The 56,338-nt window shown below is 73.2% G+C and carries 54 protein-coding genes and 2 pseudogenes (2 of these 56 running past the window's edge); 37 read left to right on the top strand and 19 right to left on the bottom strand.

Annotated elements, in window-relative coordinates; genetic code table 11:
* Window positions 1–1,340: the 3' portion of a sugar transferase gene (locus tag ML5_RS07245; protein ID WP_013474252.1), read on the top strand. Its footprint begins 115 nt before the window's first position; the window shows 1,340 of its 1,455 coding nt (coding positions 116–1,455); its start codon lies beyond the left edge, outside the window; the stop codon is at window positions 1,338–1,340.
* Here the strand turns inward: ML5_RS07245 and rfbD are convergent.
* Window positions 1,337–2,203 (bottom strand): dTDP-4-dehydrorhamnose reductase, encoded by an 867-nt coding sequence (gene rfbD / locus ML5_RS07240; protein ID WP_013474251.1) that lies wholly within the window; start codon window positions 2,201–2,203, stop codon window positions 1,337–1,339. The two genes, ML5_RS07245 and rfbD, sit on opposite strands and share 4 nt — an antisense overlap.
* Window positions 2,200–3,201: a dTDP-glucose 4,6-dehydratase gene (gene rfbB / locus ML5_RS07235; protein WP_013474250.1), complete on the bottom strand. Its 1,002-nt coding sequence runs from the start codon at window positions 3,199–3,201 to the stop codon at window positions 2,200–2,202. The genes rfbD and rfbB overlap by 4 nt, the downstream gene beginning before the upstream one ends.
* Before the next feature lie 86 nt (window positions 3,202–3,287).
* On the opposite strand from rfbB, the gene rfbA reads away from it, so the two are divergent.
* Entirely contained in the window at window positions 3,288–4,175 is an 888-nt protein-coding gene (gene rfbA, locus ML5_RS07230) for a glucose-1-phosphate thymidylyltransferase RfbA (protein WP_013284379.1), read from the top strand.
* Window positions 4,172–4,780, top strand: coding sequence for a dTDP-4-dehydrorhamnose 3,5-epimerase (gene rfbC / locus ML5_RS07225; RefSeq protein WP_013474249.1), 609 nt, complete (start codon window positions 4,172–4,174; stop codon window positions 4,778–4,780). Before rfbA ends, rfbC begins: the two co-directional genes overlap by 4 nt.
* Here the strand turns inward: rfbC and ML5_RS07220 are convergent.
* On the bottom strand, window positions 4,726–5,463 hold the full coding sequence (locus ML5_RS07220; RefSeq protein WP_013474248.1) for a YveK family protein: 738 nt from the start codon (window positions 5,461–5,463) through the stop codon (window positions 4,726–4,728). The genes rfbC and ML5_RS07220 overlap by 55 nt on opposite strands.
* A gap of 173 nt (window positions 5,464–5,636) precedes the next feature.
* Between ML5_RS07220 and ML5_RS07215 the strand changes: the two genes are divergently transcribed.
* Genes ML5_RS07215 through ML5_RS07185 form a run of 7 tightly spaced genes read left to right on the top strand, consistent with a single transcriptional unit; the run spans window position 5,637 to window position 13,592 of the window.
* Window positions 5,637–6,833 carry a hypothetical protein gene (locus ML5_RS07215; RefSeq protein WP_230651303.1) on the top strand — a complete coding sequence of 399 codons (1,197 nt, stop codon included), beginning with the start codon at window positions 5,637–5,639 and terminating at the stop codon, window positions 6,831–6,833.
* A 2-nt stretch (window positions 6,834–6,835) separates the two neighbouring features.
* Complete coding sequence (locus ML5_RS07210) at window positions 6,836–7,687, top strand: glycosyltransferase (RefSeq protein ID WP_013474247.1); 852 nt, start codon at window positions 6,836–6,838, stop codon at window positions 7,685–7,687.
* Window positions 7,684–8,778 carry a glycosyltransferase family 4 protein gene (locus tag ML5_RS07205; protein ID WP_013474246.1) on the top strand — a complete coding sequence of 365 codons (1,095 nt, stop codon included), beginning with the start codon at window positions 7,684–7,686 and terminating at the stop codon, window positions 8,776–8,778. Before ML5_RS07210 ends, ML5_RS07205 begins: the two co-directional genes overlap by 4 nt.
* Window positions 8,765–10,099: a hypothetical protein gene (locus ML5_RS07200; RefSeq protein ID WP_013474245.1), complete on the top strand. Its 1,335-nt coding sequence runs from the start codon at window positions 8,765–8,767 to the stop codon at window positions 10,097–10,099. Before ML5_RS07205 ends, ML5_RS07200 begins: the two co-directional genes overlap by 14 nt.
* On the top strand, window positions 10,096–11,013 hold the full coding sequence (locus tag ML5_RS07195) for a glycosyltransferase family 2 protein (protein WP_013474244.1): 918 nt from the start codon (window positions 10,096–10,098) through the stop codon (window positions 11,011–11,013). The genes ML5_RS07200 and ML5_RS07195 overlap by 4 nt, the downstream gene beginning before the upstream one ends.
* Window positions 11,013–11,852: a glycosyltransferase gene (locus ML5_RS07190; RefSeq protein ID WP_013474243.1), complete on the top strand. Its 840-nt coding sequence runs from the start codon at window positions 11,013–11,015 to the stop codon at window positions 11,850–11,852. Before ML5_RS07195 ends, ML5_RS07190 begins: the two co-directional genes overlap by 1 nt.
* 54 nt (window positions 11,853–11,906) lie before the next feature.
* On the top strand, window positions 11,907–13,592 hold the full coding sequence (locus ML5_RS07185; protein ID WP_236619374.1) for a glycosyltransferase family 39 protein: 1,686 nt from the start codon (window positions 11,907–11,909) through the stop codon (window positions 13,590–13,592).
* A 15-nt stretch (window positions 13,593–13,607) separates the two neighbouring features.
* Here ML5_RS07185 and ML5_RS07180 read toward each other — a convergent pair whose 3' ends face one another.
* Window positions 13,608–14,828 (bottom strand): hypothetical protein, encoded by a 1,221-nt coding sequence (locus tag ML5_RS07180; protein WP_013474241.1) that lies wholly within the window; start codon window positions 14,826–14,828, stop codon window positions 13,608–13,610.
* Between the two features lie 114 nt (window positions 14,829–14,942).
* Between ML5_RS07180 and ML5_RS07175 the strand changes: the two genes are divergently transcribed.
* From ML5_RS07175 to hutH, 6 genes are read left to right on the top strand one after another with little or no spacing between them, the layout of a single operon-like run.
* Window positions 14,943–15,788, top strand: a complete 846-nt coding sequence (locus tag ML5_RS07175) for a MurR/RpiR family transcriptional regulator (RefSeq protein ID WP_013474240.1) — start codon at window positions 14,943–14,945, stop codon at window positions 15,786–15,788.
* A gap of 12 nt (window positions 15,789–15,800) precedes the next feature.
* Window positions 15,801–17,447, top strand: coding sequence for a urocanate hydratase (hutU, locus tag ML5_RS07170; RefSeq protein ID WP_013474239.1), 1,647 nt, complete (start codon window positions 15,801–15,803; stop codon window positions 17,445–17,447).
* Window positions 17,448–17,458: 11 nt separating this feature from the next.
* Window positions 17,459–18,679, top strand: coding sequence for an allantoate amidohydrolase (locus tag ML5_RS07165; RefSeq protein WP_013474238.1), 1,221 nt, complete (start codon window positions 17,459–17,461; stop codon window positions 18,677–18,679).
* Window positions 18,676–20,040: a formimidoylglutamate deiminase gene (locus tag ML5_RS07160; RefSeq protein ID WP_041784455.1), complete on the top strand. Its 1,365-nt coding sequence runs from the start codon at window positions 18,676–18,678 to the stop codon at window positions 20,038–20,040. The genes ML5_RS07165 and ML5_RS07160 overlap by 4 nt, the downstream gene beginning before the upstream one ends.
* Complete coding sequence (gene hutI / locus ML5_RS07155; RefSeq protein WP_013474236.1) at window positions 20,037–21,206, top strand: imidazolonepropionase; 1,170 nt, start codon at window positions 20,037–20,039, stop codon at window positions 21,204–21,206. Before ML5_RS07160 ends, hutI begins: the two co-directional genes overlap by 4 nt.
* Window positions 21,203–22,741, top strand: a complete 1,539-nt coding sequence (hutH, locus tag ML5_RS07150) for a histidine ammonia-lyase (protein WP_013474235.1) — start codon at window positions 21,203–21,205, stop codon at window positions 22,739–22,741. Before hutI ends, hutH begins: the two co-directional genes overlap by 4 nt.
* Window positions 22,742–22,807: 66 nt before the next feature.
* On the opposite strand, the gene rdgB is transcribed toward hutH, so the two are convergent.
* From rdgB to ML5_RS07105, 9 genes are all read right to left on the bottom strand, one after another.
* Window positions 22,808–23,425 (bottom strand): RdgB/HAM1 family non-canonical purine NTP pyrophosphatase, encoded by a 618-nt coding sequence (gene rdgB, locus ML5_RS07145; RefSeq protein WP_013474234.1) that lies wholly within the window; start codon window positions 23,423–23,425, stop codon window positions 22,808–22,810.
* Entirely contained in the window at window positions 23,422–24,150 is a 729-nt protein-coding gene (gene rph / locus ML5_RS07140) for a ribonuclease PH (protein ID WP_013284361.1), read from the bottom strand. Before rph ends, rdgB begins: the two co-directional genes overlap by 4 nt.
* A 72-nt stretch (window positions 24,151–24,222) precedes the next feature.
* On the bottom strand, window positions 24,223–24,969 hold the full coding sequence (locus ML5_RS07135; protein ID WP_013284360.1) for an MBL fold metallo-hydrolase: 747 nt from the start codon (window positions 24,967–24,969) through the stop codon (window positions 24,223–24,225).
* Window positions 24,970–25,194: 225 nt separating this feature from the next.
* Window positions 25,195–26,160, bottom strand: a complete 966-nt coding sequence (locus ML5_RS07130; protein WP_013284359.1) for a PLP-dependent cysteine synthase family protein — start codon at window positions 26,158–26,160, stop codon at window positions 25,195–25,197.
* A gap of 10 nt (window positions 26,161–26,170) precedes the next feature.
* A complete protein-coding gene (locus tag ML5_RS07125) occupies window positions 26,171–26,509 on the bottom strand; it encodes a MoaD family protein (RefSeq protein ID WP_013284358.1) in 339 nt (112 codons plus the stop codon).
* Between the two features lie 67 nt (window positions 26,510–26,576).
* Entirely contained in the window at window positions 26,577–27,065 is a 489-nt protein-coding gene (locus ML5_RS07120) for a Mov34/MPN/PAD-1 family protein (protein ID WP_013284357.1), read from the bottom strand.
* A 55-nt stretch (window positions 27,066–27,120) separates the two neighbouring features.
* Complete coding sequence (locus ML5_RS07115; protein WP_013284356.1) at window positions 27,121–27,624, bottom strand: DUF2017 domain-containing protein; 504 nt, start codon at window positions 27,622–27,624, stop codon at window positions 27,121–27,123.
* Entirely contained in the window at window positions 27,621–27,911 is a 291-nt protein-coding gene (gene clpS / locus ML5_RS07110) for an ATP-dependent Clp protease adapter ClpS (protein ID WP_018786685.1), read from the bottom strand. Before clpS ends, ML5_RS07115 begins: the two co-directional genes overlap by 4 nt.
* Window positions 27,912–28,026: 115 nt before the next feature.
* A complete protein-coding gene (locus ML5_RS07105; protein ID WP_013474233.1) occupies window positions 28,027–29,568 on the bottom strand; it encodes a hypothetical protein in 1,542 nt (513 codons plus the stop codon).
* A 193-nt stretch (window positions 29,569–29,761) separates the two neighbouring features.
* On the opposite strand from ML5_RS07105, the gene ML5_RS07100 reads away from it, so the two are divergent.
* From ML5_RS07100 to ML5_RS07085, 4 genes are read left to right on the top strand one after another with little or no spacing between them, the layout of a single operon-like run.
* Window positions 29,762–32,434: a LuxR C-terminal-related transcriptional regulator gene (locus tag ML5_RS07100; RefSeq protein ID WP_013474232.1), complete on the top strand. Its 2,673-nt coding sequence runs from the start codon at window positions 29,762–29,764 to the stop codon at window positions 32,432–32,434.
* Window positions 32,435–32,450: 16 nt separating this feature from the next.
* The gene (locus ML5_RS07095; protein WP_013474231.1) at window positions 32,451–33,737 is read left to right on the top strand and encodes a nicotinate phosphoribosyltransferase; all 1,287 of its coding nucleotides are present in this window, start codon (window positions 32,451–32,453) and stop codon (window positions 33,735–33,737) included.
* 15 nt (window positions 33,738–33,752) lie between these two features.
* Window positions 33,753–34,334: an isochorismatase family protein gene (locus tag ML5_RS07090; protein WP_013474230.1), complete on the top strand. Its 582-nt coding sequence runs from the start codon at window positions 33,753–33,755 to the stop codon at window positions 34,332–34,334.
* A 39-nt stretch (window positions 34,335–34,373) separates the two neighbouring features.
* On the top strand, window positions 34,374–35,615 hold the full coding sequence (locus ML5_RS07085; RefSeq protein ID WP_013474229.1) for an MFS transporter: 1,242 nt from the start codon (window positions 34,374–34,376) through the stop codon (window positions 35,613–35,615).
* Window positions 35,616–35,861: 246 nt separating this feature from the next.
* Here ML5_RS07085 and ctaD read toward each other — a convergent pair whose 3' ends face one another.
* Window positions 35,862–37,619 carry a cytochrome c oxidase subunit I gene (gene ctaD, locus ML5_RS07080; protein ID WP_013284349.1) on the bottom strand — a complete coding sequence of 586 codons (1,758 nt, stop codon included), beginning with the start codon at window positions 37,617–37,619 and terminating at the stop codon, window positions 35,862–35,864.
* Between the two features lie 127 nt (window positions 37,620–37,746).
* Window positions 37,747–38,853 carry an FAD-dependent monooxygenase gene (locus ML5_RS07075; protein ID WP_030272913.1) on the bottom strand — a complete coding sequence of 369 codons (1,107 nt, stop codon included), beginning with the start codon at window positions 38,851–38,853 and terminating at the stop codon, window positions 37,747–37,749.
* A gap of 329 nt (window positions 38,854–39,182) precedes the next feature.
* On the opposite strand from ML5_RS07075, the gene ML5_RS07070 reads away from it, so the two are divergent.
* Window positions 39,183–40,331: a cellulose binding domain-containing protein gene (locus tag ML5_RS07070; RefSeq protein ID WP_013284347.1), complete on the top strand. Its 1,149-nt coding sequence runs from the start codon at window positions 39,183–39,185 to the stop codon at window positions 40,329–40,331.
* 61 nt (window positions 40,332–40,392) lie between these two features.
* Here the strand turns inward: ML5_RS07070 and ML5_RS07065 are convergent, their stop codons facing one another.
* Window positions 40,393–41,175 carry an aldo/keto reductase gene (locus tag ML5_RS07065; protein ID WP_013474227.1) on the bottom strand — a complete coding sequence of 261 codons (783 nt, stop codon included), beginning with the start codon at window positions 41,173–41,175 and terminating at the stop codon, window positions 40,393–40,395.
* Window positions 41,176–41,253: 78 nt separating this feature from the next.
* Here ML5_RS07065 and ML5_RS07060 point away from each other — a divergent pair.
* The 13 genes and pseudogenes from ML5_RS07060 to ML5_RS07005 form a co-directional block, all read left to right on the top strand.
* Window positions 41,254–41,508: pseudogene (locus tag ML5_RS07060) on the top strand (DNA polymerase ligase N-terminal domain-containing protein); the annotation flags it as partial.
* Window positions 41,509–41,533: 25 nt separating this feature from the next.
* Window positions 41,534–42,955, top strand: coding sequence for a recombinase family protein (locus ML5_RS07055; RefSeq protein ID WP_013474225.1), 1,422 nt, complete (start codon window positions 41,534–41,536; stop codon window positions 42,953–42,955).
* Between the two features lie 292 nt (window positions 42,956–43,247).
* Entirely contained in the window at window positions 43,248–43,424 is a 177-nt protein-coding gene (locus ML5_RS32290; RefSeq protein WP_013474224.1) for a hypothetical protein, read from the top strand.
* The gene (locus ML5_RS07050) at window positions 43,421–43,657 is read left to right on the top strand and encodes a hypothetical protein (RefSeq protein WP_041784143.1); all 237 of its coding nucleotides are present in this window, start codon (window positions 43,421–43,423) and stop codon (window positions 43,655–43,657) included. The genes ML5_RS32290 and ML5_RS07050 overlap by 4 nt, the downstream gene beginning before the upstream one ends.
* On the top strand, window positions 43,650–46,196 hold the full coding sequence (locus ML5_RS07045) for a DUF3854 domain-containing protein (RefSeq protein ID WP_013474222.1): 2,547 nt from the start codon (window positions 43,650–43,652) through the stop codon (window positions 46,194–46,196). The genes ML5_RS07050 and ML5_RS07045 overlap by 8 nt, the downstream gene beginning before the upstream one ends.
* A 66-nt stretch (window positions 46,197–46,262) precedes the next feature.
* Window positions 46,263–46,622: a hypothetical protein gene (locus tag ML5_RS07040; protein WP_013474221.1), complete on the top strand. Its 360-nt coding sequence runs from the start codon at window positions 46,263–46,265 to the stop codon at window positions 46,620–46,622.
* Between the two features lie 415 nt (window positions 46,623–47,037).
* The gene (locus tag ML5_RS07035; protein WP_013474220.1) at window positions 47,038–47,847 is read left to right on the top strand and encodes a hypothetical protein; all 810 of its coding nucleotides are present in this window, start codon (window positions 47,038–47,040) and stop codon (window positions 47,845–47,847) included.
* Window positions 47,848–47,850: 3 nt separating this feature from the next.
* A complete protein-coding gene (locus ML5_RS07030) occupies window positions 47,851–48,078 on the top strand; it encodes a hypothetical protein (protein WP_013474219.1) in 228 nt (75 codons plus the stop codon).
* Entirely contained in the window at window positions 48,075–49,205 is a 1,131-nt protein-coding gene (locus ML5_RS07025) for a hypothetical protein (protein ID WP_013474218.1), read from the top strand. Before ML5_RS07030 ends, ML5_RS07025 begins: the two co-directional genes overlap by 4 nt.
* A gap of 11 nt (window positions 49,206–49,216) precedes the next feature.
* The gene (locus ML5_RS07020; protein WP_013474217.1) at window positions 49,217–49,726 is read left to right on the top strand and encodes a hypothetical protein; all 510 of its coding nucleotides are present in this window, start codon (window positions 49,217–49,219) and stop codon (window positions 49,724–49,726) included.
* 2 nt (window positions 49,727–49,728) lie between these two features.
* Window positions 49,729–50,805 (top strand): AlpA family transcriptional regulator, encoded by a 1,077-nt coding sequence (locus tag ML5_RS07015; RefSeq protein ID WP_013474216.1) that lies wholly within the window; start codon window positions 49,729–49,731, stop codon window positions 50,803–50,805.
* Window positions 50,802–51,053 (top strand): hypothetical protein, encoded by a 252-nt coding sequence (locus tag ML5_RS07010; protein ID WP_013474215.1) that lies wholly within the window; start codon window positions 50,802–50,804, stop codon window positions 51,051–51,053. Before ML5_RS07015 ends, ML5_RS07010 begins: the two co-directional genes overlap by 4 nt.
* Window positions 51,054–51,271: 218 nt before the next feature.
* Window positions 51,272–53,017 (top strand): hypothetical protein, encoded by a 1,746-nt coding sequence (locus tag ML5_RS07005; RefSeq protein ID WP_013474214.1) that lies wholly within the window; start codon window positions 51,272–51,274, stop codon window positions 53,015–53,017.
* Between the two features lie 27 nt (window positions 53,018–53,044).
* Here ML5_RS07005 and ML5_RS33160 read toward each other — a convergent pair whose 3' ends face one another.
* Window positions 53,045–53,290 (bottom strand): hypothetical protein, encoded by a 246-nt coding sequence (locus tag ML5_RS33160; RefSeq protein ID WP_013474213.1) that lies wholly within the window; start codon window positions 53,288–53,290, stop codon window positions 53,045–53,047.
* Between the two features lie 158 nt (window positions 53,291–53,448).
* Here ML5_RS33160 and ML5_RS06995 point away from each other — a divergent pair, with 158 nt between their 5' ends.
* Complete coding sequence (locus ML5_RS06995) at window positions 53,449–53,685, top strand: hypothetical protein (protein WP_168168213.1); 237 nt, start codon at window positions 53,449–53,451, stop codon at window positions 53,683–53,685.
* Between the two features lie 78 nt (window positions 53,686–53,763).
* On the opposite strand, the gene ML5_RS31165 is transcribed toward ML5_RS06995, so the two are convergent.
* Complete coding sequence (locus tag ML5_RS31165; protein WP_013474211.1) at window positions 53,764–54,408, bottom strand: DUF2637 domain-containing protein; 645 nt, start codon at window positions 54,406–54,408, stop codon at window positions 53,764–53,766.
* Window positions 54,405–54,632: a hypothetical protein gene (locus ML5_RS06985; protein WP_013474210.1), complete on the bottom strand. Its 228-nt coding sequence runs from the start codon at window positions 54,630–54,632 to the stop codon at window positions 54,405–54,407. The genes ML5_RS31165 and ML5_RS06985 overlap by 4 nt, the downstream gene beginning before the upstream one ends.
* Window positions 54,633–54,663: 31 nt before the next feature.
* Here ML5_RS06985 and ML5_RS06980 point away from each other — a divergent pair.
* Both ML5_RS06980 and ML5_RS06975 read left to right on the top strand, forming a co-directional pair.
* A pseudogene (locus tag ML5_RS06980) lies at window positions 54,664–55,455 on the top strand (DNA polymerase ligase N-terminal domain-containing protein); the annotation flags it as partial.
* 8 nt (window positions 55,456–55,463) lie between these two features.
* On the top strand, window positions 55,464–56,338 hold the 5' portion of the coding sequence (locus ML5_RS06975; protein WP_013474208.1) for a threonine synthase. 307 nt of this gene lie beyond the right edge of the window; only the first 875 of its 1,182 coding nucleotides appear in the window; the start codon lies at window positions 55,464–55,466; the stop codon falls past the right edge of the window.

Here is a 56,338-nt window from a genome sequence, read left to right as displayed (position 1 = left end):
GGGCGTCGACGCGTACCCGATGGTTGCGGGCCTGGATGGTGACCGCGCCCATCGACGTCGCGGCGCTGCTCACGCCGCTGCTGCTGACCCAGAACTACTGGCGTGGCACGTTGTTCAACGCCGCGCTCACCGTGGGCCTGTTCGCCGCGGGCGGGCTCTACCGGCCGCGCCGGCACATCAGCATCCTGGACGAACTGCCGAGCCTCGGCGGCCGGTTACTGGCCTCCGGCGCGGTGGGAGCGATCATCGCGGCGCTGCGGCACGACTCGGTGCCGTACGTCAGCGGGTTCATGCGCGGCGTCGCGCTCTCCGCCGGCCTGGTGATCGTCGGGCGGGCGCTGAACAGCCGGCTCATCCTGCTGGCCCGCAAGCGCCGGTGGGTGGAGCACAACGCCATAGTCATCGGCGGCGGGCCGATCGGCGGCGAGCTGGCCCGGCTGCTGCGGCGCTACCCGCAGTACGGGCTGCGGTTCGTCGGCGCTGTCGACGCCCCGTCGCGGCCGCGGATCGGCGCGTTGCCGCTCATCGGCACGATCGACGACCTGGAGAAGCTCGCCGAGATGCTGGAGTGCGAGGTCCTGGTCATCGCGGACCCGGACTGCTCCGAGGCCGACCTGATGGAGTCGCTGCTGCGTCCGGCCAGTTCGCGCTGTGACCTGTGGGCGGTGCCGCGCCTGTGGGGGTCGCGGTCGCAGGGCGGCTACCCGGACCACATCGGCGCCATCCCGATCGTCAAGATCGGCGACACCACGCTCACCGGTCCCCGGTGGCGGCTCAAGCGCGCCTCCGACGTGGTGTTCGCGGTGACCGCCCTGCTGGTGCTGAGCCCGCTGCTGCTGCTCTGCGTCGTCGCCACGTTCCTCGACGGCGGCCGGGGCGTGTTCTTCCGTCAGGAGCGCGTCGGCCGGTACGGCAAGCCGTTCCACGTGATCAAGTTCCGGTCGATGCGCCCGGCCGACGAGCTCGAGTCGCAGACCACCTGGTCGATCGCGCACGACGAGCGGGTCGGCCCGATCGGGCGGTTCATGCGGCGGACCTCGCTGGACGAGCTGCCGCAGCTGTGGAACATCCTGCGCGGCGAGATGAGCGTGGTGGGGCCCCGGCCGGAGCGGCCGTACTTCGTGGAGAAGTTCTCCATGGAATACCCGAGGTACGCGATGCGGCACCGCGTACCGGTCGGACTCACCGGGCTCGCTCAGGTCAGCGGGCTGCGCGGGGACACGCCGATCTCGGACCGGGCGCGGTTCGACAACTACTACGTCGAGAACTGGTCGCTCTGGCTCGACATCAAGATCGTGCTGCGTACCGTCACCGAGGTCTTCCGGGGCGGCGGCCGCTAGCCGCGGTCGCCGGTCAGCGCCTGCGCCAGGTCCGCCCGCCAGTGGCCCGGCGGCGGCAGCTTCGCCGCCGCCCAGCGGCCGTGCGCCAGCACGCCGTACCGGGGGCGCGGCGCCGGGCGCGGGAAGCGGTCGCTCGTCGTCGGCCGGACCCGGTCCGGGTCGAGACCGCGCAGGGCGAAGACGGCGCGGGCCAGGCCGTACCAGGTGGTCTCGCCGGCGGCGGTGCCGTGGTACGTCCCGGGTGCCGCGTCGCCGGCGAGCGCCGCGTCGGCGAGCGCCACGAGACGCTCCGCGAACCGGTACGACCAGGTGGGCTGGCCGCGCTGGTCGTCCACCACGTCGAGCCGGTCGCGTTCGGCTGCCAGCCGCAGCATGGTGGTGACGAAGTTGTGCCCGTGGGTGGCGTAGAGCCAGGCGGTACGCACCACGTACCCGGTCTCCGGCAGCAGCCGGGCCACCGCCCGCTCCCCGGCGAGCTTGCTGCGCCCGTACGCGTTCACCGGGCCGGTCGGGGCGTCCTCCGGGTACGGCTCGGTGGCGTCCCCGCCGAACACGTAGTCGGTGGAGACGTGCACGAGGCGCGCGCCGGACCCGGCACAGGCGTGGGCCAGCGCGGCGACCGCGTCGCCGTTCACGGCTGTGGCGTCCCGCTCGCGGGTCTCGGCTCCGTCCACGTCGGTCCACGCGGCGGCGTTGAGCACCACGTCGTGGCCGCCCACCGCGTCCCGGACCGCGTGCGTGTCGGTGACGTCGAGGTCGGCGCGGCCGGCGGCGGTGACGGACAGGTCCGGCCGGGTCCGCAGCACGGCGAGCAGGTCCCGCCCGAGCATCCCGCCCGCGCCGGTGACCAGGATCCGGGTCATTCGGGGCCGGCCGTCTTCAATGGCTCCCACCAGGCCCGGTTGTCCCGGTACCAGCGGACCGTCTCGGCCAGGCCCCGGTCGAGGTCGATGCTCGGGGCGTACCCGAGCTCGCCACTGATCTTGCCGATGTCCAGCGAGTAGCGGCGGTCGTGGCCCTTGCGGTCGGTGACCGGCACGACCCGGTCCCAGCCCGCGCCGCACGCCGCCAGGAGCCGCTCGGTGAGCTGCCGGTTGGTCAGCTCGGTGCCGCCGCCGATGTGGTAGACCTCGCCGGCCCGACCCTTCTCCTGCACCATCGCCACGCCCCGGCAGTGGTCGTGCACGTGCAGCCAGTCCCGGACGTTGCCGCCGTCGCCGTATAGCGGGACGGTGCCGCCGTCGAGCAGGTTGGTCACGAACAGCGGGACGACCTTCTCCGGGAACTGGTACGGCCCGTAGTTGTTGGAGCAGCGGGTCACCACGACGTCCAGGCCGTGGGTGCGGTGGTAGGACAGCGCCAGCAGGTCAGACCCGGCCTTCGACGCGGAGTACGGCGAGTTCGGCGCCAGCGGCCAGTCCTCCGTCCACGAGCCGGAGTCGATCGAGCCGTACACCTCGTCGGTCGAGACGTGCACGAACCGGCTGATGCCGTGCCGCAGCGCGGCGTCCAGCAGCGTCTGGGTGCCGAGCACGTTCGTGGTGACGAACGGGGCCGCGCCGGTGATCGAACGGTCCACGTGCGACTCGGCGGCGAAGTGGACGATCACGTCGTGGCCCGGCACCACCTCGTCGACCAGCGCCGGATCGCAGATGTCGCCGCGGACGAAGCGCAGCCGGGGATCGTCGCGTACCGGTGCCAGGTTCGCCAGGTTGCCGGAGTAGGTGAGCTTGTCCAGCACGGTCAGCGCGGCCGGGTCCTCGACCGGCACCCCGGCCGCGTCGCCGCCGGGCACGCCCAGCAGCATCCGCACGTACTCCGACCCGATGAAGCCGGCGCCGCCGGTGACGAGGATCCTCACGGATGGTGGAGTCTACGCCGTACCGGCAGCCCGGGCGGGAGGTCGACGGGCCACGAGGGCGGCGGCGCCGCGGGTAGTCTCCGCGGGTGCGCGGAATCCTTCTCGCCGGTGGCACCGGATCCCGGCTCTGGCCGATCACCCGGGCCGTCTCGAAGCAACTGATGCCGGTGTTCGACAAGCCGATGGTCTACTACCCGCTCTCTACTCTGGTGATGGCCGGGGTGCGGGAGATCCTGGTGGTGACCACACCGGAGGACCGCACCCAGTTCGAGCGGCTGCTCGGCGACGGCAGCCAGTGGGGCCTGCGCCTGACGTACGCCGAGCAGCCCCGCCCGGAGGGCATCGCGCAGGCGTTCCTGCTCGGCGCCGACTTCGTCGGCGAGGAGGCGGTGGCGCTGATCCTCGGCGACAACATCTTCCACGGTGTCGGGCTCGGACGGCAGCTCGCGCAGCACGGCGAACCGGCCGGTGGGCGGGTCTTCGCGTACCCGGTCGCGAACCCGCAGGACTACGGCGTGGTCGAGTTCGACGACGCCGGCCGGGTGCTGTCGATCGAGGAGAAGCCGGCCCGTCCCCGGTCCCGGTACGCGGTGCCGGGCCTCTACTTCTACGACAACCGGGTGGTCGACATCGCCCGCAAGCTGACGCCGAGCGCCCGGGGCGAGCTGGAGATCACCGCGATCAACGAGACGTACCGGGCGTGGGGCGAACTGACGGTGACGGTCCTCGACCGGGGCACCGCCTGGCTGGACACCGGCACGTTCACGTCGATGATGCAGGCCGCCGAGTTCGTCCGGGTGATCGAGGAGCGCCAGGGCATGAAGATCGGTTGTGTCGAGGAGGTCGCCTGGCGGTCCGGGCTGATCGACGACGAGCGGCTGCGGATGCTGGCCCATCCGCTGACGCGTAGCGGTTACGGTGAATACCTGCTGGGCCTGCTGGCCGAGCGGTCCGGTTCGGGGAGCGCGTCGTGAAGATCCGTCCGCTGAGCATCGAGGGCGCCTGGGAGGTGACCCCGCGCCGGCACGGCGACGCGCGGGGCCTGTTCCTGGAGTGGTACCGCTTCGACCGGCTCGCCGAGGCGGTCGGCCGTCCGCTGCGGCTGGCGCAGGCCAACCTGTCCGTCTCGGCGCGGGGCGTGGTGCGCGGCATCCACTTCGCCGACGTACCGCCCGGCCAGGCCAAGTACGTCACCTGCGTACGCGGGGCGGTGCTGGACGTGGTGGTGGACGTGCGGGCCGGCTCGCCGACGTACGGCCGGTGGGAGGCGGTACGCCTCGACGACACCGACCGGCGGGCCGTCTACCTGGCCGAAGGGCTGGGGCACGGGTTCTGCGCGCTCACCGACGACGCGACGCTCAGCTACCTCTGCTCCGCCACGTACAACCCGGCGGCCGAGCACACGGTGCACCCGCTGGATCCGGACCTCGGGATCGACTGGCCGGCGGCGACGCCGCTGCTGTCCGAGCGGGACGCGGCAGCGCCACGGCTGGCCGAGGCGCGCGCCGCGGGTCTGCTGCCCGGCTACGACGCCTGCCGCTCCTTCACCGAAGCGTCGGCGACCCTGCCGTCGGTCTGACCCGGCACCCAGGCCGGACGGCGCACCGTCGTCGCCCAGAGCGCCCGCACGTCCGCGCTCACCGGAGTGCCGGCCCGGCGGTAGCCGAACACCAGCGCGATGCCGACCCCGAGCGCCAGGCCGCCGAGCGCACCGCCGAGGGCGTACCACTGCCACCGCACCGGCTCGGAACGCGGCGGCGGCGCGGCCGCCCGGACCACTGCGACGTGGGCCTTGAGCCCGAGCCCGGCGGGCGGCAGGTCGCGTTCGGCGATCCGTTGCAGTTCGGCGGCGAGCGCGGCGGCGATCGCGGCGGCGGTGCCGGCGGACCGGTCGGTGACCGCCACGTCGATCGCCAGCGAGTTCACTGTGGACGAGGCGACGACGCGCCCGGCCAGGTCGTCGGTGGTGTACGGCAGTCCGAGCGAGTCGATCACCGGGCGGGTCAGCCGGGGCGTGTTCATCATGGTGGCGTACGTCTTGACCCGCCGCTGCATCAACCGGCCCGCCTCGTCGGCCGGCGGGCGGGGCTGGGGCGCGGCCGACTTCTCGGCGGCGAACGTGACGACCATCTGGGTCTCGGCCCGGTAGACCGGCGGCCGCCGTTCGGCGAGGACCCCGGTGATCGCGCCGCACAGCAGTGTCAGCGCCAGCACGATCGGCCACCGCCTGCCGATCGTGTCGCGGAAGTGGGCGAGGTCCACGACGCGTCACCCTACCGGCGGCGGGCCGTTGCGGGCGTACCCGCCCGCCGGGTCCATTGCGCTACGGCGCTCATGTCGGGTAGAACAGGCCCGCACACATCCGCGCATCTTGGGGGAAGACGAGTGGATTCCGCGTGGCCGGCTCGCGGCCGGCGCCGGCGCCTGGGCGCCGGGTGTTAGGCCGGGTCCGGCGGATCGTCTCCCCCGAGCGTCTCTATCTGGCCGCCCTGGGCCTGACCGGGCTCGCCGCGCTGGTGTCGGTCACGTTGCCGGCTGCGGAACGCGGTGAACTCGCGGCGAACATGGTGAGCGCCACTGTGGGCGCGGCACTCGGCGGCCTGTCAGTGGACACGTTCCTGCTGTCCCGTCCGGCCGGCTGGATCATGTCGCGCGGTCGTCTGTGGATCGCCGGCATCCTCACCGTCTCGCTCGGCCTGACCGCGCTGGCCGCGGCGCTGCTGACCACGCTGGCCGGGCTGGGCAGCCACCCGGTCGGCATCGGTGCGGGCTGCGCGCTCACCGTGTTCAACGCGGCTGCGTCGCTCGGCCTGCGCCTCAAGCGGTTCTGGTTCGTCTACACCATGCGGGCACTCGGCGGCGCGGTGCTGGTGGCCGGGTACGGGCTGCTCTGGCTGGGCCACCGGCTCGACGGTGGCCTGTGGAGCGTGCTCTGGCTTGGCGTGCAGGTCGCCACCGCGACGGTGCTCGGGGTGGCGGTGCTGGGCTGGGCGCGGCGGTTCGGGCCGGTGCCGGCGGCGACGGCGGGGCGCACGGAGTACCGCGCCGACCTGCTCGCGGTGGGCCGGCTGCACGTCGGGGTGTGCGCGCAGATGCTGACGTACCGGCTGAGTCAGGTTCTGGTGGCCCGGTTCGCCGGCGCGGGCGCGCTCGGCGTGTTCGCGCTGGCGGTGGCGGCGCTGGAGTTCGCCCAGTCCGGCGCGGTGGTACGGGCGCAGCGGATCCTGGCCGAGCGTGACCCGGACGCGATCGGCGACCACGGCCGCGAGGTCGTGCGCTCGGCGCTGCCGATCGCCGCGCTCGCCGTGATCGGCCTGGCGGTACTCGGCGTGCTGGCGCCCGACTACCACGACGCCTGGATCTTCGGGCTTCTCCTGCTACCGGGGACGCTGGCGCTGTCGGCCGGCAAGACGTGGAGCGCGGCGCTGCTCAAGCGCGCGGGCGAGCAGGCCACCACCGCCGTGGCCCTCGTCACCATGTCGGTTTCGGTGGTGCTGTACGTTCTGCTCATCCCGTGGGCCGGCGCGCTCGGCGCCGCGGTCGCGTCGTCTGTCGCCTACGGCGTCTACGCGTTGCGCACCCGGCAGCGACTCCAGCGGTCCACGCACCTCCTCGTCAATCGGATGGCCTAGCGGTGGACGTCTCAATCGTCGTGTTGACCTGGGAAGACTTCGAGCGCACCGACGGCTGCGTCCGCTCGCTGCCAGACGGCGTGGAGGCCGTGGTGGTGGACAACGGCAGCGCCGCCGAGATCAGCGACCGGCTGCGGGCCATGTGCGCCGAGACCGGTGCCCGGTACGTGCGCTCGGAGACGAACCTCGGCTACGCCAAGGGCATGAACCTCGGTGTCCGGCACAGCACCCGGTCCCGGGTGGTGCTGTCCAACAACGACATCCTGGTGCGGCCCGGCGCGATCGAGCGGCTCGTGGCCGAACTGGACGACCCGGCCGTGGGCGCGGCGTTCCCGAAGGTGCTCGACGCGACCGGCCGGGACCAGACCGCCGCCGGCCGGTTCCTCACGGTGGGCACCGGATTCGCGCACGCCACCGGGCTCAGCCTGGTGTTCCCGAGGCTGCGGATCGTGGCCCCGCCGGAGCGTGGTGACTGGCTCTCCGGGCCGTTCGTGGCGATCCGGCGGGAGACGCTGGACCGGATCGGCGGCGTGGACGAGTCGTCGTTCTTCTACTCCGAGGACCTGCGGCTGTGCTGGGCGGTACGCCGGCTGGGGCTGCGCCTGGCGTACCTGCCGGACGCGGTGGTCACGCACGAGGACGATGCGAGCGCGAAGCGCCGGTGGGCGGCCGAGGAGATCTCCCGCCGGCAGACCCGCGAGTTCATCCGGGCCAGCCGTGAGCTGGCCGGGTGGCGGGGCACGGTGGCCTGCTCCGCGTACACGCTGGGGGTGCTCGCCCGGGCGGCGGTGGGCGGCGGGGCGGCGCGGCGGGCGATCGCCCGCGGCGCCCTGGAAGGCATGGGCGTCCGATGAGGGTGCTGTTCGTCTGCACCACCGGCGGGTCGGGGCGGCGGCAGCTCGGCGGCGCCGAGCGCTTCCTGATCGAGATGCTGCCCGCGCTCGCTGCTCGCGGCGTCGACGTGGTCGCCGCCACCCCTGAGGACGAGGTGGCGGCGGCGTTGCGGGACGCGGGCGTGCCGTGGCGTCCGCTGGGCGCGGCCAAGCGGGTGGACCTGGGGTACGCGCGCGGCATCCGCGCCCTCGTCGAGGAGCTGCGGCCGGACGTGGTGAGCGCGCACCTGCTCTCCGCCGCGATGCACGCCCGCGCCGGGCTGGGCGTGCGGGGCCGCCGCACGCCTCTGGTGGTGACGCTGCACAACAGCCTCTGGCAGTACCGCGACACGGCGGAGACGCTGCGCGCGAAGGCCGCGGTGCAGGCCAACATCAGCACCGACCTGATGTTCCGGCGGCTGCGGCCGCACGCGACGGTCGCGGTCTCCGGCTTCGAGGCCCACGAGCTTCGGGTACGCGGGCGGATCCGCGACGTGCGGGTGATCCCGAACCCGCTGCCGGCCATCTGGCCGCAGGTGACCGACACCGGCGGTCTCGCACCGGACGGCCCGGTGCGGGTCGGCTTCCTCGGCCGGCTGGAACGGGAGAAGGGCGCCGACCTGCTCGGGGACGTCGCCGCCGCGCTGCCGGACGTGGAGTTCCTGGTCGCCGGCGCGGGCACCGTCGACGTCGAGGAGCGGCCGAACCTGCACCTGGTCGGCCGGGTCGACGCCGCGCCGTTCCTGCAACGGCTGCACTGCCTGCTGGTGCCGTCCCGGGTGGAGGCGTTCGGGCGCAGCGCGCTGGAGGCGATGTCGCTGGGTGTGCCGGTGGTGCACTCGGGCGCGGGCGGCCTGACCGAGGTGACAGCCGCCGGTGACGGCGTGCTCGCGTACCGGGCGGACCTGACGCCGCAGGCACTGGCCGCCGCCGTGCGGACGGCCACCGACCCGGCCGCGTGGGACGAGCGGCGACGCGAGCTGGCCCGGCAGTACGCCGACCGGCACTCGTTCGACGGATGCGTGGACAACTGGCACGACCTGTACCGGACGGTCGCCCGTGGCACCCGCTGAGCGACGCCTCTGGTCGGTCGGGATCCCGTTCGCGCTCGGCGCGGCCCTGCTGCTGGCCACGCTCGACGCCGGGTTCGCCGTCGCGCTCGCGCTGGCGGTCGGCACGCTGTTCGCCGCGCGCCTGCGGATGTGGGCGCTCGCCGCCTGCGCCGCCGTCTGGACCGCCGCACTGCTGGCCGTACGGGTGTTACCAGGCCCGTACGACTCCTGGGCCGGGCGCGGCGTGCTGCCGGTGCTCGCCGGTTACGTCACGGTCTTCCTGCTGGCCTGGGCGGTGGGCCGGCGGCTGATCGACAGGCGGGACGAGGACGGCGACCGGTCCCGTCCGGCGCTGTCCTGGCCGTCCGAGCGGCGCCTGCTGACGTACCTGCTCGTGCTGCTCGGCGTCGCGGTGGTGACCGCGGCGATCCGGTTCCGGGGCACTGTGCCGCCGCTGCTCGCCGACAACCCGGACGCCGCCCGGCAGGTGCTGCGCGAGCAGTCGAACCTGATCATCGGACTGCTGTCCGAGGCGTGGACGCTCGGCATGGCCGTGTCGCTGCTGCGCGCGTTGTCCGCGCGCGGCCGGGCGCTGCCTGTCTACTACGCGCTCACGGCTGTCTTCACCGTCGGCGCCGCGCTCGGCGCGAGCAAGAACTCGGTGCTGGTGGGCGTCGCGCCCGCGCTGATCGCGGCGCTGTCGGTCCGGCGTACCCGGGGACGGGCCGCGTCGTTCCTGGCCGCGCGGACGCCTGTGGTGCTGCTGATCGGCGCGGTGGCGCTCGGCGCGGCGGTGTTCCTCGGCGGGCAGCGCACCATGGCCGGCACCGGTGCGTTCGAGACCGAGTTCCGGGCCCGCTACGGCAGCAACGCGCTGACCAGCAGCGCCGGATCGCTCGACCTGTCGCTGAGTTCGTCCACCGAGACGTTCGGACGGGTGTGGTCACAGCGGGAGCACCTGGAACCCCGGTACGGCACGTACTCGCTGACGTTCCTCGGCTCCCGGGTCGAGCCGATCGTCGGCAAGGCGGACCTGTACGGCCTGACGTCCCAGCTCAGCCAGCCGTACCTGATGAACACCGCGACGTTCGTGGCCATCCCGCTGCTCGACTACGGCCCACTGGGGGCGGTGTTCTTCCTGGCCGCGCTGGGGCTGGCGGTGGGCGCGACCGAACGGTGGTTCGAGTTCTCCCGCGCGCCGGCCGGGCAACTGGCGCGGGCGTTCGTCGTCTACTTCGCGCTGTTCGGCGTCTACGAGCTGTATCCGCTGATCTATCCGACCTGGCTGAGCCTGGTGCCCGGCCTCTGGGTGCTGCACCGGCTGGGCAGGAGCACGGCATGACGTTCGACGGGCTCACAGTGGTCACCGTCCTCTACCGGTCCGCCGGCATGCTCGCCGAGACGTTGCCGACCTGGGTCCGCAGCGCCGGTGACCTGCCGGTCCGGTTCGTCTTCGCGGACAACTGGCCCTCCGACGGGTGCGCCGAGGTGATCGCCCGGCACCTGCCGGCCGACCGGTACGCGTACCTGCCCGACTCCACCAACCCGGGTTTCGCGGCCGGCTGCAACCGGGGTGCGGCGACGGTCACCACGAGCCACCTGCTCCTGCTGAACCCGGACGTGTGGCTGCCCGACGACGCGCTGGCCCGGGTCTGCGCCGCCGTCGCCGCCGACCCGGACGCCCCGCTCGCTGTCGGCCTCGCCATGCACGGCGGCGAGTACGTGGGCATCGACCTCAACCCGGTGTCGCTGTTCATCGACAGACGGTCCACGGCGAGTCGTGCCCCGCTCGGCCCGTCCGGCGGCGCGGCGGTCTTCCCGGCCGCGCTGTACCGGCGCTTCGGCGGCTTCGACGAGCACCTGTTCGCCTGGGGCGAGGACGCCGACCTGGCGTTCCGGCTCTACGCCTCCGGGCTGCGCACGCGCGGGCTGGACGTGGTGCTGCCGCACGCGGGCGGGCACAGCGTGGACGGCGACGACCGGTTGCAGGGGTTCCGGGCGTTCCTGCTGGCCCGCAACCGGCTGCTGGTCGCGTCCCGCACGTTCACCTGGCCGCTGCTGCTCGTGGCGGTGCCGGTGCTGGCGCTCGCACACCTCGCGCTCGCCGCCCGGCGGATCCGGCAGGGCCTGCTGCGCCCGTTCCTGCGCGGCATCGGACGCGGGCTCGTGGAGGGGCCGGCGGCCCGCCGCCGCTGGACCGGGCCGCGGTTCGGGTTCGCGTCCCTGCTCGGCTACCTGACCGCTCGGAGGGCGTGATGACGGCACAGCCATGGACAGTGGTGACTGTCAGCTACCACTCGGCGGACACGCTGCGCCGCTGCTGGCGCGGTCCGAAGCCGTACGAGTGGCTGGTGGTCGACAACGCCTCGGCCGACGACTCGGCGACGGTCGCCGAGGAGCTGGGCGCGCGGGTGATCCGGCTGCCGGAGAACGTCGGTTTCTCCCGCGCCAACAACGTCGCGTTGCGCGAGGCGACCGGCCGGTACGTGCTGTTCGCCAACCCGGACCTGGAGGTGCGCCCGGACGACCTGGACGTGCTGGCCCGGCACCTGGACACGCACGGCGGACTGGTCGCGCCGCAACTGCTCGGCACCGACGGCACACCGCAGGCCAACGGGCGCGGCTTCCCGTACGCGACGGCGAAACTCGGCAACCGGAAGGTGTGGCCGCTGTCCCGGCTGCACGCCGCGTACCGGCTGGTGGCCGCGCCCGGCGAGACGCGCCACGTGGCCTGGGTGATGGGCGCGGCGGTGGCCGGCCGGACCGCCGACGTCACCGAGCTGGGCGGATGGAACGAGCGGTTCTTCCTCTACTACGAGGATCACGAGCTGGGGCTGCGCGCCTGGCGGAACGGGATGCCGGTGGCGGTGCTCGGTGACGTGCGGTGGACCCACCACTGGGCGCGCGCGACCAACTCGGTGCGCTGGTCCCGGGCGCACACGCTGGAGCTGCGCAGCGCCCGGACGTTCTTCGGCATGTTCCCGGAGTTCCTGGTCGGCCTGCCGCGACCGGCACGCCGGCACCGCCGGGCCGCCGGGCTGGTCGGCACGGCGGTCTCCGCCACCCCGTCCACGCCGGACCGCGCCGGCCAGTGATCGAAGCCGGTCGCGGGGCCGCTGACGTGAATGACGCTTTGATACCGTCTCGCCGTGTCCGTGACACGCCCGGCCTTCTCCCCCTCGATGGCGCCCGCGTCGGCGACGCCGGTGCCGTCGCGGCCGGGCACGCCGGTGGCGCTCGTCGCGCTCGCGTGGGACCGGCTGAGCCGGTCCCCGTACTGGTCCGTCGCGGGCCTGCTCGTCGCGCTGGGCGCCGTGCTGCGGATCCGGCAGTGGGCGTACGCGCGCAGCTTCTGGAGCGACGAACTGTACGTGGCGCACAACATCCGGGAGCGCGGCTACCTGGACCTGTTGCAGCCGCTGGCGTTCAGCCAGTCGGCGCCGCCCGGCTGGCTGTGGCTGGAACGGTTCGCGTTCGAGCAGTTCGGCGACGGTGAGCGGGCGCTGCGGCTGGTGCCGCTGCTGTTCGGGCTGGCGCTGCTGCCGCTCGTGGCGTGGCTCGGCCGGGCACTCCTGCCGCCGCTCGCCGCGCTGGCGGCGTTGCTGCTGGTCGCCGTCGCACCGTTCCTCATCGGCTACTCCAACGAGCTGAAGCAGTACAGCGCCGAGGCGTTCGGCGTCACGCTCGTGGTCGGGCTGGCGTTGCTGCTCGTCCGGGACGGCGTCACCTGGGCCCGGTCGGCGGTGTTCTGGTCGACCGCGGCGGTCATGGCGTTCGTCAGCACCCTGTCCATTCCGGTCACCGGCGCGCTCGGCGTGCTGCTGGGCGGGTACGCGCTGTCCCGCCCGGATCGGCAGTGGGCGAGCAGGTGGCGTGAACTGGGCCGGTTCCTCGCCCCGGCGCCGGCCTGGGGCGTGGTCGCACTCGTGGTGTACGTGCTGTTCCTGGCGCCGGGACTCGCCGATCCGCAGCTCGCCGCGTACTGGCGGGCGAAGTCGATCTATCCGGCGCACTCGCTCACCGACCTGGCCGCCACAGTGGAATGGCTCGCGGCGACGTACCGGAGTCTCGCCACAGTGCCGTTCGTGGCCTGGTCGGCGTGGGTCGTCGTACCGCTGCTGGTGCTGGGCACGGCCGCCGGGCTGCGCCGGATCTCCACTGTGGCGGTGCTGGTCCTGCTCACGCCGCTGGCGGCGGGGCTGGCCGGCGCGGCCGTGTCGGTCTACCCGTTCAACGGCCGGCTGGCGCTCTACGCGGTGCCGGCCTGCCTGCTGCTCGCCGCGCTCGCCGTCGCACCGCCACCGATGCGGGCCGGCCTGCCCGCCCGGATCAGGTGGGTGGTCGGGGTGGTGCTCCTGCTCGCGCTCGCCGTTCCGCAGCTGGCCACCGCAGTGGTGGCGACTGTGCATCCGGCGCGGGCCTTCGCCCAGGGCGGCGGCGCGAACGCCGTCGACTACCGGGGCGCGCTGGGCTACCTGGACGACAAACGCCGCCCGGGTGACCTGGTGCTGGCCACCACGGTCTCGTGGAACGCCCAGGCGTGGTACGGCCCGGCGGCGGACGCCTATGTGGTCGCGGCCGGCCCCGGCGGGTGCCCGGGGCGGACCGTGTCGGCGTTGCTGCCCGGACGATCCCGGGTCTGGCTGTTCCAGGCCACCGACTGGGCCGACGGGGCGAACCGGGACGTCATCGTCCGGCTCGGCGGCAGCGGCGTGGCGGTCACCGAGCGGCAGTTCAGCGGGGCGCGCGTGGTCCGCTTCGACCTGGCCGCGGGCGTCACCAAGGGCAGCGACGTCTGCCTGGTGCCGCCGCCGAACGGCGCCCGCGTCCGCTAGCGGGCGCGCGGCGTCCTAGCTGTGCCGCTGCCAGAGGTCGCGCAGGGCGTCCCAGTTGCCGCCGAGCCCGGCGCCGCACGGCGTCTCCATGTAGATCGCGCTCGTGTTGTCGTCGCGGCCCCACCAGATGCCGCAGACCGGGCGGCCGTCCTGGCCGTTGCCGGCGTACTCGACGTAGCTGCCCTGCGCCCCGCTGACGCCGCCGGTGGCCGGGCCGGCCTCCCGCATACCCGGTGCGAGCGCTCGGCCGATGATGCCCATCTGCTGGCGGAAGGCGCGCGCCGCCTCCTTCTTCTCGGCCGACTCGTACTCGGCGAAGTGCACCGACACGCCCAGGTAGCGGCAGAAGACGTGCTGCTTCTCGCCGGCGGCGAGCCCGGGGCCGCTCTTCTCGGTGTTGATCGCGCAACCGCCCACCCCGTCGAGCCACGGCTCGGCGATCGGCATGAGCGTGGCGTCGAACTTCGCCTTGTTCAGCGACTGCTGGGTGGCCTCGTAGAGCGCCGGGGAGGCGCTGGCCGCCGGAGTGGACGGTTCGCCACCGTCGGCGAGCGACCGTCCGGCCAGCAGACCGGCGCCGCCGGCCAGCACCGCCGCCATGACCAGACCTCCGATCCACAGGCCGGTACGGCTCTTGGGCGGGCGGGCGACCGGTGCGATCCGGGGACCGCCGGTCGGCACGAGCGGATCCGGGGCGGTGGCCTGGGCCGGGATCGCCGGCACCGGCATGCCCGGCGACACCGGCATGCCGGGTGACACCGGCATGCCGGGCGACACGGGCGCGCCGGACGAGACGGGCGCGCCGGAGACCGGCTGCTGCGGCGTCATCGCCCACGGCTGCGGGCTCCACGGCAACTGCGGCGGGGACGAGACCTGCTGCGGCGGCGCGGACACCGGCGGGGGCGGCGGGAGGATCTCGGCGGTGGCGGTGCGCTGGTAGTCCATGCCCAGGCTGCGGAACAGCCGCTCGGCCGCGCCGTCCTCTTCGGACGGGTACGCCACCCAGGGCTGGCCGGCGGCGAAGTCGGAGTTGACGTACCGGTGGCCGCCGGGCGTCTGGGCCAGCACGTTCGCCGCGTTGGTGAACGCCTCGCGCCAGCGCTGGTCACCGGCTGCGGCGCCGTCCAGAACCGCCACGGTCAGCGCGCGGTCCTGCCCGTCGAGCGCGGCCCAGGCCCTGCCGACCTGGCACTCGCCCAGCACCTCGGTGAACCTGTACGGACCTTCCGGCTGCATGCCCCACTCCTCTGCTCACCCGCCGTGCGGATAGTACAGAGAGCACGCCCGTCGGATCTCCCTGCGGTCGGGCCACTCTTGCGCTCTGAAAGTTTTCATGCATAGAGTCAGCTCGTGAATGAAAGCAGTGCGGCCTCCCCTGACCGCCTGCTCGACCTGTTCCACGGCGTACGGCTCACCCCGACCCAGCGCCGCATCGCCCACTGCCTGGTGCGGCACGCGGGCGCGGCGGCGTACCTGTCCGCCGCCGAGGTGGCCGAGCTGGCAGGCGTCAGCCAGCCGTCGGTGACCCGGTTCGCCATGGCGCTCGGGCACGACGGCTACCCCGCGCTGCGCCGCCGCCTGCGGGAACTCACTGTCACCGGGTCGGCCGGACCGGCCGCCGGCAACGCCCTGCAACGGGCGGTGCACGCCGAGCGGGACAATCTCGACCGGCTCGCCGCTCAGCTCGCCGACGCCGGCCGGGTCGCCGAGGTGGGGAAGCTGCTCGCGGCCAGCCGTCCACTGCCGGTGCTCGGGCTGCGAGCCGCCGCGCCGCTCGCCGCGTACTTCGCGTACTTCGCCGCCAAGGTGCACCCGGACGTGCGGGTGCTCGACGACGGCGGCAGCATGCTGGTCGACCGCCTGGACCAGGCGGTCGCGGCCGGCGCGACGGCGATGCTGGCGTTCGTGCTGCCCCGCTACCCCCGCGAGACCCTGGACGCGCTGCGCGAGGCCCGGGACGCCGGGCTGACGGTCGTGGCGATCACCGACTCGCCGGTGAGCCCGGCCACCGAGCACGCCGAGGTGGTGCTGCCCGCCGCCGTCGGCGCCGACCTGGTCTTCGATCTGCACACCGCACCGATGACGCTGGCCATGGTGGTGCTCCAGGCGATCTGCGACGCCGCACCGGCCGAGACCCAGAACCGGCTCGAGGCGTTCGAGTCGTCCGCCGCCCGCCGCCAGTTGTTCCTCGGCTGAGAGGAGTACGAGATGCACCAGCCCGTCCGCGCCGCCCGCGGCACCGCACGCACCGCGAAGGGGTGGCCGCAGGAGGCCGCCCTGCGGATGCTGATGAACAATCTCGACCCGGAGGTGGCCGAGCGCCCCGAGGACCTGGTGGTCTACGGGGGCACCGGCAAGGCGGCCCGGGACTGGCCGTCGTACCACGCGCTGGTGCGGACGCTGACCGAGCTGCGCGACGACGAGACGATGCTCGTGCAGTCCGGCCGCCCGGTCGGGGTGATGCGCACCCACGAGTGGGCGCCGCGCGTGCTGCTGGCCAACTCCAACCTGGTCGGCGACTGGGCCACCTGGCCGGAGTTCCGCCGCCTGGAGTCGCTGGGCCTGACCATGTACGGGCAGATGACCGCCGGTTCCTGGATCTACATCGGCACCCAGGGCATCCTCCAGGGCACGTACGAGACGTTCGCCGCGGTGGCCGAGAAGCGGTTCGGCGGCACGCTCGCCGGCACGCTGACGCTCACCGCCGGGTGCGGCGGCATGGGCGGCGCGCAGCCGCTGGCGGTCACCATGAACGGCGGTGCCTGCCTGATTGTGGACGTGGACCGGTCCCGGCTGGAGCGGCGGGCGCACGACCGCTACCTCGACGAGATCGCCGACTCGCTTGACGACGCGGTCGAGCGGGCGCTCGCCGCGAAGCGGGACCGGCGGGCCCTGAGCGTCGGGGTGGTCGGCAACGCCGCCACCGTCTTCCCCGAGCTGCTGCGCCGGAGCTTCGCCATCGACATCGTGACCGACCAGACCAGCGCGCACGACCCGCTGTCGTACCTGCCGGAGGGCGTGGACCTCGGCGACGCGCGGGACTACGCGGCGGCCGAGCCGGCCGAGTTCACCGACCGGGCCCGGGCGTCGATGGCGAAGCACGTGGAGGCGATGGTCGGCTTCCTGGACGCGGGCGCGGAGGTCTTCGACTACGGCAACTCGATCCGGGGCGAGGCCGAGCTCGGCGGATACGAGCGGGCGTTCGACTTCCCCGGGTTCGTGCCCGCGTACATCCGGCCGCTGTTCTGCGAGGGCAAGGGCCCGTTCCGCTGGGCCGCGCTCTCCGGCGACCCGAAGGACATCGCCGCCACCGACCGGGCCATCCTCGACCTGTTCCCGGAGAACGAGTCCCTCGCCCGGTGGATCCGGATGGCCGGCGAGCGGGTCGCGTTCCAGGGCCTGCCGGCGCGGATCTGCTGGCTCGGCTACGGCGAACGTGACCGCGCCGGGGTGCGGTTCAACGAGATGGTGGCCTCCGGCGAGCTGAGCGCGCCGGTGGTGATCGGCCGGGACCACCTCGACTGCGGCAGCGTGGCCAGCCCCTACCGGGAGACCGAGGCGATGGCCGACGGCTCCGACGCGATCGCCGACTGGCCGCTGCTGAACGCGCTCGTCAACACCGCCAGCGGCGCGTCCTGGGTGTCCATCCACCACGGCGGCGGCGTCGGTATCGGCCGGTCCATCCACGCCGGGCAGGTCTGCGTGGCCGACGGCAGCGCCCTGGCCGGGCAGAAGATCGAGCGGGTGCTCACCAACGACCCGGCGATGGGCGTGATCCGGCACGTCGACGCCGGCTACGACGACGCCCGCGAGGTCGCCGGGCGCACCGGCGTCCGCGTCCCGATGGCCGAGTAAGGAAGGGCCCCTTGTTAACGCATTCGGTAGAGGAAGGGTCCCTTCCTGACGGGTTCCGGAAGCTGTGGGACGAGATCGCGCCGATCGGGCGCGACGAGGGCAGCAGCGGCTACCTGCGCTACGCACTGACCGAACCGGAGCTGCGGCTGCGGGAGTGGTTCCACAACCAGGCCGACGCCCGCGGGATGCCGGTTCAGCAGGACGGCAACGGCAACCTGTTCGCCTGGTGGGGCGACCCGGCCGCCGGCGATGCGGTGCTCACCGGCAGCCACTTCGACTCGGTGCCGCACGGCGGCGCGTACGACGGTCCGCTCGGCATCGTCAGCGCGTTCCTCGCCGTGGACGAGCTGCGGGCCGCGGGCGTCACCCCGGACCGGCCGGTGGTGGTGGCCGCGTTCGTGGAGGAGGAGGGCGCGCGGTTCGGCGTACCCTGCCTGGGGTCTCGGCTGCTCACCGGCGAGATCGACGTCGACCGCGCGGCCGGGCTGCGCGACCAGGCCGGGACGACCTTCGCCGAGGCGCTGGGCGAGCGGCCGGCGGGCGCCGACCGGGCGCTGCTCGGCCGCTTCGCGGCCTTCGTGGAGCTGCACGTCGAGCAGGGCCGCGCGCTGGTCGACCTGGACGCGCCGGTCGCGGTGGCCTCCGCGATCTGGCCGCACGGCCGGTGGCGGTTCGACTTCACCGGCGAGGGCAACCACGCGGGTACGACACGGATGGCCGACCGCCGCGACCCGATGCTCACCTACGCGTTCACTGTGCTGGCGGCGAACAAGGAGGCCCGGCTGCGCGACGTGCACGCCACGGTGGGCCGGGTGTCGGTCGAGCCGAACGCCACGAACGCGATCCCGTCCCGGGTCACCGGCTGGCTGGACGCGCGGGCGGCCGAGGCGGAGACGCTGTACGGTCTGGTCGAGGCGGTACGCACCAAGGCCGCCGACCGGGCCGGCCGCGACGGGACCGCGCTGACCTGCACGCAGGAGTCGGCGACCCCGCTCGTCGCGTTCGACCGCGGGCTGGCCGACCGGCTGGCCGCGCTGCTCGGCGCGCCGGTGCTGCCCACCGGCGCCGGGCACGACGCGGGCGTGCTGGCGGCGCACCTGCCCACCGCGATGCTGTTCGTGCGCAACCCGACCGGGGTGTCGCACTCCCCCGCCGAGGCGGCCACCGACGCCGACTGCGCCGCCGGGGTGGCCGCCCTGGCCCGGGTGCTGGAGGAGCTGGCATGCCGCTGACCCGCTGGCTGGCCGAGTACGCCTGGCTGCCCGATCGCGCCGAGCCCACCCGGGACGTGCTGATCGAGGCGACCGACGGGCGGCTCACCGCTGTCACCCCGCTGACCGTGGACGGTCCGCCGACCGCCGGGGTCGAGGTGCTCGGCGACGCGGTCCGGCTGCCCGGCCTGACGGTGCCCGGCCTGGCGAACGCCCACTCGCACGCGTTCCACAGGGCGCTGCGCGGGCGCACCCACGACGGGCGCGGCGACTTCTGGTCCTGGCGCAGCCTGATGTACGCCGTCGCGATCCGGCTCGACCCCGATTCCTACCTGGCGCTGGCCCGCGCCGTGTACGCGGAGATGGCGCTGGCCGGGATCACCTGCGTGGGCGAGTTCCACTACCTGCACCACGGTCCCGGCGGCACCCCGTACGACGACCCGAACGCCATGTCCGCCGCGCTCGTGGAGGCCGCCGCGCACGCCGGGATCCGGCTCACGCTGCTGGACACCGCGTACCTGGCCGGGGGCGTGGACGGTGCGCCGCTGGCCGGGCCGCAGCGCCGGTTCGGCGACGGCGACGCGCTGCGCTGGGCGGAGCGGGTGGACGCGTTCCGCCCGTCCGACGAGCACGTCCGGCTCGGCGCGGCCATCCACTCGGTGCGCGCGGTCCCGGCCGGGCAGCTCGCCACGGTGGCCGGCTGGGCCGACCGCAACGGACTGCCGCTGCATGTGCACCTGTCCGAGCAGCCGGCCGAGAACGACGCCTGCCGGGCCGTGCACGGGTGCACCCCGACGCGGCTGCTGGCCGACCACGGCGTGCTCGGCCCGCACACCACAGCCGTGCACGCCACCCACCCGACCGCCGCCGACGTGGCGCTGCTCGGCGACAGCCGTACCCGGGTCTGCGTCTGTCCCACCACCGAACGCGACCTGGCCGACGGGGTCGGCCCGGTACGCCGGATGGCCGACGCGGGCAGCCCGCTGAGTCTGGGCAGCGACAGTCACGCCGTGGTGGACCTGTTCGAGGAGGCCCGCGCGCTGGAGATGGACGAGCGACTGCGTACCCGCAGGCGGGGGCACTTCACGCCGGCCGAGCTGCTCACCGCCGCCACCGTCGGCGGGCACGCCGCGCTGGGCTGGGGCGACGCCGGCCGGCTCGCCGTCGGGCAGCGGGCCGACCTGGTCACGGTACGGCTCGACAGCGCCCGCACCGCCGGGGTGCCGCCGGTCGGCGCGTTCTTCGCCGCCACCGCCGCGGACGTGACGAGCGTCGTGGTGGACGGCCGGCCCGTGGTGGACGGCGGCCGGCACCTGACCGTGGACGTACCCACCGAGCTGCGGGACGCGATCGCGGCGGTGACCGCGAAGGAGGACTCGTGACGCGCGGCAGCCTGCTCGTCGACCACATCGGCGAGCTGGTCACCAACGACGGCCGCGACGGCGACCCGCTCGGCATCCGCCGCGACGCCGCGCTGCTCATCTCCGACGGCGAGGTGGCCTGGACCGGTCCGGCCCGGCACGCGCCGGCCGCCGACCGGCGGATCGACGCCGGTGGCGCCGCGGTGCTGCCCGGCTTCGTGGACAGCCACGCCCACCTGGTCTTCGCCGGGGACCGGGCCGCCGAGTTCGCCGCCCGGATGGCCGGCGAGCCCTACACCGGCGGCGGCATCAGGACCACAGTCGGCGCCACCCGCGCGGCCTCCGACGACGACCTGCGCGCCACAGTGGGCCGGCTGCGCGCGGAGATGCTGCGGCAGGGCACCACCACCGTCGAGATCAAGAGCGGGTACGGCCTGAACGTCGCCGACGAGGCCCGCTCACTGCGGATCGCCGCCGAGTTCACAGGCGACACCACGTTCCTCGGCGCGCACGTGGTCCCGGCCGAGTACGCCGACCGCCCGGACGACTACGTGGGCCTGGTGTGCGGGCCGATGCTCGCCGCCGCCGCGCCGTACGCCCGCTGGATCGACGTGTTCTGCGAGCGGGGCGCGTTCGACGCCGACCACGCCCGCGCGATCCTCGCCTGCGGGCAGGCCGCCGGTCTGGGCGTACGGCTGCACGCCAACCAGCTCGGTCCCGGGCCGGGCGTCCGGCTCGGCGTGGAGATGGGCGCGGCCAGCGTCGACCACTGCACCCACCTGACCGACGCCGACATCGACGCGCTGGCCGGCTCGGAGACTGTCGCCACACTGCTGCCCGGCGCCGAGTTCTCCACCCGGTCGCCGTACCCGGACGCCCGGCGGCTGCTCGACGCGGGCGTCACAGTCGCGCTCGCCACCGACTGCAACCCCGGGTCGTCGTACACGTCGTCGATGCCGTTCTGCGTCGCGCTCGCCGTACGCGAGATGCGGATGACCCCGGCGGAGGCGGTGTGGGCCGCGACCGCCGGCGGGGCGGCGGCGCTGCGCCGCACCGACGTGGGGCGGCTGACCCCCGGGGCGCGGGCCGACCTGATCGTCCTCGACGCCCCGTCCCACCTGCACCTGGCCTACCGGCCGGGCGTGCCACTGATCCGCCAGGTCCTGCACAACGGAGTACCGCGATGACCACAGTGACCATCCTGTCCACCGGCGTCACACCCGCCGACGTGCTCGCGGTGGCCCGCGGCACCGCCAAGGTCGTGCTCGACCCGGCCGCCACCGAGGCGATGGCGACCTCCCGGTCCATCGTGGACCGCATCGAGGCGGCCGGTCGCCCGGTGTACGGCGTCTCCACCGGCTTCGGTGCCCTCGCCAACACGTTCGTCGCCCCGGAGCGCCGGGCCGAGCTTCAGCACGCGCTGATCCGCTCGCACGCCGCCGGGGTGGGCGCGCCGATGCCGCGCGAGGTGGTACGCGCCATGATGCTGCTGCGGGTCCGCTCGCTGGCGCTCGGCCGCTCCGGGGTCCGTCCGCTGGTCGCCGAGGCGCTCGTGGACCTGCTCAACCACGAGGTCACCCCGTGGGTGCCCGAGCACGGCTCGCTCGGCGCGTCCGGCGACCTGGCGCCGCTGGCGCACTGCGCGCTGGTGCTGCTCGGTGAGGGCTGGGTGCTCGGCCCGGCCGGTGACCGCCTCCCGGCCGCCGACGCGCTGCGCCGGGTCGGGCTGAAGCCGGTGTCACTCGCCGCAAAGGAAGGGCTGGCGCTGATCAACGGCACCGACGGCATGCTCGGCATGCTGCTGCTCGCCGTCTCCGACGCCCGGCACCTGTTCGCCATGGCGGACGTGACGGCGGCGCTGGCCATCGAGGCGATGCTCGGCTCGGAGCGGCCGTTCCTGCCCGAGCTGCACGCGATCCGCCCGCATCCCGGTCAGGCCGCGTCGGCGGCGAACATCCACCGGCTGTTGCAGGGCTCGGCGGTGATGGACTCGCACCGCGACGACCTGGCGCACGCGGTGCAGGACGCGTACTCGATGCGCTGCGCCCCGCAGGTCGCCGGCGCGGCCCGGGACACGCTCGACTTCGTCGAGGTGGTGGCCGGCCGGGAGTTGCTGTCGGTGGTGGACAACCCGGTGGTGCTGCCGGACGGGCGGGTCGAGTCGACAGGGAACTTCCACGGCGCGCCGCTCGGCTTCGCCGCCGACTACCTCGCCATCGCCGCCGCCGAGGTGGGCGCCATCGCCGAGCGCCGGGTGGACCGGCTGCTGGACGTCACCCGTTCCCGGGAACTGCCCGCGTTCCTGTCGCCGGACGCCGGGGTGAACTCGGGCCTGATGATCGCCCAGTACACCGCCGCCGGGATCGTGGCGGAGAACCGCCGGCTGGCCGCGCCCGCCTCGGTCGACTCGCTGCCCACCAGTGGCATGCAGGAGGACCACGTCTCGATGGGCTGGGCGGCCACCAAGAAGCTGCGCACCGTGCTGGACAACCTGACCAGCCTGCTCGCGGTGGAGCTGCTGGCGGCCGTACGCGGACTCCAGCTGCGCGCGCCGCTGACGCCGTCACCGGCCGGACGGGCGGCGCTCGACACGCTCGGCCGCACCATCGGCGAGCCGGGACCGGACGTGTTCCTCGCGCCGCTGATGGAGGCCGCGCGCGAGGTGGTACGCGGCCCGGAGCTGCGCGCGGCGATCGAACGGGAGATCGGCCCGCTCGCCTGAGCGGGCCGGTCCGGCGTTCTTCGGGTGCCCGGTCGGCGCTGCGGCCGGGTGCCCGGTGGGGGCGGGTCAGACGGCGGGTGGGAGCACCTTCGCGACCAGCTTGGCCAGTTCCCGCAGCGCCTTGCCACGGTGGCTGACCGCGTCCTTCTCCTCGGGCGTCAGCTCCGCGTTGGTGCGCTCCTGCCCGTCGCCCAGGAAGATCGGGTCGTAGCCGAAGCCGCCGTCGCCGCGCGGCGCGCGCAGCAGCCGGCCGGACTGGCGGCCGTCGACCAGGTGCTCCTTGCCGCCGGGCAGCACCAGCGCGACGGTGCAGACGAACGCGGCGCCCCGGTGCTCGTCCGGCACGTCGGCGACCTGGTCCAGCACGAGCTGGAGGTTGGCCCGGTCGTCGCCGTGCCCCCCGGACCAGCGGGCGCTGAACACACCCGGCATGCCGTTGAGGGCGTCCACCGCCAACCCGGAGTCGTCGGCGATGGTCGGCAGGCCGGTACGCCGGCAGCCCTCCCGCGCCTTGATCAGCGCGTTCTCGCCGAACGTGAGGCCGGTCTCGGGCAGCTCCGGGTACTCCTCGACGTCGTCGAGGCCGAGCAGGGCGATCCGGTGCGCGCCGAGCGCGCCGTCCAGGATCCGCTGGAGTTCGACCAGCTTCTTCCGGTTCCGGGTGGCGAGCAGGACCTTGTTCATGACGAGAGCGCCTTCCGCTGCGCGTCGGCCAGTTCCAGGCAGCCCGCCACGCCCAGGTCGAGCAGCGCGTCGAGCTGGTCGCGGGCGAAGACACCCGCCTCACCGGTGCCCTGCACCTCGACGAAGTCGCCGGTGCCGGTGCAGACCACGTTCATGTCGACCTCGGCGGTGACGTCCTCGGCGTAGCAGAGGTCGAGCATCGGCTCGCCGCCGATCACGCCGACGCTCACCGCGGCCACCGATCGGTGCATCACCTTCTCCACCTTGCCGGCCAGCGCCTTGCGCTCGGCCAGCCAGGTCACCGCGTCGTGCAGCGCGACGTAGGCACCGGTGATCGCGGCGGTACGGGTGCCGCCGTCGGCCTGGAGCACGTCGCAGTCCAGCACGATCGAGTTCTCGCCGAGCGCCTTGAGATCGACGCAGGCGCGCAGGCTGCGGCCGATCAGCCGGGAGATCTCGTGGGTCCGGCCGCCGACCTTGCCGCGGACGCTCTCCCGGTCCGAGCGGGTGTTCGTGGCACGGGGCAGCATCGCGTACTCGGCGGTCACCCAGCCCAGCCCGGAGCCCTTGCGCCAGCGGGGCACGCCTTCGGTGACGCTCGCCGTGCAGAGGACCCGGGTCGCGCCGAACTCGACGAGCACCGAGCCCTCCGGGTGGGTGCTCCAGCCCCGGGTCAGGGTCACCGGTCGGAGTTGGTCGGGTTGCCGCCCGTCAGGTCGCGCCATGCCTGCACCCTATGCGGTGCGGTGATCGCACCGCCCGCGGGTGCCCGCCGAACGACAGGGCCGCCGCCGGGCTCAGACCTCGTAGCAGGCGCCGGGCCGGACCACGTCCAGCGGCCCGGCGTACGCCCCGGCCGCCGCCTCCACCGTCTGCGACTCGCTGCCCCAGGCGGGCACAAGATGGGTGAGCAGGAGCCGTCCCACCCCCGCCTTGGTGGCCGCCTCGCCGGCTTCCCTGCCGGTCAGGTGCAGATCCGGCGGGTTCTCCACGCCGTCCATGTAGCTCGCCTCACAGAGGAACACGTCGGCGTCCTGGGCCAGGCGCAGCAGCGCCTCACAGGGCGCCGTGTCGGCGGAGTAGCAGAACACCCGGCCGCCGTGCTCCAGCCGCACCCCGTACGTCTCCACCGGGTGGTTCATCCGGTCGACCGTGACGGTGAACGGGCCGATCGGAAACGTGCCCGGCTGGAGGCCGTAGAACTGGTAGACGTCCTCCACCGAGCCCTCCTCCTGCCCGTACGCGGTGGCCAGCCGGTCGGGCGCGCCGGAGGGGGCGTACATCGGCAGGGGCGGGTACGGCCCGTCCGGAGCGTACCGGCGTACCACCACGTAGGACACGGCGTCGAACATGTGGTCGCAGTGCAGGTGGGTGAGGAGGATGGCGTCGGGGGCGTGCAGCCCGACGTAGCGCTGGAGCGTGGAGAGCGAGCCCACGCCGAAGTCGATCAGAAGCCGGAAGCCCTCGGCTTCCATGAGATAGGCCGAACAGGGCGATTCGGGCCCCGGGAAGCTGCCCGCGCAGCCGAGGACGGTCAGTCTCATCCGGTGGCCTCGATCTCACCATGAGTAGTCGATGCGCCGGCGGCGGCTCCGCCGATGATCTCTACCGACGCGCTCGCCACGCTGCGCAGCCTACGCGTCGCCCCGGTCGAGCAAGAATCATCTGCCGGAAGTTGTCATCAACGTGACACCCATACACGTCCGCTCCGGACGAGACCGGCGGTCCGGCCGGCGGGCACGCCACCGACCGGACCGGCCATCGGTCCGTCAGGCCCAGAGCTGACCCTCCAGGGCCTCCTCCGCGTCGGCGAGGGTGCCGCCGTACGCGCCGGTCGACAGGTATTTCCAGCCGCCGTCGCAGACCACGAACGCCACGTCCGCGCGGCGGCCGTCGCGGACCGCCTCGTGCGCCACCGCGAGCGCGGCGTGCAGGATGGCCCCGGTGGAGAACCCGGCGAAGATGCCCTCCACCTCGACGAGCTGCCGGGTACGCAGCACCGCGTCCCGGGTGCCCACGGAGAAGCGGCGGGACAGCACCCCGGCGTCGTACAGCTCGGGCACGTAGCCCTCGTCGATGTTGCGCAGACCGTAGACCAGCTCGCCGTAGCGCGGCTCGGCCGCCACGATCTGGATGCCCTCGACCTTCTCCCGCAGGTAGCGCCCGGTGCCCATGAGCGTTCCCGTGGTGCCCAGCCCGGCCACGAAGTGGGTGATGCCCGGCAGATCCTGGAGCAGCTCCGGCCCCGTCGTCTCGTAGTGCGCCCGGGCGTTCGCCTCGTTGCCGTACTGGTAGAGCATCACCCAGTCCGGGTGCTCGGCGGAGATCTGCTTCGCGGTCGCGACCGCCTGGTTCGAGCCGCCGGCCGCCGGCGAGAAGATGATCTCCGCGCCGTACATGCGGAGCAGTTGCACCCGCTCGGTGGAGACGTTCTCCGGCATCACGCAGACCAGCCGGTAGCCGCGCAGCTTCGCCACCATGGCCAGCGAGATGCCGGTGTTGCCGCTTGTCGGCTCCAGGATCGTGTCACCCGGACGCAGCCGGCCGGACTCCTCGGCCGCGCGCACCATGAACAGGGCCGCGCGGTCCTTGATGCTGCCGGTCGGGTTCCGGTCCTCCAGCTTGGCCCAGAGCCGCACCGGCGGCGCCCCGGCCGGGACCGTCGGCGAGAGCCGGGGCAACCCGACCAGCGGGGTGCCGCCGCAGGCGTCGAGCAGGCTGTCGTACCGCGCCATCGCGGACCCCTCAGCGGGCGGCGCGCGTGGAGACCGCGTGCGAGGCGATCGCCGCGGCGGCCGCGAAGCCGAACGCGCCGCCGGCGACGGCCGGCAGGATGGTCACGCTGTCGCCGTCGTTGAGCTTGGCGTCGAGCGCGCCGAGGAAGCGGACGTCCTCGTCGTTGACGTAGACGTTGACGAACCGGTGCAGCACGCCCGCCTCGGTGACCAGGCGGGCCTTCAGGCCGCCGTGCCGGGAGTCCAGGTCGGCGATCAGGTCGGCGAGCGTGTCGCCGCTGCCCTCGACGACCTTCGCGCCGCCGGTGTAGCTGCGCAGGATGGTGGGGATGCGAACCTCGATGGCCATGGTGTCTCGTGCTCCTCGTTCGGGATCGTGCCAGGTGACGGGAAAAGGAAGGTGCCGGCGCTGAAGGTCAGCGGTCGGAACACTCGTAGTCGACCGTCGCCGGGCTCTGCCCGAACATGTAGGACTGGACGGCGTTCGGGTCCACGGCGGCATCCACGATCTCCACCGGTTCCTCGGTGACCACGCCGTCGACGATCCGGAAGGAGCGGATCTCCTCGGTGTCGGGCTCGCGGGTCGAGACGAGCAGGTAGTGCGCGCCCGGCTCGCCGGCGAAGGAGACGTCCGTACGCGACGGGTAGGCCTCCGTCGCGGTGTGCGAGTGGTAGATGACGACCGGTTCCTCGTCGCGGTCGTCCATCTCGCGCCACACCCGCAACTGCTCCATCGAGTCGAACTCGTAGAACGTCATGGAGCGGGCGGCGTTGTCCATCGGGATGTGCCGGGTCGGGGTGTCGCTGCCGACGGGACCGGCGACCACGCCGCACGCCTCGTCCGGGTGGTCCCGACGCGCGTGGGCGACGATCGCGTCGATGATCGACCGGTCGATGCTCAGCACGCCGCCAAGCCTAGCGCCTGGCCGGCCCGGGCGGCGAGGTGGCGACCGTCACCACTCAGTCGATCAGCGCGTTGAGCAGGGACTCCTGGAGATATCCGAGATAGGCGTAGACCGACAGTTGGAACACCCGGGACGAACCCGGGTCCGCGGCCACCGCGTCGTCGAGTTCCTCGCCCAGGTCGGTGCCGTCCTTGATCTCCAGGCGTACGCCCATCGCCAGCCGGGCGTCGTTCAGCGCCCGCAGCCACGCCTCGGCCGCCTCCGCGTCCAGCCGCACCTCGCCGCCGGCGTCACCGTCGGGCAGCGCGGCGAGGACGGCGCCCGCCTGGTCGATCTTGCCGGTCTTCAGGTCGCCCTCGGTGTAGCGGCGGAACTCGGCGGTGCCGGCGTCGTCGTCCGGGTAGACGTCGGGGAAGAGCCGCCCGACCACCGGGTCACCGTGGTCGAAGCCGTCGGTCAGCAGGCCGACCACCTCGTTGGCGACCTTGCGCAGCACCCGGACCTCGTCGACCGCGAACGTGGCCACGTAGTGGTCGCCCCGGCGGCGGAACATGCTCATGACCGGTCCACCGTCGCCCAGAGCCCGTACGCGTGCAGTTGCGCCGCGTCGTGCTCCATCCGCTCCCGCGCGCCGCTGGAGACCACGGCCTTGCCCTTGTGGTGCACGTCCAGCATGAGCCGCTCCGCCTTCTCCCGGCTGTACCCGAAGAGCTTCTGGAACACCCAGGTCACATACGTCATCAGGTTGACCGGATCGTCCCAGACGATGGTCACCCATGGCCGGTCGGAGACCGGCACCTCTTCGGTGTCCGGCGTCTCGACCGGCGCAACCTGTGGAGCCGCCATGCCCCCCATCGTGCCACCGGATCCGGGGAACCGATGAACCGGAACGGCGCGCGGGTCGTCGTCACCCGCCCGGGCCGCGTACGCGAGCCCGGGTCGCCGTGTGCCGGCGGCGTGGTCAGGCAAGCAGGATGCCGTGGTCGACCGCATCGGCGAGCACCGCGCCCAGCGAGAGACGGATCACCTCGAAGCGGCGGGACACCTCGCGGGACAGTTCGAGTTCGACCTCGCGCAGCGCGCGCTGGGCCCAGGAACGGGCGGCGTTCGGGTCGTTGTTGCCGGGCGCCCGCCAGTGCTGCCAGCAGCCGCCGTTGAGGGCGACACCGACCGGCGGGAGCACCTCGTCACGCTGCGCGCCGGGCAGCCCGGCCAGCGCGTCCAGGGCGCCCGCGCCGGTCAGCCCGGCGACCCCGGCCGTGCTGGTCACCAGGAGCACCCGGTCCAGCTCGGGGCCGTCCGGGTGGTCGGCCAGGCCCCAGCGCACCGCGTGGGTGATCCGCCGGCGTACGCCCTCGGCCAGCGGCGCGCCGAACACCCGGGCGGCGGCCTCGTCGACCAGGCCGCGCACGGCCTCGTCGCACTGGGCGGTGGCGAGCAGCGACAGCGCCTCCAGCTCCCGGTCGAGCATCTGCGGCAGGCCGGCGCAGCCGACCCCGAAGACGATCTCCTGCACCACCCGCAGGTGGATGTTGGCCAGTTCCAGGGCGAGGTGCTGGCGGATCCGGCGGGCGCAGGCGCGGGCCTGGCGGTCGATCCGGTCGGCCAGCTCACCCGGCTCGACACCGGCGAGCACCGGCACCCGGCCGTGCGCGCCGGCCGGCACCGGCGGGCGGGCGCTGCCGCGACGCAGCACCTCGTCGGCCGCCCAGCCGACCAGCGCCCGGCGCAGCTGCGGCAGCTCGGCGCGGCGGGCCGGGAACCACCGGGCCGGGGTGAGCGCCGGCACCGCGGCCAGCAGCGCCGCGCGGTGCGCCTCGATCGAGACCGACACCGGGTCGAGCCGCCGGGTGGGCCCGGTCCGGCCGGGTGCCGCCCGGTCCTGGGCCTGTGTGCCGTCGCCCGGCGTCGCCGGGCCGGTCACGCCGGGCGTGACGGCGAAGAACACCTCGACCGGGGTACGCGCCACCTCGGCGAGCAGGTGCAGCTCGGCCGCGCTGAACGCCTGGTCGGCGGAGATCACGAAGAGCAGCGCGCCGGCCCGGCCGACGGCGTCGCGCAGCACCCGGCCGCCTGCGACGCCGAGCGTGCCGGTATCAGGCGTGTCGACCACCGCGAAGTGCCGCAGCAGCGGATCGGGCAGGCTCAGTTCGACCCGGCGCGGCGGCCGGGCCAGTGCCGGGCCGGCGGCGAGCGGGTCGGCGCCGTAGGCGTGCGGCTGGCGGTAGCCCGGGACGTACGCGGCGCGGGTGGCGGTGGCGGCGTGCTGGACCAGCAGGTTGCTTCCCGGCGGTACGGCGAGCGTCGCGGCCTCGACCCCGAGCAGGCCGGCGATCAGCTCGCGCCGGTTCGCGCCGGCCGGACCGGCGACGACCACCGCCATCGGCTCGTCCGGGCCGGGCGCGGTCACCCCGAGCCGGGTCGGCAGCGGGGCACATCCGGGGGGCTCGGCCTGCCGGCGTGGGTCGGGCACGTCGACCGAAGGGAGCGGACCTGGCGTCATCAGGCGGGCCTCCCGGTCGGGCGACCGGGGTACCGGTCGCGGATTCTCCCTGGTTGCAGGGACTGCCGGAAGAGTACGGGTGTCGGCCATCCGACAACCAACACATCCGGTACTCACGGGTAATGAACAGATTACTCAACTTCACTGCGTGACGGTGCGTACGCGGACGGAACACGGTCGATATGCTGCATCGATGAGTAGGTGGGAGTTCGTCGGCCGTACTGATGAACTCAACCGTCTGTTGTCGGCGGTCGGTGGCCCGGAGGGGCGCGGGTTGCTCTTCAGCGGCGACGCCGGGGTCGGCAAGAGCCGGCTGCTGCGCGAGGGGGTGGCCGCGCTCTCCCCCGAGCGGTACGCGATCTGGTCCATCGCGGCCAGCGCCACCACAGCCGCGTTGCCGTTCGGCGGGCTGGTCCAGGTGCTGCCCGCCTCGCAGCCGCAGGGCCTGTCCCCCGCCGGGATCCTGCGCTGGGCCGTGGACGTGCTCCAGGAACAGGCCGCCGGGCGGCCCATCGTGCTCGCCATCGACGACGCGCATCTGCTCGACCCGCCCTCGGCGGCGCTCGTGCACCTGGTCGCCCGCTCGGAGAACGCGTACGTCATCGGGACGCTGCGCAACGGCGAGCAGGTCCCGCTGCCGATCCGCGCACTCTGGACCGACGACCTGGCCGACCTGGTCGAACTGCGCCCGCTGTGCCGCAGCGAGACCACCGGGCTGCTCGCCGCCATCCTGGGCGGCCCGGTCGACGCCGGCTCCTCCGACCGGCTGTTCCAGCTCTCCGCCGGCAACCCGCTGCTGCTGCGGGAGCTGGTGCTGGCCGCCGACGACGAGCTGAACCGCAGGTACGGCATCTGGACCTGGACCGGGCGGCTGGAGCTGGCGCCCAGCCTCACCGAACTGATCGACACCCGGATCGGCCAGCTCACCCCCGGCGTCCGGGCGGTCGTCGAACTGGTCGCCTTCGGCGAGCCGCTGGGCCTGCAACTGCTGGAACGCGCGGCCGACCCGGCGGACGTGGAGACGGCCGAGGAACGCGGGCTCATCGCGCTGGTCCACGACGACCGGCGGCTCAACGTCCGCCTGGCGCACCCGCTCTACGGCGAGGTGATGCGCCGCCACTGCCCGGTCAGCCGCACCCGCCGGCTCCAGGCCACCCTCGCCGGACTGCTGGAACAGGTCGGCAAGCGCCGCCGGGAGGACCTGCTGCGCGTCGCGGTGTGGCGACTCGACTCGGGTACGGCGCAGGACGTGGCCCTGCTGCTCGAAGCGGCGGTGCAGGCGTTCGGCCGGTACGACGTGCCGCTGGCCACGCGGCTGGCCCGGGCCGCGCTGGAAGCCGGCGGCGGCACTGACGCGGCGGAGCTGCTCGCCACCATCCTCATGTTCGGCGATCGGCCGGACGAGGCGATCGGCGTGCTCGACCAGGTCGCCGGTGAGATCCACGACGACCGGCGGCGCAGCCGGTGGCTGACCGTCCGGGGCATGGTCAGCTACTGGGGGCTCAACCGTGAGTCCACCGTGGAGGAGATCGCCGCGCGCGGCGAGGAGCTGAGCGACCCCGCCGACCGGGCCCGCGTACGCGCGTTCGAGGCCACCATGCGGCTGCACCGGCTCGACGTCGACGTCGCGGTACGGCTGGCCCAGGAGGTGCTGGACCGGCCCGCCGCCCCGATGGCCGCCCGGGAGCTGGCCCGCTGCACGCTCGCCCACCTCCAGGCGGCGCAGGGGCAATACCAGCTCAGCGCCACAGCGATCGCCCGCGTGCAGGCCGAGGCGGCGTGCTGGCGGGGCGACATGCCCTACCTCCAGCTCGCCATGGAACTGGCCCGGGGCACCCGGCTGACGCTCTCCGGCGACCTGCCCGGCATCGACGCGATCGTCGCCGACGAGTTCGCCGACCTGGCCGGAGCCGGCGACTTCCGGCTCGGCACCGGCTACCTGGCCATCCTCCAGGCGTACGCGGCGCGGCTGCGCGGGCGCGGCGACGAGGCGCTGCGGACCAGCCTGGAGGCGTGCGCGGTGCTCGCCACCAGCCGGGTGTACGCGGGCCTCGCGCACGCCGAGCGCGCCCAGGCCGCCGCGCTGCGCGGGGACGTGACGCACGCGGCCGACGCGATGGCCGAGGCGGACCGGACGCACGCGCCCGGCATGGCCGTGCTCTACCCGTGGCTGGAGCAGGCCCGGGGCGCGGTCCAGGCCGCCACCGGTGACCTGCCGGCGGCCACCAAGCACCTGTGTGCGCTCGCCGACCGGCTGCGCGAGGACGGCCTGGCCGGGCACGAGCTGCTCGTCCTGCTCGACCTGGTCCGGCTGGACCAGGCCGCCGCGCCGGTCGGCCCGACCTGCACCGACGGTGGCCGGCGCACCGTGGCGCAACGCCTGGCCGAACTCTCCGAGCAGGTCGACGGCGTGCTGCCGCCGCTGGTCGCCCGGTTCGGCCGGGCCGCCGTCGACGGCTCACCGGACGCGCTGCTGGCCGTCGCCGACGGCTTCGCCGACCGGGAGCTGATCGTGTACGCGGCCGAGGCGACCGCCCTGGCCCTGCACCGGACGCGACACGTCCGGGCCGGCGCCACCGGGCCGATCCGGGAACGCCTCGCCGACCTGCTGCGCCGCTGCGACGAGATCTCCACCCCGGCGCTGCGGCTGCTGCGCCCGACGCTCAGCGAGCGGGAATGGGAGATCGCCCGCCTCGCGGCCGACGGCGTGACCAGCCGCGCCATCGCCGAGCGGCTGTACCTGTCCACGCGCACGGTGGAGAACCACCTCCAGCGCGTCTACAGCAAGCTCGGCGTCGCCGGGCGCGGCGAGTTGCGGGCCGCACTGCGGTCGATGCCGGGGCACGACGGCGCGGAGCCGGGCTGAACTCTAGGCTGGGGCGGTGAGCACCCTTCGCCCCGCGCTGCTGACCGACCACTACGAGCTGACCATGGTCAGCGCGGCCCTGCGTGACGGCACGGCCGACCGACGCTGCGTCTTCGAGGTGTTCAGCCGGCGGCTGCCGGCCGGGCGCCGGTACGGCGTGGTCGCCGGGACCGGCCGGCTGATCGAGATGATCCGCGACTTCCGGTTCGACCCGGCGGAGATCGACTTCCTGCGCCGTACCGGAGTGGTGGACGACCGGGCCGCGCAGTGGCTGACCGACTACCGGTTCACCGGCGACATCGACGGCTACGCCGAGGGCGAGCTGTTCTTCCCCGGCTCTCCGATCCTCACCGTGTCCGGCACGTTCGCCGAGTGCGTGGTGCTGGAGACGCTGGTGCTGTCGGTGCTCAACCACGACTGCGCCATCGCCGCCGCCGCGGCCCGGATGGTCACCGCGGCCCGGGGCCGGGCGCTGATCGAGATGGGCTCCCGGCGGGCGCACGAGGAGGCCGCCGTCGCGGCGGCGCGGGCCGCGTACCTGGCCGGGTTCCGGTTCACCTCCAACCTGGCCGCCGGGCAGCGCTACGGCATCCCCACCGCGGGCACCGCCGCGCACGCCTTCACGCTGCTGCACGACGACGAGCGGGCCGCGTTCGCCTCCCAGGTCGCCACGCTGGGCAAGGACACCACGCTGCTCGTCGACACGTACGACATCGCCCAGGGCATCCGCAACGCGATCGCGGTGGCCGGGCCCGAGCTGCGCGCGGTCCGGATCGACTCCGGCGACCTCGCGGTGATCGCCCAGCAGTCCCGCGAGCTGCTCGACTCGCTCGGCGCCACCGAGACAAAGATCATCGTCTCCGGCGACCTCGACGAGTACGCCATCGCCGCGCTCGCCGCCGAACCGGTGGACATGTACGGTGCCGGCACCGCAGTGGTGACCGGCTCCGGTGCGCCCACCGCCGGCCTGGTCTACAAGCTGGTCGAGGTGGAGGGGCGGCCGGTGGTCAAACGCTCCGAGCACAAGGCCACCATCGGCGGCCGGAAGGTCGCGGTCCGCCGGCACAAGCCGACCGGCACCGCCACCGAGGAGGTCATCGTGCCGCAGGGCGTACCGGACCGGCAGCCCAACGACCGGCTGCTCCAGCACTCGTACGTGGTGTCGGGCGAACCGGAGACCCTGCCCACGCTGGAGGAGTCCCGGGACCACCTGCGCCAGTGCCTGATCTCGATCCCGTGGGAGGGGCTCAAGCTCTCCGCCGGGGATCCCGCCGTACCGGTGACCGTCGTACCCGCGAGCTGAGGAGGAACCCGTCAGATGGCGAACGCCCTGATCATCGTGGACGTGCAGAACGACTTCTGCGAGGGCGGCTCCCTCGCGGTCGGTGGCGGAGCCGGCGTGGCCGCCGGCATCTCCCGGCTGCTGGCCGCCGAGCCGGACCGGTGGGACCACGTGGTCGCGACCAAGGACTACCACGTCGACCCGGGCGCGCACTTCGGCGACCCGCCGGACTACGTCGACTCCTGGCCCCGGCACTGCGTGGTCGGCACCTCCGGTTCCGAGTTCCACCCCGAGCTGGTGACCGACCGGGTGGAGGTGATCTTCCACAAGGGCGAGCACGCGGCCGCGTACTCCGGTTTCGAGGGGCACGGCCCCGACGGCGAGTGCCTGGCCGACTGGCTGCGCCGCCACGGCGTGGACCGGGTCGACGTGGTCGGCATCGCCACCGACCACTGCGTGCGCGCGACCGCCCTGGACGCCGCCCGGGAGGGCTTCCGGACCACTGTGCTGCTGGACCTGACCGCCGCTGTCGCGCCGGACACGCTCGACGTGGCGCTGCGGGCGCTCGACGGCGCCGGGGTGACAATGGTGGGCGAGCCTGTGATCACTGCCGCTTGACCGGGTAATCGCTTGCGGGTGTCGTACCCCGGCCCCAGGATGGCGCCGGAGGTACGGACCGTCGTGAACCTGAAGCCTTACCGGGAGGCGCTCGCCCTACCCGGTCTCCGATCGTTGCTGCTGGTGTCGGTGCTGGCCCGTGTGCCGCTGACCGCCACCGGGGTGACGCTCACCTTCTACGTGGTGCTCGACCTGGGCCGCGGCTACGGCGCCGCCGGCCTGGTCGGCGCCGCGTCGACGGTCGGCGCGGCGGTCGGCGCCCCGCTGCTCGGGCGGCTCATCGACCGCCGTGGGCTCCGCCCGGTGCTGGTGCTCACCACCGTCGCCGAGGCGCTGTTCTGGTCCGCCGCGCCCACGCTGCCGTACCCGGTGCTCCTACCGGCCGCGTTCTTCGCCGGGCTGCTCGCACTGCCGATCTTCTCGATGGTCCGCCAGTCGATCGCCGCGCTGGTGCCGGTGGAGAAGCGCCGCCCCGCGTACGCGCTGGACTCGATGGCCGTGGAGTTGTCGTTCATGGTCGGCCCGGCCCTCGCCGTGGCACTGGCCACCGCCGTCACGCCGCGCCTGACGCTCTGGGCGGTCGGCGCCGGGATCGTCGCCTCCGGCATCTGCTTCTGGCTGCTCGACCCGCCGATCCGGGCCGCCGACGAGCCGGCCGGGCCCCCGCGCCCGGTGCACCGCCGCGAGTGGCTCACCCCGCGCCTGCTCGCCGTCCTGGCGGTCAGCCTCGCCGCCACGCTGGTGCTCGGCGGCACCGACGTCGCGGTGGTAGCCGTGCTCCGGTCCGGTGGCGAGGTCGGCTGGACCGGCGCCGTGCTGGCCGCCTGGGCGGTCGCCTCGCTGGCAGGTGGCTTCGCCTACGGCGCGGTACGCCGCTCCTTCTCCCCGCTGGCGCTGATGGCCGCGCTGAGCCTCACCACCATCCCGGTCGGGCTGGGCGGGTCGCACTGGTGGCTGCTCTGCCTGGCGCTGATCCCGGCCGGTGCGCTCTGCGCCCCCACCATCGCGTCCACCTCCGACGCGGTCAGCCGGCTGGCCCCACCCTCCGTCCGAGGGCTGGCCATGGGCCTGCACGGCTCCGCCGTGACGGTCGGCATCGCGCTCGGCGCGCCGCTGGCCGGCGCGGTGATCGACGCCTCCGCGCCCGCGTGGGGCTTCGTGGTCACCGGCGCGATCGGCGCGCTGGTGGCGCTGGCGGTGCTCCCGATCGAGCTGCGCCACCGCCGCACTCAACTCCTCACCCCGACCCCGGACCCCGACGTGGCCCTGGCTTCCCGCTAGCCCTCGGCCCCCGCTCACGCCTTCCGCCCACCCCACCCCGCGTGATCAGGGAGTTCGTGTCTCCCCGAGGCGTGGCCGAAGCCAGTACGGGGAAGTGGCTGCATCCACGCACCCCGGACACCACCACTCCCCCGACCTGGTGCCGCACCCCGCCCCACCCCGGCGAACGGGCGGGGACGGGCGGGAGGGAAAAGGGCGGGCGCCGCACCCCCTGAGGGGTGCGGCGCCCGGCCTTGAACTACTGCGTCAGCGCTGGTCGAGGTTGCCTGCGGTGTCCTCCTGGTAGCTGGCGCCACCGTTGACCTCGCTGGTCAGCGGCTTCGCGCCACCCTCGGGCGGACCGGCCAGGCTCTGCCCGGCGGCCAGCTCGGGGAACTTCGCGTCGAACGCCGGCCGCTCGGAGCGGATGCGCGGCATCCGGTCGAAGTTGCGCAGCGGCGGCGGGGAGCTGGTGGCCCACTCGAGCGAGTTGCCGTGGCCCCACGGGTCGTCGACCTCGACGACCGGGCCGGTCTTGTACGACTTCCAGCAGTTCCAGATGAACGGCAGCGTCGAGATACCGGTGATGAACGCGCCGATCGTGGAGATCGTGTTCAGCGTGGTGAAGCCGTCGGCGGCCTGGTAGTCGGCGTACCGGCGCGGCATGCCCTCGTTGCCCAGCCAGTGCTGCACCAGGAACGTGGTGTGGAAGCCGATCATGGTCAGCCAGAAGTGAATCTTGCCGAGCCGCTCGTCGAGCATCCGGCCGAACATCTTCGGGAACCAGAAGTAGATGCCGGCGAACACCGCGAACACGATGGTGCCGAAGAGCACGTAGTGGAAGTGCGCCACCACGAAGTACGAGTCGTGCAGGTGGAAGTCGAGCGGCGGGCTGGCCAGCAGCACACCGGTGAGACCACCGAAGAGGAAGGTCACCAGGAAGCCGATCGAGAACAGCATCGGCGTCTCGAAGGTGATCTGGCCCCGCCACATGGTGCCGATCCAGTTGAAGAACTTCATACCGGTGGGCACGGCGATCAGGTAGCTCAGGAAGCTGAAGAACGGCAGCAGCACCTGGCCGGTGGCGAACATGTGGTGCGCCCAGACGCTCATCGACAGGGCGGCGATGGCGATGGTGGCGGCCACCAGGCCCTTGTAGCCGAAGATCGGCTTCCGGGAGAACACCGGGATGATCTCGCTGATGATGCCGAAGAACGGCAGCGCGATGATGTACACCTCGGGGTGACCGAAGAACCAGAACAGGTGCTGCCACAGCATCGGCCCGCCGGTCGCCGGGTCGTACACGTGGGCGCCCATCAGGCGGTCCGCGGCGAGCGCGAACAGCGCGGCGGCCAGCAGCGGGAAGACCAGGATCGCCAGCAGGCTGGTGACCAGCATGTTCCAGGTGAAGATCGGCATCCGGAACATGGTCATGCCGGGCGCGCGCAGGGTCAGGATCGTGGTGATCAGGTTGACCGCGCCGAGGATCGTGCCCAGACCGGAGATGGCCAGGCCGACGACCCACATGTTCGCGCCCACGCCCGGGGCGTGGTCGGCGGTGCTCAGCGGCGTGTACGCGGTCCAGCCGAAGTCGGCCGCGCCGCCCGGGGCGATGAAGCCCGCGGTGGCGAGCGTGCCACCGAACAGGTACAGCCAGTAGGCGAAGGCGTTGAGCCGGGGGAACGACACGTCCGGCGCGCCGATCTGCAGCGGCACCACGTAGTTCGCGAAGGCGAACACGATCGGCGTCGCGAAGAACAGCAGCATGATCGTGCCGTGCATCGTGAAGAGCTGGTTGTACTGCTCGGGCGACAGGAACTGCAGGCCCGGTCGCGCGAGTTCGGCGCGCATGATCAGGGCCATCAGGCCACCGATCATGAAGAACACGAACGCGGTGACCATGTACATGATCCCGATCTGCTTCGCGTCCGTGGTGCGCAGCAGCCGCGCGATGGCCGACCCCTTGACCGGCTCCCGGACCGGCCAGGGCCGGGTCACGACCGGCTTGGGTGCGACGGTGGTCACGAGTGGCCTCCGGTTCTGGTTGTCCCGCTCGGCGCGCTGGTCATCGGCGCAGCCGTCATCCGTAGGGAGGATAGTCCCCGGTAGGTGGCCTCGCCGCGTGGGGTGGGCGGCTACGATCTCCCGCCTTTCAGAGCGGGCCGGTCAGGAGCCGGTAGTGCTCCCGGAAGATCCGGCCGCCGCGTCCGCGCAGCAATGGGTCGCGCAGCGCCGGCGGCACGTCGCGGGTGCGGTTGCGGTCCCGGGTCCGGTCCCGCACCCAGCGGGTACGCGGCCGGCGACGACTCTCGTACGCGAGCAGCGCGGCCTCGACGCTGCCGGCGGCCCGCAGCGACTCGGCGAGCACGACGGCGTCCTCCAGCGCCATCGCGGCGCCCTGGGACAGCGTCGGCGCGGTGGCGTGAGCGGCATCACCGACGAGCAGCACCCGGCCGTGGAACCAGCGTCCCAGCTCGACCTCCTCGGTGCGTTCCACTGACACGGTCTCCAGCGCGGCCAGCACCTCGGGCACCGGGCCGCCGTACGAGCCGAACAGCTCGTGCAGGCGGGCGAGCGGGTCGGCGGGCAGTTCGGTGCCGGCCTCGTCGGCGTAGCAGTAGAGCCGTCCGGCGCCGAGCGGCACAACCAGGAACCCGGCCCGCTGGCCGAGCAGGGCGGTCCAGTCCGCGATCCGGGGGCCGCCGCGCACCAGGGCGCGGTAGACCACCTGCCCGGCGGGGCGTGGTGGTCCGCCGAGCGCGGCGAGCGTTCGTACCGCCGAGCGGGGCCCGTCCGCGCCGACGACCAGGTCGTACTCGCCGCTGGTGCCGTCGGTGAAGCCGACGGCGACCCGGCCGGGCAGCAGGTCGACGGTGCTCACCTCGGCGCCGTGGCGCACCGCGCCGCCGGCGCCGGTGAGCAGCACCCGGTGCAGTTCGGCCCGGGGCAGCGCCCGGCACTCCCCCACGCCGGCCCAGAGCGCGTCGAGGTCGACCTCGCACAGCGGCGCTCCGGCGGCGTCCAGGAAGCGCTGCCGGTGGATCACCTGGCCGAGCGGGCGCAGCGGCCCGTCGAGGTCGAGCCGGCGCATCGCCCGGGCGGCGTTGCCGGGCAGGTAGAGGCCGGAGTCGATCGACTCGGTGGGTGGCAGCCGCTCGGTGACGTCGGGCCGGAACCCCGCCAGGCGCAGCGCCCGGGCCACGGCGAGGCCGGCGATGCCCGCGCCGACGACGAGGATGCGCAGGGGGGAACCACCCATCACGGGGTACGCCTCCGGAGGGGGATCGGAACGCGTTGGAGGCAAGACATTACTCGCCGCAACCAGGCGGCGGAAGTGCCCATGCGCCCTGGCGCGGGCCGCCGGTCGGCGGCACACCCCGTCCCACCGGCAGGAATCCCGCCTCCATCTGGGGGAAGGGGGCGGTCGCGGCTCTCCGCCGTGCCACCGGCCGGACGCGGAGCGTTAACGAGACCGGCGCAATTGCGCAATGATTTCAGACATGTAAATGTATTCCTTGCATCGTGGGAGCGCTCCCGCCCGTATCACCGACCGAACCGGCGCCGTCCCGCGCCGAGCCAAGGAGCATCATGAAGCGTCCACTCAGGGCCCTCGCGGCAGCCGGACTGCTGGCCGCCGGCACCCTCGTCGCCGTCGCGCTCGGCGGCACCGCCTCCGCCGACACCCAGATCTGCGAGCAGTACGGCTCGACCACCATCGGCGGCAAGTACGTGGTGCAGAACAACCGCTGGGGCACCAGTGCCCAGCAGTGCATCAACGTCACCTCGACCGGCTTCTCGATCACCCGCGCGGACGGCTCCGCGCCGACCAACGGGGCACCGGTCGCGTACCCGTCGATCTTCGTGGGCTGCCACTACACCAACTGCTCGCCCGGCACGAACCTGCCGGTGCAGGTGAAGAACATCAGCAGCGCACCGTCCAGCATCAGCTACAACTACGTCAGCGGCGCGATCTTCAACGCGTCGTACGACATCTGGCTCGACCCGTCGCCCAAGCGCGACGGCGTGAACCAGATGGAGATCATGATCTGGCTCAACCGGCAGGGCTCGATCCAGCCCATCGGCTCGCCGGTCGGCACCGCCAGCATCGCCGGCCGCACCTGGGAGGTCTGGCGCGGCAGCAACGGCTCCAACAACGTCATCTCGTACCTGTCGCCGTCGGCCATCCCCAGCTTCAGCTTCGACGCGATGGCGTTCATCAACGACACCCGTAACCGGGGTGCGATCACCAACGACTGGTACCTGACCAGCATCCAGGCCGGCTTCGAGCCGTGGCAGGGCGGCGTCGGGCTCGCGGTGAACTCGTTCTCGCAGAGCGTCAACACCGGCTCGAACCCGCCGCCCACGTCGGCTCCGCCGACCACGTCGGCGCCGACCACGCCCCCGCCGTCGGGCGGCGCGTCGTGCACCGTCACCTACAAGGCGGCGAACGTGTGGAACAACGGCTTCACCGCCGACGTGACGGTCAAGAACACCGGCTCCGGCACGATCAACGGCTGGACGCTGAACTACAACCTGCCCTCCGGGCAGACAGTCACCAACGCGTGGAACGCCACCGTGAGCCAGAGCGGCTCCGCGGTGACCGCCCGCAACGCCGGCTACAACGGCACGCTGGCACCCGGCGCGTCCACCAGCTTCGGCTACCAGGCGACGCTGAACGGCAGCTACTCCGCGCCGAGCAGCTTCACGCTCAACGGCTCCACCTGCGCCCGCGGCTGACCACCGCACGCGGAGAGGGGCGCGGTCCGCAGCGGACCGCGCCCCTTTCCGCGGGTACGTCTCAGCCGGCGAGCGCGTCGATGTCGCGCATCTCCTCGGCGGTGAGCGAGAACCCGAACACGTCGACGTTGGCACGGATGCGCTCCGGCGTGACCGACTTCGGGATGACCACGATCTCGTGGTCGATGTGCCAGCGCAGCACCACCTGGGCCGGTGACACGTCGTGCGCCTGGGCGATGCGGACCAGCACCGGGTCGGACAGGTCGCTGGCCTTGAACGGGCTGTACCCCTCCAGCGCCACGCCCCGGTCCCGGTGGGCGGCGTGCGTGTGCCTGTCGTACAGCGACGGGCTCCAGCGGATCTGGTTGACCGCCGGCGTCTCCTCGGTGGCCTGGATCAGCTCGTCGATCTGGCCGATCGAGTAGTTGCTCACCCCGACCGTGCGCGCCATGTTCGCGTCCCGCGCGGCGAGCATCTCCCGCCACACCGGGATGCTGTCGCCGGGCGCGGACGGCGGCCAGTGCACCAGCCACAGGTCGACGTAGTCGGTGTCCAGGGCGGCCAGGCTGGCCTCGATGGTCTCCCGCTCCCGGCCCACCCGGTCCGGCGGCAGCTTCGTGGTGATGAAGACGTCCTCCCGGCGCAGCCCGCTCTCCTTGACCGCCCGCCCGACCTCCTTCTCGTTGCCGTACATCGTGGCCGTGTCGATGTGGCGGTAGCCGGCGTCCAGCGCGGCGAGCACCGCCTGGCACCCGGCCTCGCCGGTGGCCTGCCACGTGCCGAAGCCGAGCAGCGGGATCCGGACGTCGCCGGCGAGCGGAAGGGTGGGCTGGTCGCTGTCCATGTCCCCCGTTCTACCCCGGTTCGCCGCACACACACCGGCATCCCGGCGCGCGCGGCGCGTCTGGGGGAGGATGCGGGGATGGCGGACCGGCTGGAGGAGTACCGGCGGAAACGGGACGCCGCGCGTACCCCGGAACCGGTGCCCGAGCGGGATTCCGGGCGGAAGCGGTCGGCGCGGCGCGCACCCCGCTTCGTCATCCAGCAGCACCACGCCCGGAGCCTGCACTGGGACCTGCGGCTGGAGCACGACGGCGTGCTGGCCTCCTGGGCCGTGCCGCGCGGCCTGCCCCGCGACCCGGGCCGCAACCATTTGGCCGTGCACACCGAGGACCACTCATCGGACGCTAGAGTACTGACTTATGAGGGGACGAGCAACCGCCGAGCTGGCGGCCACGTACGAACGGATCTCTGACGACCGCGAGGGGCGGGAGCTGGGGGTGGACCGCCAGCGCAAGGACAACCAGGCGGTGGCCGAACGCGAGGGCCTGACGCTGGTCGGCGGAGCGCCGTACACCGACAACGACCTGAGCGCGAGCACCAAGGCCAAGAAGGACCGGCCGCAGTACCGGCGGCTCCTCGCGGACGCCCGAGCGGGCCGGTTCTCGGTCATCATCGCCTACACCCAGGGCCGCCTCACCCGCACGCCCCGGGAGTACGAGGATCTGATCGACCTCGCCACCCAGTACGGCATCCGGTTCCTGTACGTCCGCTCCCCCTCGTTCGACCTGAACACGGCCCAGGGCCGTGAGATCGGCCGGACGATGGCCGCCAGGGCCGCCGGGGAGGCCGAGGAGACCGCCGAGCGGGTGGCCCGTGCCGTCACGGACCGGGTGGAGCGGGGCGAGTTCCACGGCGGCCCCCGGCCGTACGGGCTGGAGCCGGACGCCAGGACCATCCGCGAGGACGAGGCCGAGCGCATCCGGGCCTGGGCGCGCCACGTGCTCGCCGGTGGCTCGCTGCGGTCCATCGCCCGGGAGCTGAACGAGGCTGGGGTGTCCACGATCTCCGGCGCGCCGTGGCGCGGCGAGGTCATCCGGAAGATCCTTCTCAACCCCCGGGTGGCCGGGCTCCGCGTGCACAGGGGCGCGGAGTACCCGAGCTGGAGCCCTGAGATCATCGCCCCCGCCACCTGGCGCGCGCTGAAGGTCGTCCTGGAGTCGCCGGACCGGCGGCGCAACCCCGGGAGCCCGGCCCGGAAGTACCTCGGGGTGGGCCTGTTCACCTGTGAGCGGTGCCCCGGGACGACGGTCAACACCAGCCGGAACCACAACGGACAGCGGACGTACCTGTGTAAGAGCTGTTACCGGTCGTGGAAGGCCCAGCCCATCGATGACTGGCTGGTCGGCCCGGACGGACTGGTGGAGCTGTTGCTGGCCCAGGAGGACCAGCGCGCCCGGCTGATGCCGCGCCGGGAGTCCGGCGTGGACTTGGCCGCCCTGGAGACCGAGGCGAGCGCCATCCGGACCAACATGGCCGAACTGGCGACGGAGTACGCCCTGGCGCGCGGCGCGGTGAGGGCAGCCCTCCAGCAAGGGATGGCGGCCGGGGAGGCCCGCCTGGCCGAGATCGAGGCGGAGATTGTGCGTGCGGGCCAGGTGGACCCGCTGACCGAGATCCTGGGTGATGACCCGGTGGCCGTGTGGCGCGCGACCACCGACCTCCACCGCCGCCAGGCCGTGATCCGCAAGCTGATGACCGTCACGCTCGGCCCGCCGATCCGGGGCCGCGCGCCGTGGGAGCCCGAGAAGTTCATCCGCGTGGAGCCGGTGGAGCCCGCCTGAACCTTGCCGCGATGACAGCTACGTGAAGGGCCTCGGCACCCCGCCGGGGCCTTTCACTTTGTAGTCACGGCTTTGTGTCCCAGGCCACGAAATCCGTTGGCGCATAAGGGCTCTGGAACTTCACAGGCGTTGGGGGACTCCACTAGCGTTAGCGGCACAGGGAGAGATCCCGACCAACTTGCAAGCGGTCCGCCATCGAGAGCGGTCCCGCTGCTGGCCTAATGCCAGCGCACCGGCTCGGCGGTAACCAGCCCGTCCGTGGTACGGAACTTCCGCACTCCGAGGAGTTCTCGTGCCTACCAGCACGCCTGAGCCGACGATCGGGCAGCAACTCGCCGCCGCCCGGCACTCGCCCCGCACGTACGCCAAGAGCATCGTCAAGCGCTGGCCCGCCCTCACGGCCGCCCAGCGTGCCGAGGTGTCCGCCATCCTGAGCCCGATCGTGGCCTCCCAGGACGGGGGCAAGTGATCATGTCGGAGAAGACGAACGGCTCCCCCTCGCCCAAGGGGAAGCCGTCCCAGAAGAAGAACCAGACCGCTGTGAAGTCTACCGGATCGTTCGACCTGAGCCGGTGTGACGCGGGTTGCGGCGCGTGCTGGATCACCCTCGTTGGTGACCGGCGTTACTGCGAGGTTGAGGCCACCAGCGCGGCGCGCCGGGATCTGGCCGAGATGCTGGCCAGGGGTGGCGACGATGCCTGAGCCGTACCTGTCCGATGAGCACCGCGCCTACCTGGAAGCCCACGCCGTGGACCCGGACCAGGCCCTGGCCGCCGGTCGCGTCCGCTCGCTGTTGACCCGGGACGACCTGGCCCAGATCCCCAGCGAGTGGCAGGCCGGGATCGGCCGCTACATCCCGGAGAACGGGGGCCTCCTGTTCGTCTGGACCGGCCCGACCGGCTCAGTCAATGTCCAGCTCCGGCCGGACGACGACAAGCGGCCCCTGGGCAACGACGGGGAGCCGATGAAGTACGTCTACCAGGGCGGCCGTCCGCCGGTCCTGTGGGCGGTCCGTGAGGTCGAGAACCCGGTGGGCGTGATCCTGGCCGAGGGCTCGAAGCAATGCCTGGTTGCCGCCCGGTACGCCCCCGAGGGCTACAGCGTGTACGGCCTGGCTGGGTGCTGGGGCTTCTCGGACGATGGCGTGGCGATCCCGGACCTGGAGGTTGTGGACGGGCTCCCGGTGAAGGTCATCCTGGACGCGGACTTCTCCACCAACCTGTTGGTGTGGAGCGCGGCCGACCGGCTCCAGGCCGCGCTCAAGGCCGAGGGGGCGGGCCTGATCGAGTGGGTCCGGCTCCCCGCCGGTGGCAAGGCCGGGCTGGATGACTACCTGGCCAAGCGCGCTCACGACCGGCGCGCCCGGGTGCTGGGGAACCTGCTCAGCGAGGCAACCGCCAAGTTCCCGGCCAAGCCCAACGCCAAGGTCCAGAAGAAGGCCGCGCCGAAGAAGCCCCCGGTGGCCGGTGACGGCCGGAAGACCATCGTGGTCAACCAGGACCGCAAGGTGGTCAAGGACGAGCTGACAGCCGCGATGGTCGGCATGTTCTCCGGGACCGAGCTGTTCAACCACGGCCAGGTTCTCAGCCGGTACTCGGACGGCTGGATGACCCAGCTTGACCGGGGCGCGTTCAACGACGTGTCCAGCGAGGCCGCGCTGATGGTCTCTGACGACGGGGACGGCGGGTACGTGCCGGGGTGGGCGGACCCGAACGTCATGTCCGCCGTGCTCTCCAAGGCGTCCGAGTTCGCCCCGCTGGACCGGATCTCCCGCGCCCCGTTCGTCCGCTCGGACGGCTCGATCTGCGCGACCCGTGGCTACGACGAGGCGTCGCGGACGATGCTCGCGCTGGACCCCGGGCTGGAGGGGCTGGAGATCCCCGAGGAGCCGACCCGGGATCAGATCGAGGCGGCCCGGGTTCTGCTCATGGACGAGATGATGGGCGGCTTCCCGATGGACGACGCGAGTCGGGCCAACGCCCTGGCGCTCATGATCACCCCGGCCATCCGGGGGATGGTCCCCACGGCCCCGCTGGCGGTCATCGACGGCCGCCGCAAGGGGGTCGGCAAGGGCAAGCTGGCGTCCTGCCTGGCGCTGATCCACACCGGTGAAGACCCCGAGCTGGGCACCAGCTTCCCCGACAACGACGAGGAGATGCGCAAGCAGATCACGTCCACGCTCCGGGAGGGCCGGGATCTGGTGTTCCTGGACGAGGCCCACAAGCTCCGGGGCGCGCCGCTGGCCGCCTTGCTGACGAGCTCGACGTGGCGGGACCGCATCCTGGGCGCGAGCAAGAACGAGGCTCTGCCGAACCGGGCCACCTGGGCCGCCCTGGGCAACGAGGTCCAGGTGGGCGACGACATCGACCGCCGGGTCTACCGGATCGCCATCGGTCTGGCCCCGGGCTACCTCCGGCCCGAGGACCGGCCGGTCAGCTCGTTCCGCCATCCGGACCTGGAGGGCTGGGTCCGGCGCAACCGGCGCGAGTTGCTGGCCGCCGTCCTGGTCCTGGTGCGTGCCTGGTTCGCCGCCGGCCAGCCGTGCGAGCGGGACTGCTCGTTCCAGAGCTTCGACAAGTGGGAGCGCGTGGTGGGCGGGGTTCTGGAGGTGGCCGGGGTCAAGGGCTTCCTGGACGGCCGCAAGGCGTGGCGTCAGGAGTCCGACCACGACCAGCAGGCATGGGACGCCCATTTCTTCTGGCTCCGGGAGACGTTCGGTACGAACAGCTTCACGGCGCGCGAGGTGATGGAGAAGGCCCGCGCCAACCTGGCCGCGTTCTCTGGGCCGCCGAACTGGTCCGACCCGAACAAGGAGGGGTTCACCGAGCGGATCGGATACCTGTACCGCTCGCACCGGGCCTCGGAAACCTTGGGCCTGGTCCTGGTGAAGGCGGGCAAGCGGCACAACTCGGTGAACGCCTACGCCGTGGTGTCCGAGTCCTCGTTCTTCGAGGAGCCCGGGGTGGTCGCTCCTGGGGGCGATGGGGGCGATGGGGGCGATGCTTCTACCTCGATTCCTCTGGAAAAAGCCGTCTCGGGTGGAGTGACCGAGCCGTCACAACAGAACAAGAAGCGTTCGCGTATGGGGAATGGGGGCGGGAGCTCCGCCCCCGTCGCCCCCATCACCCCCACTCTGGCCCCGGCCCCGGCTCCCGCCCCGTGCCCCGAGGCGGACGACTGGGACCACATGCCGGACTTCTGCCCCAAGTGCATGGCCTACCAGCGCGCCCGGCGCGCCTGACCCTTCCCATCCCCCGGCCGGGCCGGTGAAGGCCCGGCCGGGCCACCCTCCAGAGGAGACGAACCCATGAGCAAGACCACGTACATGCCCCAGGCGTACCCGCTCGCGGTGGCCTGGTGGAACCACCTCGGGGACTGGAGGCTTCCGGACGGCCCGGACGCCGAGGCGTGGCTGACCGAGAAGATCACTGACGAGTTCTCGGCGCTGGTGACCGGGTGGCAGATCACGGAAACCGACGACCCGAACGAGCCCCCCGTCTTGACCGTTCCCGTGTCGCCTGACGGCCCCCTGTCGGGCGTCCCCCGGTGCCAGGTCGTGTACGCCTCCACGCTGACCGAGGCCATCACGTCGCTGGCCCGGAACCTGGCCGCCCGCTCTGCCCGCGAGGTTCGGCGCGGCAAGAAGACCGAGGAGGCCACCTCGTGAGCCCTCTGTACCGCCCCGATCTGGCCCGGCTCCTGGCGCTGGTGGCCGCGCTCGCCATCGCCTGGCAGACCGCCCGCCCCTGACAGTCCAGCGTCAAGAACGGCCCCTGGTTCGTCCACCCCGGACGGCCGGGGGCCGTTCCGCTCTGCCCCGCCGTGTCCTTCTCTGTCCTCGGCCCCGCCGCGAGATGTCACCCCAAATCGTGAAATGCCCTCTGGCCGTGATCCCTTGGAAGGGACAACCTTGATCACGGGGCCGCCGCGCCCCGGCGCACCTGGCGTCCGATTCGTCCGGCCAGGGCAGCCCGACCGAGAGAGGCCCGCTCCGCCCGTCCCCCGGTCGCTGACTCGTCCAGGGCCGCCGCGCATAACCGGCATTCTGTTGTATCGCAATCCAGCCCAAAGAGGACAAAGACATGGCCCTGATCCCCGGTCTGACCGTCGCCCCGCCCGAGCCCGGCCTACGCCGGTACGGCCTGTTCAACGCCGCGTCCGGCCCGCTGGATCTCCCCGCCCCGCACGGTGAGGGAGGCGGCATCCGGTACACCCCCGTCACGTGTGGCGCGGCGTACGCCTATGGCGTCAACTGCTACGGGGGCGAGGTCTCGGCTCCGGCCAAGCCGCTGGACGGCGGCAACCCCGAGGTGGCAACCGGCGTGTTCCTCACGCTCGCCACCCTGGAATGCACCCAGGTCGGTTACACCGAGGCCGAGCTACGCGCCCAGGTCGTCCGCCGCCTGGAGGCCAGCGAACAGCCCACCGTGGAGCGCGCGCTCTGGTCCGGCCTGGACTTCGAGGGCAACGCCCTGGACATCCTCCACCTGGACGCCGAGGCCGAGGCGGTCCCGGGCGGGTACGACCCGGACCTGATCACGGACGTGGTGGGCGCGCTGGAGCGCTACGCCTACACCGAGAGCGGCTACGGCTACGGGGCCACGATCCACGCCCCCATCGAGGCCGCCGCGTTCGCCGCCGAGGCCGGGCTGATCCTCCAGGACGGCCCGCGCAAGGTCACCCCGCTGGGCTCTGTCTGGGCGTTCGGCGCGTACCCGCTGGGCGAGATCATCGTGACCGGCCAGGTGACCCTCTGGCGCGCCCAGGAGGCACAGGTCCACACCGCGTTCGACCGGGAGACGAACCTCCGCCTGATGGTCGCTGAGCGGGCCTGGGCGGCATCGTTCGATTGCCTCGCGGGCCGGGCCACCTTCTCCCCGCTGGGGAGCTGACCCATGACCGCCTTTCCCTTCCGGCCGCACCGCCAGGCGGACCGCCCCGCCTGGTACCGGCTCGTATGCCCGGGAACGTGCCCGGCCGATCTCGTCATGGGGACGGCCGAGGCCGCGCGCCTCGTCCGCGAGCACCCGGCCGTTTGCACCTCCCCCGGCCCCGCTGTCCAGACGTTCGCGGGCGGGGCGGTCATCCGCCCGCTGGTCTACGCCGATCGGGTGGTCCGATGAGTAGCCGGGGCCGCCGCCAGAACCCGCCGCCGGTGAAGTGCTCGGCCGAGTCCAAGCGCACCGGGAAGAAGTGCGGGCGCTACGCCGTTCCTGGCCGCCTCCATTGCCCGAACCACGGCGCGTACGCCGGTCCCGCCGGACGGGCCGTAGCCGAGGAGCGCGCCGCCGGGACCATCATCCTGGCGGAGATGATGGCGAACGATCCGAACCGCCCGGTCTGGGAGATCATCCTGGACTCGATCCGCACGGTGGACGTGCTCGCTCGGGCCGCCCGGGACGACGTGGCCCAGGGCCGGGTCACCACGGCCGAGGGCATCGAGCGCGTGGCCGGGCTCGCCCGCTCCGCCCACGCGATGGCCGCCAGCGCGGTGGCGACCAAGGCCCTGGACATGGCGACCCAGGTTCCCCGTCAGTGGGAGGCCGTGGCATCGGACCGGGTGGCCGTCCTCCTCCTGGAGTGGATCGGCCTACCGTCCGGCCCGGCCGTGATCGAGGCCATCAAGGCGGCGCTGGGTGACATGGACCTGAACGACTCGCGCCCCGCTCCCCGGCCGGACGGCCCGCCATTCCTGGCACTGGTGACCCAGGCCCAGGCCGCCGAACTCGCTCCCCGGCTCGGCCTGGCCGCCGGGGATCTGACCGCCTGGTTCTCCCAGGTGGCGCAAGCGGTGGCGGACGGCCGTCCGGTGCCCAATCTCCCGGGCGCGCCGGTGGCCGCTCTCCCGGCCGCCCCGGTCGCTCCGCTCCCGGAGCCCGCCCCCGAGCCTCCCAGCCATGACAGCAAGGTGGCCGGCTCAGGCGACGAGGAGCCGGAACCCCAGGTCAGCGAGCCCGCTCCGCCGGTGGCCGCTCAGACCATGCTCGCCGCGCTGGCCGAGGCCGCCCGCTCCTTGACACTTCACGGTCAAGCCCAGGCCCAGGCCGAGGAGCCCGAGGTGGTGGACGCGGAGCTGATCGAGCCGGAGCCCGAGGCCGAGCGCCAGCCGTCCCGGATCTTCGACCCGGTGCGCCGGATCTACGTCCGGAACCCCAAGTACGTCCGGCGCGCCAGCGGCTCCAGCGGCGTGACCGCCCTCGGATATCGCGGGGGCCAGCCCACCATGCCGACCACCCGCCTGAGCTTCTGAGAGGAACCACGATGACCGACGACCTGGCCGAGTCCTACCGCCGGGGCTGGTTCCCGCCCGGCCTGAGCGAGGTGGAGCGCGCCCAGCGCGCCGAGCTGATGCGCCGGGCCTCGCTCTCGATGCCGCGCCCCCGGGGGCTGACCGCCTCCCAGCACGCCGAGCGCCGGAGCGCCCTGGTGGCCGCCGCCGAGCCGTACCGGAACCCGGACCTGTTGCGCCGGGTCGCGGCCGGGGACCGGCCCGCCGAGTTCCGCTCCCGGACCAGCTCCTACCAGTCCGAGATCGGGCGCGCCCTGGACGGCGTGCTGGGCCGTCGCACCACGGACGCCCGGCGGGAGCTGGCCGCCGCGCTGGGCGCTGCCCGGGGACGCGCGGAGATCCAGGCGGCACGCCAGCGGGGCCGGGCGCTCGCCCAGCGCGAGCAGAGCGCCGCGCTCCTGGCCGCCCTGGACCGGCGCACCGAGGCCGCCCTGGAGCGCAAGCGGCGTCTGGTCCCCCAGGGTCCGATCCGGCTGATCTGACCATGACCGAGTTCGTGGGCCGCCGCGCCGCCGCCACGTACCTGGGCATCAAGCCCAGCACGCTCGCCAACTACGTGAAGGAGGGGACCGGCCCCGAACGGGAGCTGGACCTGGTGCTGGTGGGCCGTCGATTCCAGGCGGTGTTCACCAAGGAGGAGCTGGACCGCTGGCTGGACAACCGCCCCAAGATCAAGAACCGACTGACCACGGAGGACCGAGAGATGTTCGCCCGCAAGACCAAGACCACCCGGCCCGCCCAGGCCAAGACCCCCGACCCCCGCGCCGCGCTGGTCCACGAACTGGCCAACGCCGGGGTGACCGCCATCCCCTCGGCGTGCGGAACGTGTGGGGCCACCGTGCACGCGCACGACCCCGAGGCCGTCCAGACCTACCGCCAGGTGGGCACCTGGGGGATCAACTCCCGCCAGGTCCGCTCCTGGCGCTACCACCGGGTGTGCTCCCTTGCCACCGGCGGGGCCGAGCTCCTGGCGCTGGTCCTGGACCCCGACGCGCGCCCGGTCCGGGTGACCCAGGCTCACGCGGATGTGGTTCAGAAGCTCGGCGCGCCGCTGGCGTACCGGGAGCTGGAGAAAGCCTCGTCCACCGACGCGGGCCGGGGGCGTCGCCCGTTCCAGCATGTCCCCGGGGCTGAGCTGGCCGAGCTCCGCGCGGCCGTGGAGAAGCGCCACCAGGAGCTGACCGTCCCCGTCCCGCACTCCTCCGGCTGGCCGTGCGGGGTGTGCGGCCAGTCTCACGAGCTGGCGGACGCCTGGGACACGTACCAGGGCCGCCCGGTGTGCGCCGGGTGCTCCCAGCTCATCCAGCGCGCCGGGTGCGAGTTCAACCCGCTGTTGACGGATCTCGCCTTTCAGCGCGCCCGAGACCTGATCCCCGCGCGCCGCCAGGTGAGCCCGTTCCCGCTGGCGCGCGAGATGGCCTCGTACCGGCCGCTCGGTCCCGGGGAGCGGCGCGAGCCCTGGGCGTACGTGACCGACCTCCCCGAGGTGCCGCTGACCCAGGAGGAGCGCCTGGCCGAGCTCCTGGCCGAGGCGGAGAAGAAGCTGGCGGTGGCGGCATGAACGGGGCCGTGTTCATCTCGGACGGCATCCAGCAGAACATCAGCCGGACGCCGCGCCAGATGCCGCCCCAGGTCGATGGGGAGCACCTGTTCACGATCGAGCAGCACTCCAGGGTCACCAACCTGAACCCGGAGGACGGCACGTTCCTCTTGGACGCGGAGAACCTGATCGCCCTCATCGGCCCTCGGTGCTACTGGTGTCTTGCCACCACCGACGACGGGACACCGTGCCCAGGACTTCCCGCCTGAAACACCCTCTGTCCGCCTCCCCGTGACCGGGGGACATTGGATCTAGCCGGGCGAGCGCTCCCAGCGCGACGACCCCGGCACCTCGCGCAGACGCGAGGCACGCACGGCGGCCGGGCACCTCGCCCGGTCCGCTACCGGCCTAACGCCGGTGCACCGGCTCGGCGGTATGGGACAGCCCGCCCGGGTGCGGAACACGACTCCAGCCAAGGAGCGGTTCCGTGTCCGATGTCGGCTCTGCCCGCGTAGAAGTCACTGGCGACGTTCGCCGGTTCGCCCGGGACACCGAGCGCGACCTGGACCGCGCCCTGAGCCGGATCAAGACCCCGACCATCGACGTCAAGGCGGACGTGGACGTGGACCGGGGCCGCCTCGGCTCCTCGTTCGCCGGAGCGGGGACCGAGGCCGCCCAGGCGATGACCGAGAGCATCGGGAAGGGCCTGGGCGGGCTCTCCTCCGCGCTGGGGAGCAACCCGTACGTGGCCGCCGCCGGTGCCGCCATCGCGGCGACCATCGCGGCCGTGGCCGCTCCGGCGATCGGCGCGCTCCTGTCCGGCGCGCTCATCGGTGGCGCTGGCCTCGGGGTGATCGGGCTCGGGGCGTGGTTGCTCCGGGAGGAGCCCGCTCTGAAGGCCGCCGCCAGCTCGTTGACCGGCACCCTGAAGACCACCTTCACCGACGCGGCCAAGCCGATGCTCGGCCCCCTGGTGGAGGCGCTGGGCACGTTCGAGGATCTGGTGAAGCGGATCAGCCCCCAGGTCCGCCAGATGTTCCAGGGGCTGGCGGACTCGGGCGCGATCCAGGCCCTGGCCGAGGGGCTGGCCGGGCTGGTGGAGAACGCCCTCCCCGGGTTCCAGGAGCTGATCACGGCGGCCGGGCCGTTCCTCAAGGAGATGGCCGCCGCGCTGCCGGTGCTCGGGACCGGGCTGTCCGTGTTCTTCTCCGCTATCGCGGACGGGGGGCCGGGGGCGGCCCTGTTCTTCAAGGACTTCCTGACCTTCATCAGCTCCATGATCGCGGGCCTGGGCGTGATGCTGGGCTGGCTGAGCTCGGTCTACCCGGCCGTGCGTCAGTTCTTCATCGACGCGGCGGTCTGGATTCAGGGCGCGATCACGTGGCTGACCCAGTTCGGCGTCACCGTGGGGACGGCGCTGGCTCCCCTGGTCCCGATCTTCACCGGCGTGTGGCAGACCATCAGCGCGGTGGTCAGCACCGCGTGGAAGCTGATCGTGAACGCGGTGACCACCGCCATCAAGGTGGTTCAGGGCGTCATCGCCGCTGTCTCGGCCGCCATCCGGGGCGACTGGCAAGGAACCTGGAACGGGATCAAGGCGGTTGTCTCGGCCGTGCTGAACGGCATCCGGACGGCGGTCTCCACCACCCTGAACGGCATCAAGGGCGTGATCTCCGGCGCGCTGAGCACCATCCGGGCCGCCTGGTCAGCCGGGTGGAGCGCGATGGTGTCGGTGGTCACCGGTGCGGCGTCCCGGGTGGGCTCGGCCGTGGCCGGCTTGCGCCAGACCGTGATCGGCGCGTTCGCCGCCGCTGGTAGCTGGCTGGCCGATGCGGGCCGCCGGATCATCGACGGTCTGATCTCCGGCATCCGGTCCGGGTTCGATCGGGTCCGCTCCACCCTGAGCTCCCTTACCTCGATGTTGCCGGACTGGAAGGGTCCGGCGGAGGTGGACGACAAGATCCTGTACGACGCGGGTCAGCGGGTGATGAAGGGCTTCCGGCTCGGCATCGAGGACCAGCGGCGCTCGATCCAGGACACGCTCCAGGGCCTGACCGGGGATCTCCCCAGCTTCACGGCGGGGCCGGTGCGCGGTGGGGACGGGGCCTCGGCCACCAACCTGGGCGGGGTGACGTTCAACGTGTACGTCTCGGGCGCGACCGGCCGCGAGGCCGGGGAGGAAGCGGCCGAGGCGATCCTGGAGCGGCTGGGCGCTGCCACGCTCGCCCGGTGACGCGGGGACGGGGCTGACGCTTAACTGTCAGGCCCGGTCCCCGTCGCGGATGATCTGGCGGACCCGCTCTCGGCTGTAGCCGGTGGCCGCCACGATGTCCACCTGGCGCACGCCGTCCCGGTCAGCGGCCCGGATCTCCTCGACCAGCGCGGCGCGTGCCTGGTCCACCTTCTCCCGGGCCTCGGCCACCAGGCGGGCGGCCCGCTCCTCGGCACGGGGCACCCCGGCTTGCGCCGCGCGCAACTTCCGGACCGCCGCCTCCAGGTCTGCCACTTGGCCATCGTCCCTGGTCAGACGCTAGGCCAACTCGTGTATCCAGTCAGTTGGCCAACCTTGCAGTCTTGACGTTTGGCCAACTGGAGAGTGTGATGGTTGGCACAGATCACGGCGTGTAGCAGGGAGGCAACATGATCCACCTACCGGCGGTGCCCGTGGCCGTGACCGACGCTCCCCCGGGGCAACCGGTCACCGTGTGGTTCGACACCGGGAGCGGCCCCGGGCTGGAGATGATCGTCCCGCCGGAGCAACGCTGGCGGATCACGCGGCGCGGTGATCGTGACGTGCTCCTCCTGATGCCCGAGCCGGAGGACGTGGAGGCGTTGCACGTCCTGGCCAACGCTCAGGCCATCTGGAGTTCCTACGATCCCGACGAGCAAGACCCCCTCTGATCGCTGGGGCTGACCCGAACAGCTCCCAGCACGACGGAACCCCCCGGCGGCAACCGGGGGGTTCCGTCACGTCTGGGGTCAGGTGGCCGGGACGGTCTCCGGCCAGTTGCGGCGCACGGTGCTCCGGCTCACCCCGGCCAGCTTGGCCAGCTCGGTCACGGATGCGTTCGGGCGCGCGGCCAGGGCCGCCGCCACCTTCCCGGCCGCGCCGCCCCGGCGGGTCCGGCCGTGGCCGCTGCGCTCCGGCACCTCGGGTACGGCCACCGGCTCGGGCTCCCGGGTCGCCTCCACGGGCTCGGGCACCACCGAGACCTCCGGCACCTCGGGCATAGCCACCGGTGCGGCCACCCTGGCCGCCCTACGGCCGGATCTGGTCAGCACCTCCACGGACAGCAGGAACGCCACCGGCGCGGCCACGGCCACCAGGCGGCCCGTCCAGGTCGGTTGTGCGCTGGCCACGTTCGCGGCCAGGGTGGCCACCACCCCCACCAGTACGGCCACTCTGGCTACCGGGCGCGGCCGTAGTCCGGCTCTCCGGTCTTCCAGGAGCGCGGCCACCCCGACCACGATCAGACCGTCGATGGCCACCGGCAGGGAGTAGGCCACCCACGCGCGTTCCCCGGCCGCCATGGCCACGTCCGCGATGTGCGAGAAGCTGGCCGCCCCGGCCACTAGGGCCACCAGGGCCGCCGCCAGGCGGGCCGCGATGGTGTGCGCGCTCATCGGGTGGCCGCCGGGGACACGGTGGCGGTCCGGCTCGGGCTCGGGCTGGGATCGGTGGTGGACCCGACCAGAGCGCCGCCGACACAGCACAGGACCAGGGCCACGACCGGCAGGACCAGGACGCCGATCACCAGGAGGATCAACGCTCCCCCGGTGAAGCCGAGGAACGACAACCCGGCGTTGGGCTTGGGCGGGGGCGGGAGCTGGGGTACGAAGTAGGTCATGGCCGGTCTCCTCAAAGTCGGTAGTCCCCCTACCGAGGACCACCCGATGGAGTACCTGACGTTCCACGGGGAGATCCCCGCCGGGGAGTACGGCGGCGGGCGGATGATCGTGCACGACACCGGCACCTACCGCGCGGAGAAGTGGCGCGACGACGAGGTGATCGTGGTGCTGGACGGCGAGCGCACGAAGGGCCGGTACGTGCTGTTCGCCACCGGCGGCCGGGGCCGGGACTGGATGATCAGGCGTACCGACCCGGCGCCGGAGGGCTGGACGCCGATGCCCGAGCTGGTCCGCCCGATGCTGCCCGCCGAGGGCGGGCGGCTACCGCGCGACGCCGCCGCCTGGGGGTACGAGCTGCGCTGGGCGGGCGTGCGCGCGATGGCGTACGTCTCGGGCGGCCGGCTGCGGCTGCTCGACGGCGACGACACGGAGGTCACCGGGGAGTACCCGTGGACACGGGCGATGGCCGAGGCGCTGGCCCCGGCCGAGGCGGTGATCGACGGCGTGCTGGTAAGGATCGACCCGGCCGGGAGGGTCCGTCCGCCGACCCGGCGCGACGGGCAGTTCCTCGCCGTCGACCTGCTCTGGCTGGAGGGCGTGTCCAGCCTCGACGTGCCGTACGCGCAACGCCGTGACCTGCTCGACGGTCTGGCGCTCACCGGTCCGCACTGGCAGACTCCGCCGTGGTTCCCGGGAGTCGGCGCGGACGCCCTATGGGCCGCCCGTGAGCAGGGGCTCCCGGGAGTGGTGGCGAAACGCCTCGACTCCCCGTACGAGCCGGGCCGGCGCAGCCGGCACTGGCTGAGCATCGACGCGAGCTGAGGACCACCGTGCACCTGACGCACCTGGAGTGCCCGCGCTGCGGCAGTGAACACCCGGCCGACGTGTTGCAGAACCTGTGCGGCTGTGGCTCGCCGCTGCTGGCCCGCTACGACCTCGCCGCGGTGGCCGCCACCGTCGCCCCGGAGCAGTTCGGGCTGCGCCCGGCCGACCTGTGGCGCTACCGGGAGCTGCTGCCGGTCGCCGATCCCCGCTTCGTCACCACGCTGGGCGAGGGCTGGACGCCGATGTGGCGCGCGCCGGCGTACGGCCACGAGATCGGCATCGCGGACCTGATCGTCAAGGACGAGGGGCTGACCCCGACCGGGTCGTTCAAGGCGCGCGGCGCGTCGGTGGGCGTGAGCCGGGCCCGGGAGCTGGGCGTGAAGCGGATCGCCATGCCCACGAACGGCAACGCCGGCGCGGCCTGGGCCACCTACGCGGCGCGGGCCGGGATGGGCGCGACGATCGCCATGCCGCTGGCCGCGCCGACGATCTGCCGCGAGGAGTGCCTCGCCGCCGGCGCCGACCTGCGGCTGATCGACGGCCTGATCAACGACGCGGGCCGGGACATCGCCGAGCTGATCGCCGGGTCGGACGGGGGGATCTTCGACGCCGGCACGCTGCGCGAGCCGTACCGCCTCGAAGGCAAAAAGACCATGGGGTACGAGATCGTCGAGCAGCTCGGCTGGCAGGTGCCTGACGTGATCGTCTATCCGACCGGCGGTGGCGTCGGGCTGATCGGCATCCACAAGGCGCTGCACGAGCTGCGCGAACTGGGCTGGGTGGAGGACCGGCTGCCCCGGCTGGTCGCGGTGCAGTCCACCGGGTGCGCGCCGATCGTGCGGGCGTTCGCGGCCGGGGAGGAGCGCGTCACCCCGTGGGA

Origin of the sequence: Micromonospora sp. L5, from assembly GCF_000177655.2 — a bacterium.
Taxonomy (GTDB): Bacteria; Actinomycetota; Actinomycetes; order Mycobacteriales; family Micromonosporaceae; genus Micromonospora; species Micromonospora aurantiaca.
The sequence above is the reverse complement of the archived record's forward strand: the minus strand, read 5'-3'. Positions and strand labels throughout refer to the sequence as shown.

What these genes read in the sequence shown, in the direction of transcription:
- rfbD (WP_013474251.1), bottom strand. Translation starts at nt 2,203, where the DNA reads ATGACCCGGATCCTGGTCACCGGCGCGGGCGGGATGCTCGGGCGGGAC.
- ML5_RS07205 (WP_013474246.1), top strand. Translation starts at nt 7,684, where the DNA reads ATGAGGGTGCTGTTCGTCTGCACCACCGGCGGGTCGGGGCGGCGGCAG.
- ML5_RS07195 (WP_013474244.1), top strand. Translation starts at nt 10,096, where the DNA reads ATGACGTTCGACGGGCTCACAGTGGTCACCGTCCTCTACCGGTCCGCC.
- ML5_RS07190 (WP_013474243.1), top strand. Translation starts at nt 11,013, where the DNA reads ATGACGGCACAGCCATGGACAGTGGTGACTGTCAGCTACCACTCGGCG.
- ML5_RS07180 (WP_013474241.1), bottom strand. Translation starts at nt 14,828, where the DNA reads ATGCAGCCGGAAGGTCCGTACAGGTTCACCGAGGTGCTGGGCGAGTGC.
- hutU (WP_013474239.1), top strand. Translation starts at nt 15,801, where the DNA reads ATGCACCAGCCCGTCCGCGCCGCCCGCGGCACCGCACGCACCGCGAAG.
- hutH (WP_013474235.1), top strand. Translation starts at nt 21,203, where the DNA reads ATGACCACAGTGACCATCCTGTCCACCGGCGTCACACCCGCCGACGTG.
- rdgB (WP_013474234.1), bottom strand. Translation starts at nt 23,425, where the DNA reads ATGAACAAGGTCCTGCTCGCCACCCGGAACCGGAAGAAGCTGGTCGAA.
- rph (WP_013284361.1), bottom strand. Translation starts at nt 24,150, where the DNA reads ATGGCGCGACCTGACGGGCGGCAACCCGACCAACTCCGACCGGTGACC.
- ML5_RS07135 (WP_013284360.1), bottom strand. Translation starts at nt 24,969, where the DNA reads ATGAGACTGACCGTCCTCGGCTGCGCGGGCAGCTTCCCGGGGCCCGAA.
- ML5_RS07130 (WP_013284359.1), bottom strand. Translation starts at nt 26,160, where the DNA reads ATGGCGCGGTACGACAGCCTGCTCGACGCCTGCGGCGGCACCCCGCTG.
- ML5_RS07125 (WP_013284358.1), bottom strand. Translation starts at nt 26,509, where the DNA reads ATGGCCATCGAGGTTCGCATCCCCACCATCCTGCGCAGCTACACCGGC.
- ML5_RS07115 (WP_013284356.1), bottom strand. Translation starts at nt 27,624, where the DNA reads ATGAGCATGTTCCGCCGCCGGGGCGACCACTACGTGGCCACGTTCGCG.
- clpS (WP_018786685.1), bottom strand. Translation starts at nt 27,911, where the DNA reads ATGGCGGCTCCACAGGTTGCGCCGGTCGAGACGCCGGACACCGAAGAG.
- ML5_RS07105 (WP_013474233.1), bottom strand. Translation starts at nt 29,568, where the DNA reads ATGACGCCAGGTCCGCTCCCTTCGGTCGACGTGCCCGACCCACGCCGG.
- ML5_RS07100 (WP_013474232.1), top strand. Translation starts at nt 29,762, where the DNA reads ATGAGTAGGTGGGAGTTCGTCGGCCGTACTGATGAACTCAACCGTCTG.
- ML5_RS07090 (WP_013474230.1), top strand. Translation starts at nt 33,753, where the DNA reads ATGGCGAACGCCCTGATCATCGTGGACGTGCAGAACGACTTCTGCGAG.
- ML5_RS07085 (WP_013474229.1), top strand. Translation starts at nt 34,374, where the DNA reads ATGGCGCCGGAGGTACGGACCGTCGTGAACCTGAAGCCTTACCGGGAG.
- ML5_RS07075 (WP_030272913.1), bottom strand. Translation starts at nt 38,853, where the DNA reads ATGGGTGGTTCCCCCCTGCGCATCCTCGTCGTCGGCGCGGGCATCGCC.
- ML5_RS07070 (WP_013284347.1), top strand. Translation starts at nt 39,183, where the DNA reads ATGAAGCGTCCACTCAGGGCCCTCGCGGCAGCCGGACTGCTGGCCGCC.
- ML5_RS07065 (WP_013474227.1), bottom strand. Translation starts at nt 41,175, where the DNA reads ATGGACAGCGACCAGCCCACCCTTCCGCTCGCCGGCGACGTCCGGATC.
- ML5_RS07055 (WP_013474225.1), top strand. Translation starts at nt 41,534, where the DNA reads ATGAGGGGACGAGCAACCGCCGAGCTGGCGGCCACGTACGAACGGATC.
- ML5_RS07045 (WP_013474222.1), top strand. Translation starts at nt 43,650, where the DNA reads ATGCCTGAGCCGTACCTGTCCGATGAGCACCGCGCCTACCTGGAAGCC.
- ML5_RS07040 (WP_013474221.1), top strand. Translation starts at nt 46,263, where the DNA reads ATGAGCAAGACCACGTACATGCCCCAGGCGTACCCGCTCGCGGTGGCC.
- ML5_RS07035 (WP_013474220.1), top strand. Translation starts at nt 47,038, where the DNA reads ATGGCCCTGATCCCCGGTCTGACCGTCGCCCCGCCCGAGCCCGGCCTA.
- ML5_RS07030 (WP_013474219.1), top strand. Translation starts at nt 47,851, where the DNA reads ATGACCGCCTTTCCCTTCCGGCCGCACCGCCAGGCGGACCGCCCCGCC.
- ML5_RS07025 (WP_013474218.1), top strand. Translation starts at nt 48,075, where the DNA reads ATGAGTAGCCGGGGCCGCCGCCAGAACCCGCCGCCGGTGAAGTGCTCG.
- ML5_RS07020 (WP_013474217.1), top strand. Translation starts at nt 49,217, where the DNA reads ATGACCGACGACCTGGCCGAGTCCTACCGCCGGGGCTGGTTCCCGCCC.
- ML5_RS07015 (WP_013474216.1), top strand. Translation starts at nt 49,729, where the DNA reads ATGACCGAGTTCGTGGGCCGCCGCGCCGCCGCCACGTACCTGGGCATC.
- ML5_RS07010 (WP_013474215.1), top strand. Translation starts at nt 50,802, where the DNA reads ATGAACGGGGCCGTGTTCATCTCGGACGGCATCCAGCAGAACATCAGC.
- ML5_RS31165 (WP_013474211.1), bottom strand. Translation starts at nt 54,408, where the DNA reads ATGAGCGCGCACACCATCGCGGCCCGCCTGGCGGCGGCCCTGGTGGCC.
- ML5_RS06985 (WP_013474210.1), bottom strand. Translation starts at nt 54,632, where the DNA reads ATGACCTACTTCGTACCCCAGCTCCCGCCCCCGCCCAAGCCCAACGCC.